The organism is Thalassospira sp. MCCC 1A01428 (assembly GCF_002115825.1).
Taxonomy (GTDB): domain Bacteria; phylum Pseudomonadota; class Alphaproteobacteria; order Rhodospirillales; family Thalassospiraceae; genus Thalassospira.
Window position 1 is genome coordinate 57,672 of the sequence record NZ_JFJZ01000004.1, and the last position, 57,671, is coordinate 115,342.

Here is a 57,671-nt window from a genome sequence, read left to right on the forward strand (position 1 = left end):
GGGTTTGTGACAGCGACGGGCGGGATGAGACCGGGAAGGCGAAAACATCAGATTTTCCTCTCGTCTGACTGGGCAAGGAAGAAGGAGGAGACGGGCTCCTCCTTCTTTTGTGCCGGGTTAGTCGTTGATGGCCGGTGCGCCAACCTTGATCGACAGGTTGTTGCCGATGGCGGTCGCGGAGCCGTTGATGACCGGCTGGTCAACCGAACCAAGGCCGGAATAGTTGCTGAGATTGACGTCATAGACACTGCTGACGGCAGAAACATTGGCGTAAGCAAACTGGGTAACGTCAGAAATCAGCGCAACGTCAGGGGTGATGCCGTCAACATCGGTGTTGCCACCGCCGCTGCCGCCACTGCCACCACTGCCACCACTGCCACCATAACGGAAGGCCGACGAAATGGATTGTGCGTCGCCGTCAACCGGGTCTTCGTCAACCGGGGTGGCTTCTGCCGATACCGATTGCACCGAGATATTCATGTTGTTGGCAAGGGCCATCGCGCTGGCATCGACAGCGTAATTGTCAATGTCGCTCACATTCGAAGTGGCTGTCACACTGGACGGAGAAATATCACCATTCAAGGCCAGCAAGGTCAGGCCCATGGCACCGGAAAGGTTGGTGTTGGGGCTGGTCTGGTTGCCCATATTGAAGCTGGAAGAAGAGGCATCGCCACCGCCACCGCCCGAAGGACCCTGTTCGCCACTGGCTGCATCAAAGGCAAACTGGCCAGCGTGAACATTAACAACCCCTTCGCCGGCAACCGATGCATTGTTGGCAAGGGCGGTTGCTGTTGCATTAAGCGAAGGCAGTTCGGTTGCTGCGTCATAGCTGCCGGTGGGCTGAATGTTGTCGACACTGACAGTGAAGATAACACCATCGGTTTCGCCGTTACCCACACCATCTTCGGCGAACGGGTCGGTTACAGCACCGGTAACGGTGATGTTTGCGCCGTCAAATGCGCCACCGGCAGAGGCAATGCCTCCTTCGGAATCCGGGCTGTTGCCTGCCGGACCATCTGCAATACCAAACGAGGACGGGTTGGTGCCCTGACCAGCGGCGATGCCGTCAACATTGCCAGATGTGGTTTCGCTGAAATCTGCAACATCGGGGTCGAGGCTTGTCGATGATCCGTTCGACCAGGCTTCGCCTTCAAAGGTAAAGGTCCCCGAGGTTTCGGTCATGAGCGGCTGGTTGTTGTGAATGCCGTGTACGTTTGACGTGGCCGACGTGCTGCCGAGCTTTTCCTGCAAAATTTCCACCATCGAAAATTCTGCCGGATCGTCAATGTTAAGATCAACACTGACATTGGTGTCGACATCGCCATCCCATGACCATTCAACATTGTCGAACGCAAAGGCAGGGCCCCCGATTACAAGTACACCAGCAGTGATGATGGTGCCCAGCAACAGTTTGGTCTTAAGCATTTTGGTTACTCCTGTTGATTGCTTTTTTCCGTTTTGGAAAGAGAAGAAAACCGCTCTAGATGCGCGCTCATGTCATTTGCTTTGCTAAGCTCGCATTCCGGTGTTTGCGGCAGCCCCAAGAAATCTGTCATGATTTGATAGACCCCCATTTCTGCAACCGCTCTGACGCCAAGCTGTAGCGGCTCGTTCCGGATGCGCCCGGCGTCAAATTCGACAAGATTGATTCCGAAGAAACGAAAGACACCGGCGCTGACTTCGTAGCCCATGATTTGCTTTTGCAATGAGCTGACATAGCGAACGGCGAAACTTTTTGAATCGATGACACGCAAATCCATGGCGACATTGATCACGACAGTTCTGCCACCGCCGCCAATGCCCCGGACGTAAAGCTGCGCGCCTTCGCTGAGGATGTTGTAGTTAAGTTCGGTTACGGCCCCGACGAGGATGAAGTCGGAGGCGGGAATTTTTCCGTATTGATCAATGGAACGGGTGAGACGGCCTTGTTCTGAAAGGCGGACTTCGGCAAGGGGAATGCGCAGGTCAAACCGTTCAACCAGGTTGGCGCGGCCCGATTTGTAAAGCGCGCTCATCACCATTTCGCTGACGCCCTGGGAAACCGCATGGCCATTTTCGTCGTAATTCAGCTGGCCGGTCTTGTCGGCGACCTCGCCCACGGCAAAGATGGGAAGCCGGTTGGCTGGCACATCTTTCAACAGACGCAGGCAGGCGCTGTAAGGTGTTTCGTTATCTGTAACCGGAAAAGATATCATCGGGTCGATGCGGTTTTGCGAATAAGACGCCGGCCCCGGAGCGCACGCCGCCAGACTTGTAACGGTCAGTGCGGTTGCTGCTATTTTACGAAACATTTTTCCAATCCCTGCTGAGTTCTTTCCCCAAAGCGCAATCGGCAAAATTTGTTGTGCTGTTTGCTTGGGTTTATTATGCAGGAATTGATTATTTATTCTATATTACATAAATGATTATTGTGGTGATAAAGGTGGTTACATGTTTTAGTCAAATTATGGTTATGTTTTTATTATTGATTATTCGATTAATTATTTGTGGATACTACTTTTTATATACGAATATGCTATAGGGCATATTGCCTTGGCAGGGAAAAGCGTTTTGAATCAAGCCTGTTATTTGTTGCCAGAAAAGAAGTTGATATGACCGCTTTCATTGATACCCCCGCAAACAACCGTCAGGTACTGGCAATTGGCTTTCGACAGTCAGAACTTGATGCCCTGATGAATAAGGATGCCGGCTGGACTGCGGTCGCCGATCCGGACTTTCATCTGGCGGCACGGGATGAGGGTCGGTTTTGTGCGGCTTTAATCGGCCAGCGACAAACTGAATTGTTAAGTCATCTGCAAATTCGTTATTTGTACCGCGTTGCCCGTAAAATGCCGCTGATTACGTATGTTGCCGACGGGCATTATATTGTGGGGCAGCGCTTTGACTGTGGCAGTAACGCATTGATGTTTTCTTCAACAGCCGATCTTCTGGAAGAAATATGCCTTTTGTCAGACGAGGGTTATTGGCTTCTGCCAGGGGAGATTGATGGCGTTTCCCTTTTGCTGGGCGATAGCGCCGAGGCAATGTCAAAAAGATTGACCGTTCTGGACTGGCATTTGTTGCGTGAAATTCAGAAAGGAAAAAGTAACGCTGAAATTGCGCGGTATGCCAATCGAAGCGAGCCTGAAATTAAAAGCTGGTTGTTTGAAATATTCAGTTGCCTTGGGGTTGTCACCCGCACTCAGGCAGCTGTTGTTGCCTATTTTATCGAACAACATGTTGATCGGTAATCTGTACAAGTAGTGGCGTGTACCGTTCGGAGAAGGAATGTCACATTATTGGCAGGACTAAAACGGACCCTTCCCATAACGTCCGGAGTATTTGCAGGGCATTGGTATTATGGGGTTTTTTACGCCTGACTTCGCCACAAAAACAGACCATATGCGGTTTATGGAACCTATTCGTCATAAAAGGATGAGGACATCATGATCTGGTTTGCGGACTTGAAAAAGATACTTCGATTTGGAGTTCCGGTGTTGGCAGGCGTGGTTTGTGCTGTCAGTTTTTCATCACCCGGACAGGCCCAATTCAATAACAAACCCTATTCTTTCAGCACGCCAACAGGGGCGCCGGGTATGAGCCAGGCTGCACGCCAGGCTATTATAAACGATCAGCTTTATAATAGCCGCCCGGAAAACATGTTGCGTGATTCTTCGGGGGCTTTGTTATCGATTGAAAAAAGCAAAGGCGGTAGTGCGATTGTTCGGACGGCCGATGGCGAAATATTACCAGGGTTTCGGGGAACATCCATTTCTACGGCGGGGATTTCAGTCGGTGTTTTCAACACCTATTTTATGGCGGCAGATAACGACCGGCGCTATGCACCGCTTCAAAGTATGGCTGCCACCTACACTATTAACGGCTGGATCAATATGCTGTCTCGTGATGGCCGTACCGTTATCCCGCAGGTTACCGCATCGCCGATAGATGGCTGGATCTGGATGGCAGCGGGTTTATGACCCTGATACTGCCACAAAAAAACGCCCCGACAGAGGCTGGCGGGGCGTTAGATCGTTTTATTTAAGGGTTGCAGGAAAAAGCCGAATTTATCTTTGTGGTGCGTGAGTGAACGCAGAAATTGTGGTTTGTGCAAGATGTCGGGCTTTCTTTCCATTTACGTTCCAGAGAGGAACTGTTTTACACCGGTACTGTTTTCGCGTGATCGATCTCTAGCTGAGCGATGCGGTATAACCGGTCGTGCGGGGTTGGCTGCGAAGTGCCCAAATTGCCGCTTGCGTACGATTATCAACCTTGATTTTGCGCAGAATGCTTTTGACATGCACTTTGACGGTTGCCTCCGAAATATTTAACCGAATGGCAATTCGTTTGTTGGAATCTCCGCTTGCCAGACATTCAAGAATTTCATGTTCGCGCGGGGAGAGTTCGATATCGAGCATATCGATATTTTCGAGTTCAAGTGATGACATGAAATGAAAGCGTTCCATCATGATGGACGCAAGATTTGACGGGTATATTTTTTCGCCTTCGGTGATGAGCTGAAATGCCAGTTCGATGGCTGTTTGTGAAACGTCGTCTAGTAATGCACCATTTACGCCCAGACTAAACAGGGCAAACAGGCTTTCGGCATCATATTCGTGGGCAAGAGTGATAATTCTGACACCGGGATTGTGTTCCCGGAAGGTTGCCAAAGAGGTCATCTGGCTTTGAAAATTATCGATGCTGACCAGTACGACGTCTATTTTTCGATCTGCAGGTGTTACAGAAATCAAGTCATCCAGGTTAGGAGCATCGATAATTTCGGCGTTTTTGGTGTGCGCCAACAGACTGGTTAGGCCGGTACGCAATAATAGGCTTGAATGTACTACTGCGACGAGTATTTCTGCAGAGTTCCTTGACGTCCGCATTGTCGTTATCCCTGTATTTGATGTTTTTAAGTGTTAGGGGAAATTGTTTTACAAAATAAAACACGTCCAGAATGCTTAAGCATTTTAGTCTTTCGAGTAAAATGAGAGTCTTCCGGGTTGTTTCCCCCTGCCTTCACAATCAGGATAGCTATCAAATGCCCTCAAATCTATGCTCCAGTGGGGGTAGTGTAAGTATATTTTCTATCTATTTCGGGTAACTATTACGGGTGACTATTGTGGCGTGTTTTAGTGGTTCAGGGAGTTTTTCTTATTTATTGGAATGATTCTAAAAAATAGTAAGGCCTTGATGACCATAGCGGGACAACAAAAAAGGGCTTGCCGATATGTGCAAGCCCAATAGCGCAAGCGTTTCTATTGTATAAGAATTGGGTTTTGTAATTGGCCGCTTTGTTATTAACCTGGGCACAATATTCATATTGCTCCCTTCATGGGATTACGTATTTGTGTGGGTGCAATAATGGAGCGTTTCCGCGATTGCGGGGAAACAGGTTTGCCCCCATGGATATGTGCGCTGGCGCAGCGACCAGATTGCAGCTTGCGTACGGTTATCGACACCGATTTTTCGCAAAATGCTTTTTACATGCACCTTGACTGTGGCTTCGGCAATGTCGAGACGAAGGGCGATTCGTTTGTTTGCCTCGCCATTTTCAAGACAATGTAAAATTTCCTGTTCACGTTGGGACAGTTCGATTTCCTCGTCCAGCGCACCGATCGGTAAGGGAGCACAGGGGCTTTGCATTCGGGCCATCAGGATTTGCCCTATGTTTGACGGGAACAGCTTTTGGCCTTCTTTTAACATCTTAAAGGCAAGTTTCAGTGTGTTCTGTGAAACATCATCCAGCAAAGCCCCGTCAATATTGATTTTAAACAGGGCAAACAGGTCTTCCAGCTCGTAATGATGTGCCAGGGCGAGCATTTTCAGGTGTGGATTTTTTGCTCGTAATGATGTGAGGCAGATGACGTCCTGCTGGATGTTTTCGATATTGAAAAGAATAACATCGGCTGCGGATACCATAGCCATATTGGCTTGAAGTTCTTCCAGCGATGTTACACTGGAAATGGACGTCTCCCTGAACTCTCCTAATATGGATGTCAGGGCGTGGCGCATTAAATTTCCCGGATGCACAACAACAACATGTTGTGTTGTGCCTTCTTCAAGTGAAGTCATAGGTCCCCCAAATATGCTGGTTGGCTTTGTCAGTTTAATGAATCCTGAAGGGTTCATTCTGGACGGCTTTGCTGGCTTTTTGCCTTGTACGGGTTAGTTACCTGCAGCAATTATCCTTTCAGCCGTAAAAGGTTAATCTCCTGGTTTTCACCATTCCATAACTATAGCGAGGTATGTGGGGCGCATTTTGCATCATCGGGGGTAGAGAGAATGAGTCTTATTTTTCATTCGTGGTTAAGCTATACGGATGGTTAAATTTTATAGCCAAACGAAAAATACATTATTTTTATCTAATTTAACGCAGGGAGATTGGCGCTTAAAAAGCAGCCGGATCTCAATGTAGGTTTATAATTTTTCTTATTTTTATCGTTTATTATCAATTTGTTATGTTTGGTTTAGTAATAATTTAAATTTAAGGAGAAATAATTTTTGTTTATGATCGGCTCAAATTATTTGAAATAATTAACTACATTTTATTTTTCGCTAACAGTAGGGTATGGCTATCCTTAATGAGAATTTTGTTGCTATACTAAAGAGACATTTGTTTGTCCCGCCGGTGCTGCATTGAGATAGTTTTGCGTGCCGATTCTCCGGCTAATGACGCAAAAGAAGTAACCTTTTCAGCAATTAAGTTGTAGTCAGGATGGGGTGCCTAACCCATTTCCCACCCCCGTCGGGGGTGGGCTTATACGAATGCCTAGTGAGGTATTCGGCGCCATGAATTCGCAAATATCACGAACAAGCGTTCTGTAGGAAAGCTACAAAAGTTCCGGGTGTTTTCGCCAGATATGGTTTTACAGGATGGCAACATCCAGCCCGATATCGACGGCAGGCGCACTTTGGGTGATGCGGCCAACGGAAACATAGTCCACGCCGGTTGCTGCAATGTCGCCAATGGTATCTAGCCGGACACCGCCCGATGCCTCGGTTTTGCAGCGGCCCTCGACGATCGCGACGGCCTTGCGCAGCATATCGGGCTCCATATTATCAAGCAGGACAATATCGGCGCCGGCTTCTACCGCTTCGCGCACCTGATCAAGGGTATCGCATTCAACTTCGATCTTGGGCAAGTTGGCCGCTTTGGCCATTTCCACACATTTGGTAATCGATCCGACAACGCCGATATGGTTGTCCTTGATCATGACGCCATCATACAGGCCCATACGGTGGTTTTGCGCGCCGCCCATGCGGGTGGCGTATTTTTCCATCTTGCGCCATCCCGGCAGGGTTTTGCGGGTATCAAGCAGTGTGGCCGATGTTTTCCCCATGGCCTGTACATAAGCGCAGGTGGTAGTGGCAATGCCCGACAGATGCTGCAAGGTGTTAAGGGCGGTGCGTTCGGCGGTTAAAATGCCCCGCGCCGGGCCTTCAATTACAGCAAGAACCGATTTCGGGTTCAATGTATCGCCGTCATTGCATTTCTTTTCGATTTTGGCATCGGGTACCAGTTTGCGAAAACATTCCAGTGCAATATCCAGCCCGGCAACCACAATGCTTTCACGGGTTTCCACCGCGACGCGCAGGCGGGCATCTTCAGGGATGACATTGTCCGACGTGATGTCGCCTGTGCCGATATCTTCGGCAAAGGCACGGTCAATAAAATCGGTAATTTCGCTTTGGGTCAATTCAGTCATGGGATGCGCCGGTTTGTTGGATGGGGATGTCGGGCAGGAACGTGCAAGCGCATGAAACGCGCAGAAAAAACAGGCCCCGCAGCAAGTGTGCAGGGCCTGAATATTTGTGATCAGGCGGCGTTTTCGGCCGAGGCCTCTTTTTTCAGCGGAATGCCTTTCGACATTTCCAGCATCCGTTCAAGCGGTTTGACGGCATTAAGGCGCAAATCTTCGGGCATCACGATCTGCGGGCCGTTATTGACCAGGCAAAGATAGAGTTTTTCCAGCGTATTAAGTTCCATGAACGGGCAATTGTTGCACGCACAGCTGCCATCGGCACCGGGCACCGGAATAAAGGTTTTATGCGGCGCAGCCTTTTCCATCTGGTGGATGATGTGGGGTTCGGTCGCGATCAGAAATTTCTGATCGGGGCCATCAATCACATATTCCAGAATGGCGCGGGTTGATCCGATCTGATCGGCATGGCGCAAAATGCCGTCGTGGCATTCCGGGTGGGCGGCAATTTTGGCGTCGGGATGCTGGGTTTTCAAACGGATCAATTCGCGTTCTGAAAATTGCTCATGCACAATGCATGATCCCTGCCACAATACCATATCCCGGCCGGTTTTCTTGGCAAGGTAGCTGCCAAGATGGCGGTCCGGCGCCCATAAAATGGGCTGATCCAGCGGAATCTGGTCGATGATCTCAGCCGCATTTGACGAGGTGACGATAATATCAGACGCTGCCTTTACCTCGGCCGAGCAATTGATATACGTGATCGATACATGGTCAGGGTGCTGTTCGCGAAATTTGCGAAAGGCTTCGGGCTGGCAGGAATCTTCGAGCGAGCAGCCGGCCTTTGAGTCGGGCAGCAGCACAGTTTTTTCCGGGCTGAGGATTTTGGCAACCTCGGCCATAAAACGCACACCGCAAAACACAATCACATCAGCATCGGTTGCCGCGGCCTTGCGCGACAAATCCAGCGAATCACCGACAAAGTCGGCCAGATCCTGAATTTCACCATCCTGATAATAGTGCGCCAGAATGATGGCGTTTTTTTCTTTCTTCAGGCGCTGAATTTCCGCCTCAAGATCAAGCGTCGGATCGATCTGGGTTTCAGACATTGCACCGGCACGCGCCTCGGCAATGGTGGTAATCTGGTTCATGGCGTTGTCTCATCTCGCCTTGTTGCAACCGGGAAGTAAGAAGCGGGACCCGATGTTGCAAGTTAATGACTGTATGAAACCTCAATATCGCTATTGATCGAGGATGGCAAGGGAATGGGGCGTTTAGTCCAAAGAGGCGTCAGAGATGAAGCCCGGTATATTTTTGGGATCCGATCTGATGCCGCTTCTGACCGAGGCTGCGTTCAGTCTTGTTTCGAAGTAAGTGCTAAATATTTCAAAATCCGGATATTCTTCATGAGCTTGCCAGTGACATCCCATACGTCCTACGAGGCCCGCAATCCAGTCTGCGGCCTGTACTGTTTGGTACAGGTGGCTTTCTACTTGAAAAGGCGGTTCAACAAGGCATCTGCGTGGTTCATTACTATTGAACATTGCACGAGCGGCTTCTGTTACAAATTGAAGCCGCTGTTCATGCTCATCCATGATGAGGGTGAACAACGCACTGTCCTGACAATCTTCTTCGCAAAAGCTGTTGAGACGTTTGATGGCTTCGCGAAGCACAGCAAGGTAAAGGCTTTTAGGATTATGTTCTTCTATCGGAGAGGTTTTTCGAAGTCCGACATAAAACAAGTGGCCTCCCAACCGGTCAATTTTATTGAATAGCCGGTTGGTGAAATTTCTCAGTTCCCGGTATTTTTCGACATTATGTACCGTGTAAAGAGCTGATCCTTTCTTTTCCCAAGTCGCAGGATGTGCATGAGAGCGTTTAATTTCAAAATCAAGTAATCGGCATTTTTGTTGGTAGAACCAGGTACTGAAGCCGCGTATTTCGTGGGTCGGAATAACAAACCCGGCTAACCCGAAAACAGGGCTTTCTTTGTACTTTGGATGCTTCCGAGAAAGATAAGGGCCGATGTGACCAAACTCGTCAAGATAGACATTGAAAAGCGTCATAATCTGCCCCGTCCCCCAGATACACGAAAACCCATGCACATGGCATGGGTCTCGGAAAGAGAGCATATATGTTTCCATAAATGCGTCTCGACGTCTTTTGTAAGTAGTATTGACCCGATTGTCAATAATTTTGCCATTGGTTCCGGCTGTGATCAAGATAGCTTGGTGCATGAGTGAATTTTAAAAGGGGTATTGGTTTGGTTAATTTCAAACCGTAAACCCATACTGATCCCATTCTGCACTGGTCACTTCCAACGCCATTTGTTCGTATTCGGCGCGTTTGATGGCGCCAAAGGCGGTATGCAGGCAATCGCCCAGCGCATGGCGGGTAAAGGTGGATCGGTCGAACCGGTCGATGGCTTCAAGCCAGCTACGCGGCATATCGTGGGGGGCTTTGGTGGCATCCATTTCGTCGATACAGGGCGCCCCCGGGTCGGTCTTGGCTTCAATGCCGTCAAGGGCGGCGGCAAGGGTGACGGCGGCAACCATATAGGGGTTGGCATCGACCCCGGCAACGCGATGTTCAAAATGGCGGGTTTTGCCGGGATGGCCGGGGACACGAATGGCGACATTGCGGTTTTCAACGCCCCAGTCATCGGAGGCGGGCGAATAAACGCTGGAGGAAAAGCGTCGCCAGCTGTTCATAAACGGGGCCAGCACCAGCATGGTGTCGCCCACCGTTTGGCGCAACCCGCCAATGGCGTTTCGCATCAGGGGGCTTAGCGTGCCGTCCTGCTGGTCGGCAAACAGGTTATTTCCGTTCTGATCAGCAAGGGAGAGATGCAAATGCATCCCGGATCCGGCTTCATTGCCAAATGGTTTGGGCATAAAGCAGGCTTCAATCCCGAAGCGACGGGCGCAAGTGCGAATCAGGCGTTTGGCAATGATTACGTCATCCGCAGCATGAAGCAGGTCACGATAGCGAATGGTCAGTTCATATTGGCCCGGTCCATATTCGGAAATCAGGGTTTCCAGTGTCAGGCCCAAATGCGCTGCGCCTTCGTAAATCGCATCAAACAGAGGTGACATTTCGTCAAGTTCATCAACCGACATGGTGTTGCGCTGCCCGCTTCTGCGTTTGGTCAGCACATAGGGTGCAGGTTGAAAGCGCCCATCGGGCAGGCGTTGCGGGTCGATCAGGTAAAATTCCAGTTCAAATGCCCCCATTGGCGTAAAACCGGACTTTTTTGCGCGGTTGATCTGATGGACCAGTGCCGGGCGTGGTTCGCCTTTGACGGGGGTGTTATCGTCGTCAAACATCGTGATCAACACTTGCCCACGATGGGCATGGGGCAAATAGCCCAGTGTGCCGGGAATGGGCCAGCAGCGTTTGTCGCCACCCCCGCCGGTTAAAACAAGGCCGGAGGCATCAACATCAATGCCCGCTACATCCTGCCCGAACAGGGACATGGGCAGGGCACGGCCACTGGTAAAAAGCCCTTCAAGCTCGTGGCGGCGAATGGTTTTGCCACGACCAATGCCGTGGCAGTCGGTCAGAAACACATCAATTGCCTGAACGTCGGGATATTTTTCCAGAAATGCCAGGGCTTCGGCAAGTGTGGCGCCGGTTGGGGCAATTTCCGTGTTTCTGTTCATGGTTTTTACCCCTGAAAACGGCGGAAGAAATATCGATCTTGCGGTACGCCTTCGGGCAGAGGTTCGGCAATGGTGCCCGGCACATCGATTTTTTGGTCCGATGCCACAATGGCACCTTTGATCAGGGCCGGGGGCAGGGTATTGCCGATAAAGGATGCGATTTTTGCATTCAGGTCTTCATCACCGGTGCCAACATCGGAATGAACCAGGGCAACCCGGCCTTTGAACTTTTCAACTGCTTTGGGCAGGGTTTCAAAAATATCACCCAAAAACAAATGGTCATCGGCGGGGATGCATTTGGGGTGGGCGTTGATCTGGCGGTCAAACACGTAAATTTCGCGATCGGGCATAATTTCGCGCAGATGGTCGAATGTACGGCCATTGCCAAGGCCAATTTCCAGAACGATGCCTTCAAGGCCATCAATCATGACAGCGGATGCATTCAGGCAATCGCGCTGGGCTTGCAGACGGCGGATAACACTGTTGAGACGGGACATCGTTTAATTCTCCGATCGGGGCGTTTGCGGGCGGGAAGGTTTTATATCGGCACTGGTGTCGGCAGCCGGGTAAAACACCATGCCAGGCGGCGGGTTTTGGCGATAATGGGCCAGGCGGCTTTGCCAGTCGCCATCATGAAGTTCCAGGCGGTGGCCGTCGGGATCGAGAAAATAAAACGACGCGCCTTCACTGGTGTTTGTTTTCCATTCAATAACACCCGCGTTTTGCAACTTTTCCACCATCGCGGCGAATTTTTCATCCCTGACGCCAAAGGCGATGTGGGTGTAATTGGCCGCTGGCGGCGGTGCATCACGATCAAGGCTTAGGCAAAGCCAGACATCAGCCAGCAACAGATAGGCACCTTTATCCCAACGTGCCAGGGGCCTTGCCCCCAGCATGTCGGTATAAAAGATGAAGCTGCGCACGACATCATGTGTCGCAAGGGTGATGTGGTTTAAGCCGTTGATCAAGGTGCAGGCCTGTCAGGTGTTGGGGCTGGTCGCATCAAAGGCCGGAACCAGATCGCGGAAAGTATCCAGCCAGGTGACAAGGGCCGGGTATTTGGCCCGCCATGCACCATCAAAGCGCAAGTCGAGATAGCCGAGCGCGCAGGCAACGGCAAAATGGCCAATTGTCAGGTCACCGTCCAGGGCGGGCGGGGTCGCGGCAAGTTCGTCAAGGGCGCGACGGACCTTTTCAGCCTGATAATCCACCCAGTCCTGATGAAGTTTTTCTTCCGGGCGCATGCGTTTTTCGTACACCTGCAAGATTGACGCATCGACAATGCCATCGCCCAGTGCCTGAAGGGTTAGCGCTTCCCAGCGGGCGTCGCTTTCGGTTGGGTACAGGGTGCGGCCATCGGCTTTGGAATCCAGAAATTCGCAAATCACGCGCGAATCGTAATATTTACGGCCATCATCCAAAATCAGGATCGGAATTTTGCCCAGCGGGTTTTGCTGGCGCAAGGTGTCGGCGGGGTTGTTGGTGTCGGCAGTTTCAACGCTCAGGTCGTTATATACACCAAGATATTTTGCCACCATTTTGACCTTGCGACCAAACGGCGAGGGGACGGAGCTTCGAAGAATCATCAGATGGCCTTTCTGTGCCAAAACAATTTATTGGCGCAGTGTAATGGCAAAATGCTGCCTGATGAAAAGCAAATTTTCCGGGATTAATCAATGGCGGAGAAATACCGCGTTATCCCTGATAACCGGGGCTGGCATCGGCTTCATCCGGTTCATTGCGTGACAGGGCGGCAAGGTGCAGTTCACGCAGCATACGAACACTGGGGCGCAGGGCAAAAAAGATACTGCCAATTAAAAACAGCCAGGTGCCAGCTTCCATCAGGGACTGGTAAAAGAAAAAGATACTGCCAACGATAAAGGCAATGGCAGCCAACAGATCAACGCCGGAATAAATCAGTTCATACATGCTGTAAACTTCGCGGTGGCGTTGGGTCTGGTCGAACCGGCGGGTACGAAACAGTTTCACGGTGGAGACTCCTGTTCAGGGAATGCGCATGGCAATGCAACGCTTTAGCCCCCGGAATGTTTCGTCAAACTGTTGATTTTATGGCATTTGCAAGGTGAAGGCATGAAGTTGCCCGGCGCGGGGTGGTCATTTTATGGTCACAGCAAAGTTTACGCGCGCGGATGCGTCCCTTTGTAAACGGCCATTAAACGTTCGCTGTCGACCGAGGTATAGCGCTGGGTGGTGGACAGTGAAACATGGCCAAGCAGTTGCTGAATGGTACGTAAATCGCCGCCTCCGGCCAAAAGGTGGGTGGCAAAGCTGTGGCGCATGGCGTGCGGTGTTGCCGTTTCGGGCAGGTTAAGTAACGCGCGGATCCGGCGCATTTCGCGCTGGGCCACCTGGGCGATCAGGCGCTTGCCCCGTGCCCCTAAAAATAGCGGGTCTTTTCCCGATGGCGCATAGGGGCAGGCCGCGATGTAATCGTCAATCGCCTCAATCACCACTGGCAAAACCGGCACCAGCCGTTGTTTGTTGCCCTTGCCGGTAATAACAAGTGACGTGCCTTGCGGGCGCTGATCGGCATTAAGGGTCAGCGCCTCGGCGATACGCAGGCCGCAACCATATAGTAGGGTGAACAGGGCAAGGTTGCGTTTGGCAAGCCAGGGTTCATCCTGAAAGGCCCCGGCATTGTCGATAACGGCCAGGGCATCGTCGGGTGACAGGGGTTTGGGTATTGATTGCGGCAGGCGCGGATTGCGAATGGTGGTGATGGCGGCATTTTGCCCGCGCCCCGTGCGGTCGAGAAAACGGTAAAAATTGCGCAATGTCGACAAGGCGCGCGCGGTGGATGATTTTGCCATATTGGCATTGTTACGATGGGCCAGCCAACTGCGAAAGTCGCGCGGGGTTAGTGCCAGAAGCGTTGCCATATCGGGTGCGCCACCGCGATGCTGGTCGACAAATGCCAGAAAGGCATAAAGATCGACCAGATAGTTTTCGGTCGTGTGGTCAGATGCACGCCGTTCACTGCGTAACCATTGCAGCCAGTTATCAACCGCTTTGCGGGTATCAACCGGCAGCGACAGGGCGGTTAATGCGCTGGACGGGGTTATGCCGGGTTTGTCAGCCATCGCCGCACACCAAATTCAATTACCGACGACAGGAACATGATCAGATCATTGCCCTGGGCGGGGCTGAAATAACCGGGTTCAGCAACACCAAAGGCCACCAGCCCGACCGGGTCGCCATAAAACGGGGCCAGACGCACAAGGGCGGCTGAATTGACGATATCGGCCTTGGGGCCAAAAATGGCTTCGTCGCCCGCATGTTCGGGTACAAGCCAGACATCGTGGTCCTCGCCCAGAACCTGATCAACCGCACCGTGGGTAAGGCGGCGAACCCGGCCGCCACAACGCGGAATCGGGTTTTCGGGATGTTCTTCAAAACAAATCGCGATGCAGTCCAGATCCAGCAGGTCGGGGACCAGATCCTGCAGGGCTTCGACAAAGGTGTCAAAACCACGGGCATTCAGCAGGGCCAGAACGGCACGGTGAATGCGCTGCTGGGTTTCAAGGTTGGATTTGGAAATATTGATCAGTTCGCTGGTGGCGCCGCGCAACCGGTCGCTTTCGGCGCGCAGGCGTTCGACAACATATTGCTGCATGTCGGCAACGCCCGAACCATGATGGCGCACCGGCATTTCCAGGCTGTCGAGAAGTTCGTGGCGATGTTTGAAAAAATCTGGGTTGTCCGCAAGATATTTTGCGATGTCTTCGGCATGCAAAGCAGTTTGTTCCATTGGTCCCGGCAATCTTGTTGTCATATAAAAAACCCGGCTGCCAGAATGAAGGCAACCGGGTTAAATGCTGATTAAGGGCAGCGTAAAAACGCTATCCTTTTTACAGGTCAGTTCTTTGCAGGGCTAAAAAGCCTTAAAGAATCGATTGACCGGTTTTCTGCCAATCGGCCAGGAAGGTTTCCAGGCCTTTTTCGGTCAGCGGGTGTTTGAACAACTGACCCAGAACCTGCGGCGGAATGGTGACGACGTCTGCACCCAGACGGGCCGAATCGACAACATGCTGCGGGCCGCGTGCGGATGCGACCAGGACTTCAGTTTCCCAGTTCGGGTAGTTGTTGTAAACTTCAACAATATCAGCAATCAGCTGCATGCCATCGCTGGAGATATCGTCAAGGCGGCCAACAAACGGCGAAACAAAGGTTGCACCGGCTTTGGCAGCCAGAATGGCCTGACCAACCGAGAAGCAAAGTGTGACGTTGGTTTTGATGCCTTCGTCGGTAAAGGTACGGCAGGCTTTAAGCCCGTCCGGGGTCAGCGGCAATTTGACGACGACATTATCGGCAATCGCAGCCAGCTTGCGGCCTTCCGCGACCATGGTGTCATAATCGGTGGCGGCAACTTCGGCGCTAACCGGGCCGTCTACGACGTCGCAGATTTCCTTGATCAGGTCGATAAACGGGCGGCCAGCCTTGGCAACCAGCGACGGATTGGTGGTGACGCCGTCTACCAGGCCAGATTTGGCAAGTTCACGGATGGCGTCGATGTCGGCGGTGTCGATGAAGAACTTCATTGTAATTCCTGCTGATGAAGACCGTTGTTCGATTACGCAGATTACTGCTATTGGCTGTGGGACCGTTTCGCGCCGGGTAACCGTACCGCGAACGGTTCGGATCACGCCAGCCTATCGTGACGGGGTTTATAATATATGTGCGCCGCAAAGGCCATAACGGGAAATCTGTTTGAACGACGCACTGTGTCGGTGCTGCCCCCTCTGCCATTGGCGGGGCCGTATGACTATGTGGTTCCCGAAGGCCTGGACATTGAGCCAGGTGATTTTGTCGAAATTCCGTTGGGACGTCAAACCCAGCGTGGTGTTGTGTGGGGCGAGGCCAAAGGCGATGTTGACCCGGCCAAGCTGCGAGAAATTTATGGCGTGCTGCCGGTGCCGCCAATGGGCGCTGTTGCGCGCAAATTTATTGACTGGGTTTCGGCCTATACCCTAAGCCCGCAAGGGGCTGTTTTGCGCATGGGCATGAGTGTAAGCGATGCTCTTGACGCACCAAAGCCTGTTTTTCGCTTTGGTTTGGCGCGGGGTATTACCGAGTCGGACCATAATGTGCGTATTACGCCGGCGCGAAAACGCATTTTAGGCTTTTTGCGCGATCATCCCTTTATCGATCAGGCCGATATCCTGCGTGAAACCGGAACCGGGGCCAGTGTTTTAAAAGGTCTGGTCGATGCCGGGCTGGTAAAGCGCGAGCAAGTGGCACCACCGTCGCCCTTTAGTCCGCCGGATTTAACAATCGGTCGACCCCACCTTTCCGATGATCAGGAAAAGGCCGCTGACTTTTTATGCGAAAAGGTCGCAGCAAACCGGTTTTCAACCATTCTGATTGATGGTGTTACCGGTTCGGGCAAGACGGAAGTTTATTTTGAAGCAGTGCGGGCAGCCCTGGCATCGGGGCAGCAGGTAATGGTGCTGCTGCCTGAAATTGCCCTGTCAGCGCAATGGTTACAGCGTTTTCGCGTCCGGTTTGGTGTGGAACCGGCCTTGTGGCATTCGGAAGTCGGGCAGGCGCGCCGGCGCGAAACCTGGCGCGCCGTGGCTGATGGTGGCGCGCAACTGGTTGTCGGCGCGCGTTCCGCCCTGTTTTTACCCTATAAAAACCTTGGGCTGATCGTGGTTGATGAAGAACACGAACATGCCTTTAAGCAGGAAGATGGCGTAATTTACCACGCCCGCGATATGGCGGTGGCACGTGGGCATTTGGGCGGGTTCCCGGTTGTTCTGGCATCGGCGACACCTTCGCTCGAAACGTTGGCCAATGTCGATGCGGGCCGCTACGAACGGGTGGTGTTGGGGCAACGCCACGGGGTGGCCGTTTTGCCCAGCGTGGAAATTGTCGATATCCGGGTGGATAAACCCGAACGCCAACGCTGGATTACGCCGACCCTGCATAAGCGACTGCTCGAAACATTTGCTGCTGGTGAACAGGCAATGTTGTTTCTGAACCGTCGTGGGTATGCTCCGCTTACATTGTGCCGGGCCTGCGGGCACCGGTTTCAATGCCCCAATTGCACCGCGTGGCTGGTGGAACATCGGGCATGGGGTAAATTGCAATGTCATCATTGTGGTTATAACGCCAAAATCCCCGATACCTGCCCGGCCTGCGGTGCCGAGGAAAAACTTGCTCCTTGTGGCCCTGGCGTGGAACGGCTGTATGAAGAAGCCATCCAGACGTTTCCTGACTTGAAAATAGAAGTCGCCACATCTGATAATATTGCCGGACCAAAGGCCGCCGCCGCATTGGTGGACCGGGTGCATAACCACGAGGTGGATTTGCTGATCGGAACGCAAATTCTGGCCAAGGGGTATCATTTTCCCATGCTGACGCTGGTGGGCGTGATTGATGCGGACCTTGGATTGGCCGGGGGGGATTTGCGCGCAGCAGAACGCAGTTATCAGTTGCTTACACAGGTGGCAGGGCGCGCCGGGCGCGGCGAGCGCCCCGGTACGGTTTTGTTGCAAACGGCAGACCCCACCAACCGCGTGATCAAGGCGATTGCGGCGGGGGACCGCGATGCGTTTGACCAGGTCGAGCTTTCTGAACGCATGAAATACGGTATGCCGCCGCATGGCAGGCTGGCCGCCCTGATTATATCGGGGAAAAAGGAAAACGAGGTTGATGAAGCCGCCTGGCGCATTGGCCGTGTGGCCCCGCGCGGGGATGGTATTGTCGTATTGGGGCCTGCCCCGGCCCCGCTTTCGTTATTGCGTGGGCGGTTTCGGCGGCGGTTTTTGTTGCGGACTGATAAATCGGTAAAGGTGCAGGCCGTGATACAGGAATGGCTGGCAAGGGTCAAAACGCCCGGCAGTGTCCGCGTGCAGATTGATATTGACCCTTATAGCTTTATGTAGTGGCCCGTTCCGACCCGGCAGGTCTGGGAGGGGCGGCATGTTTAGCTGTTATTGGGAATAATGCCTGTTGGGATCGTTTAGCGGGCCAAGATAATTTTCGATAATGGCGGCGATGGTGCCATCGTGCTGCAATTTACGAATGATGGCGTCATAGCGTTTTTGAAAATCCTGTTTGCCGCCATAGGTGGATGCTTTGGACCACACATTATAATAGGCGGCCTGGCGAATGGGCGGATATAAAAACACCAGCTTGTCGGCAATGCCTTCTTCGCGGGCCTCGTAAAGCGACGTCATGTAATTAAGCGGGACAGTATCAAACCTGCCGCGCAATAACATGGGGATCAGCAGGTTGTTTTTGGCAACGGTTTCTATATTCAGGCCGCTGTTCCAAAAGGCCGGGGTATAGGAAAACCCCGCGGCAGCCCCGATATGCAGGTTGGCCAGATCGTTAAAGTCATTAAATGAAATGCGGTTGCGATCTTCTTTGCGAATAGCAAAGCGCCAGTCCAGCAACAGGTGGGCTTCGTTCGGGTAATACAGAAATTCCTGGCGTTCGGTGGATTGGGACAGGGACAGGACAATGTCGCTTTCGCCAACGCGGGCATTATAAAGCAGGCGGTTACCACTGGGGACCAGACGAAATTCAAATTCGGTAATGTGCATTTCGGCAAGAACCGCTTTCATGATGTCGATATCAATTCCGCGAATTTTCCCGTTATCCTGCCATTTCAGCGGTGCTTCACTAAGGCCTTCGATAATCAGGGGACGGGCCATGCCCCGGAATGGCAATAGCACAATCAGCCCGATTAACAGGCCGAAGACGATGCGACAGACAGAATGCCTGCCTTGTGCCATTTGGTCCTCCAGTTTGGTGGTTACCCCTTTTGCATAAGTTTATATGATTGCAGATTATTCGCATAACAATTTACGTAAGGATGGAACATGCCAACAGAAAATCAGGCCAGTATTTGCCGCTGGGCAGATGATACGTTTGGTCCCGTTGCCGACCCGGTTGCACTGGTAGACCGGGCGATGATGGAAATGCAGGAACTGCGCGAAGCGGTTGAAGCCGGTGACATCGCCGAGATTGGCAAGGAAAGTGCCGATGTGATGATTTTGCTGTACCGGCTGGCAGAACAGTTTGACCAAAACCTGAATGAACAGACCGATGCCAAGATGGTCATTAATCGGGGGCGCGTGTGGCGCGCCAAGGGCGACGGAACCGGATCGCACATCTGATCAACCGGTTTGCATGTGCCCGGAGGCGCTGTGAAGAAGAGCAGGACTGTTTGAGCCTTGTCGAAACTCTTTGCCCGGGGCTTGTTGGCTGGATCGCGATGGCGGGTTCGATATGAACTGGTTTGTCGGGCCGGGACGGGCAACAGGACGGCCAGGCGACATTGCGTTTACCAGGATAAAAAAGAATCGACCAATAGTGACATGTGGGCGGTTTTGTTTTCTCCTCTGGGTTGGGTTGCTTGTGTGCTGGTTCACAGTTGCGTCACGGTTGATCAGATGCGATGGCTTAATTTTGCCTGAATCTTCAAGATTCGCGGTGTTTTTACCATTAGACATGTAAAAAAGGGCCGTTTCCATAGGGGCAGGCAAGCCGGGCTAAGGCGCAAAAAGCCGCGATTTTTCAAGGATGATGCCCATAGAGTGCCGCGAGTTGCCAAACTCGTCACAATTGCGGTTGCGCGGGGGTTGCTCCTTACTGGGACATGTGCTACCAAACGCTCGCTTCCCGAAGGGCCATCTCTTCGGGGGATCATTTTTTTATATGTATCCGAGTCGTTCTCATAACCAGAATTGAGGGCTTTCACCGGTGTCCCAAAATACTGCCGCGACCGGGCTGCAAGGACGTTATGCTACTGCACTGTTTGAGTTGGCCAATTCGGCTGACCAGCTTGATGTGGTTAAAGGCGATCTTGAATTGCTCGACCAGGCCATCGTCGAAAGCGATGATCTGCGTAATGTGCTCCGTAGTCCCGTGATTTCCCGGGACGTGCAGGCCAATGCTATGGCAGCCATTCTTGATAAACTCGGGGCTTCCGAGTTGACCAAGAAGACGGTTGGCCTTCTGTGTCAGAAACGGCGCCTGTTCGTCCTGCCGGGCGTAATCAAAGCCTACCTTTCCATGCTCTCCGCGCATCGTGGGGAAGTAACCGCACAGGTGACTTCTGCTACCGCGTTGAAGGACGAGCAGATCGAAGCCGTAACCGGCGCTCTTAAGGAAGTAGTCGGTGCCACTGTCAAGGTGGACCTGAATGTCGATCCGGCGGTTCTTGGCGGCCTTGTCGTCAAGGTCGGTTCCCGGGTTTTTGATGCCTCGCTTCGTACCAAATTGCAGAAGCTCGAGCTCGCTATGAAAGGGGTTGCGTGATGGAAATCCGCGCCGCGGAGATCTCCGCTATTCTCAAGGATCAGATTGCCAATTTTGGCGCTGAAGCCGAAGTGGCCGAAGTCGGTCAGGTTCTTTCTGTTGGTGACGGTATTGCCCGTGTTCACGGCCTTGACAATGTTCAGGCTGGTGAGCTGGTAGACTTCCCCGGCGGGATTAAGGGCATGGCCCTGAACCTTGAAGAAGACAATGTCGGTATCGTTATTTTCGGTTCTGACCGCACGATTAAAGAAGGCGACCAGGTAAAGCGTACCGGTTCCATCGTTGACGTGCCGGTTGGCAAGGAACTGCTGGGGCGCGTTGTTGACGCACTTGGCAATCCGATTGATGGCAAGGGCGAAATCAAAACGACCCAGCGTCGTCTTGCCGACGTCAAGGCACCGGGCATTATCCCGCGTAAATCGGTTCACGAACCTGTCCAGACCGGCATCAAGTCAATTGACTCGCTGATCCCGATCGGGCGTGGCCAGCGCGAGCTGATCATTGGTGACCGTCAGACCGGTAAAACCGCGATCATCGTCGATACCATTCTGAACCAGAAGCCGGTCAACGATGCCGCTGCTTCAGACAGCGACAAGATGTTCTGCATCTATGTTGCTATCGGTCAGAAACGTTCGACCGTTGCCCAGGTTGTTAAAACCCTGGAAGAACGTGGCGCGATGGAAAACACCATCATTGTTGCCGCGACCGCTTCCGATCCGGCACCGATGCAGTTCCTGGCTCCGTTTGTTGCTTGCGCCATGGGCGAATATTTCCGCGACAACGGCATGCATGCCACCATCTTTTATGATGACTTGACCAAACAGGCTGTTGCCTATCGTCAGATGTCCTTGCTGCTTCGCCGTCCGCCGGGACGTGAAGCATTCCCGGGCGACGTTTTCTATCTGCACTCCCGCTTGCTGGAACGTGCGGCGAAAATGAATGACGAAAACGGTGCTGGTTCCCTGACCGCTTTGCCGGTTATTGAAACCCAGGGTAACGACGTGTCGGCCTTTATTCCGACCAACGTTATCTCGATCACCGATGGTCAGATCTTCCTTGAAACCGACCTGTTCTATAAGGGCGTACGCCCGGCTGTGAACGTTGGTCTGTCGGTTTCACGTGTGGGGTCTTCAGCCCAGATCAAGGCAATGAAACAGGTTGCCGGTTCGATCAAGCTGGAACTTGCCCAGTACCGTGAAATGGAATCTTTTGCCCAGTTTGCATCGGATCTTGATCCGGCAACCCAGAAGCTTCTGGCACGTGGTGCGCGTCTGACCGAGCTGCTCAAGCAGCCGCAATATTCGCCGCTGAAGGTCGAAGAACAGGTTGTCGTGATTTATGCCGGTGTTAAGGGCTATCTCGACGGCATCGCCATCCCGAAAATCCGCGCTTTTGAAGAACAGCTTCTTTCCGAAGTCGGTTCGGCTGGCGCAGATATTCTTGATGCGATCCGCAACGAGAAAGTTCTGTCGGCTGATACCGAAGCTAAACTGAAAGCGTTCCTCGACAAGTTCGCGAAAACCTTCGCGTAAAAGTCTGAACTTTAGGCGAAGGAGGAAACGCAATGGCTAGTTTGAAGGACTTGCGCTCGCGCATTGCCAGCGTCAAATCGACGAAGAAAATTACTTCGGCGATGAAGATGGTGGCCGCGTCCAAGCTCCGTCGCTCGCAGGATGCTGCCGAGGCAGCCCGTCCCTATGCTGATCGCATGGGGACGATGCTGGGTCGGCTTGCAGCTGCGGTTGGTAGCTCGCAAGGGGCGCCGAAACTGATGGCCGGGACCGGCAAAAACGACGTGCATTTGCTTGTTGTTTTTACGGCTGATCGCGGTTTGTGCGGTGGTTTCAACGCTTCTATTGTCAAGGCTGCGCGTCTCAAGATCAGGGCGCTGAAAGCCGAAGGCAAGACAGTTAAAATCATTTGTGTTGGTCGTAAGGCGGCAGATGCCCTCAAACGCGAACACGGCGATGCGATTGTTGCGCGCTATACCGGTATCGAAGGCAAGAAGGGGATTAACTTCTCCGAGGCGACTTCGGTAGCTGACAAAATTCTGGAAATGTTCGAAGCAGGTGAATTCGACGTTTGCACGATGTTTTACAACAAATTCGTGTCGGCGATTTCACAGATTGTTACCGAACAGCAGCTGGTTCCCTTTGCAGCGGAAGCTGCCAAAGACGAACCGGAAACTGCCGGAACCGGTGCTTCTGCGGTTTACGAATATGAACCGTCGGAAGAAGCCATCCTGGCTGATTTGCTGCCGCGTAATGTCGGCGTCCAGATTTTCGGGGCGATGCTGGAAAGCAGTGCTTCCGAGCACGGTGCGCGAATGTCCGCTATGGATAACGCAACCCGCAATGCCGGCGATATGATCGACCGACTGAGCATTCAGTATAACCGCTCACGTCAGGCCCAGATCACCAACGAACTGATTGAAATCATTTCCGGCGCCGAGGCTTTGTAAGCGGGTCGCAGGAACTAACGGATAGATTTGTCCGAGCAGGAGACAATACCTATGGCGAACAAGAAGGCGGGGAAAATTTCCCAGGTAATGGGCGCCGTCGTCGACGTTAAATTCGACGGCGAACTGCCGCCCATTCTGAACGCGCTGACAGTTGACAACAACGGGCAGCGTCTGGTTCTCGAAGTTGCACAGCATCTTGGTGAAAGTGCAGTCCGTACGATTGCTATGGACACCACCGAAGGTCTGCGTCGCGGTCAGGAAGTCATCGATACCGGTGATGCGATCCTGGTTCCGGTCGGACCGGAAACACTTGGTCGTATCCTTAACGTCATCGGCGAGCCGGTTGACGAACGTGGTCCGGTCAATGCCAAGATGAAACTGCCGATCCACCGCGAAGCACCGTCTTTCGTGGATCAGTCGACCGAAACCGAAATCCTTGTTACGGGCATCAAGGTCATCGACCTGATTGCGCCGTACACCAAGGGTGGTAAAATTGGTTTGTTCGGTGGTGCGGGCGTGGGTAAAACCGTTCTCATCATGGAACTGATCAACAACGTGGCCAAAGGCCATGGCGGTTATTCGGTTTTTGCCGGCGTGGGTGAACGTACCCGTGAAGGCAACGATTTGTATCACGAAATGATGGACTCGGGCGTTATCAACCTCGAAGGGTCGTCAAAAGCCGCACTTGTGTACGGCCAGATGAACGAGCCCCCCGGAGCCCGTGCCCGTGTTGCTCTGACCGGTCTGACCCTCGCGGAATATTTCCGTGATGAAGAAGGCCAGGACGTGCTGTTCTTCGTCGATAACATTTTCCGTTTCACCCAGGCGGGTTCGGAAGTGTCGGCATTGCTCGGTCGTATTCCGTCAGCTGTGGGCTATCAGCCGACGCTGGCAACCGACATGGGTGCCCTTCAGGAACGTATTACCTCGACCAAAAAAGGTTCTATTACCTCGGTCCAGGCCATTTACGTCCCTGCCGATGACTTGACTGACCCGGCGCCTGCAACATCGTTTGCTCACCTTGATGCGACCACCACGCTGAACCGTCAGATTGCCGAACTTGGCATCTACCCGGCTGTGGACCCGCTTGACTCCACCTCGCGTGCGCTTGATCCGGGTGTTGTTGGTGACTTGCACTATAAAACGGCCCGTGAAGTGCAGCGTGTTTTGCAGACCTACAAAGGTCTTCAGGACATCATCGCAATTCTCGGCATGGACGAACTGTCGGAAGAAGACAAACTGGTTGTGGCCCGTGCCCGTAAGATCCAGCGTTTCCTTTCCCAGCCGTTCCACGTTGCAGAAGTGTTTACCGGTACGCCGGGCGTGTTCGTTCAGCTTGAAGACACCCTCAAGGCATTCGCCGCTATCTGCGCTGGTGAATATGACCATCTGCCTGAACAGGCATTCTACATGGTCGGCACCATCGAAGAAGCTATCGAAAAAGCCAAGAAGATGGCCGAAGCTGCCTAAGGCGGTTTCGGTCCCCCTCCGGGTAAGGAGCGAGGACTGTCATGACTGATACGACTGTACTGGAACTTGTTTCACCGTCTGCCCTGCTCAAATCCGAGCCGGTCGAGATGGTTGTTGTTCCGGGCACGGAAGGGAACTTTGGTGTGCTGCCCAAGCATGCACCGCTGATCTCGACCATTCGTCCGGGCGTCATTGACATCTACAAAGGTGGCAAGGTTTCGGAACGCATTTTTGTGGCTGGCGGTGTAGCAGAGGTTAACCCCGAGCGTTGCACCATTCTGGCCGAAGAAGCGATTTCGGTGGCCGACATCAAAGCTGACGCTGCCCAGACCCGTCTGGAAGCTGCGAAGGCCGCATTTGATGCTGCAAAATCGCATCACGAGAAGGCAAATGCCGAACGTGAAGTCGAAATTGCTGCCGCGCAGATTGCTGCTTTGACCAACTGATCTGACAGCAATGTCACAATAAAAGGGCCGCTATCCGATAAGGATAGCGGCCCTTTTTGTTGTCTTGTCGCAGGGCAGATATGGTCAGAACGTATCGTGATGGTGAATATCGCCTGTTTTACAGTCTGCTCATGTCACTTTGTTTGACGTGTCTATCCGGTATCAAAATCGTCAGGGGCGTTGTGTTTCGCTGCGGTCGGCAGAAAAGGCGATGTCCTTTTGGGCCTCCAGGCTACGAAGGCGTTCGTGCAAGGCTGCGTGGATTGCGTGATAGGCGGTGCTGCCCAGTGTGACACGAAGCGGGGCAGGTGTTACATCTACGGCATTAACCATCGCCTGTGCTGTATTTACCGCATCACCCTTGATGGTGAAATCACCATTGGCTATCGCCTCGCGAACCTGATGGGCCGGTGTTCCCTTATAGGCATCTAACGGGGGTGGGCTGATAAGGCCATCCCCAAAGCCGGTTTGGGTGGGGCCGGGTTCTATGATGGTAAAGTCGATGCCAAAACCTGAAACCTCCTGCCGGACGGCTTCGACAAAGCCTTCAATTCCCCATTTGGTGGTATGATACAAGCTGAAATTAGGATAGGCGATTTGTCCGCCTTCGGATGATACCTGTAAAATACGGCCGTGTTTTTGCGCACGTAAGTGCGGCAGGGCCGCGCGAATCACCTGGATTGACCCGATAATGTTGGTGTTGATCTGATGAACGATTTGATCATCGCCAAGTTCCTCGGCAGCACCAAACAGGCCATAACCGGCATTGTTAACGATGACGTCAATTGTGCGATATCGGGCAAATGCCTGGTTGATCACGTCACGGATTTGCGCCGTATCGGTGACATCAAGCTGCATCACATCTAACCGATCCCCATATTGGGCGATCAGGTCGGTGAGAATGCCGGGTTTACGAACTGTTGCAATGACTGTGTCGCCACGCGCGAGCAGGATTTTGGTCATTTCCAGACCAAGACCGGAAGACGTGCCGGTGATAAACCATGTGCGGGTCATACATACCTCGTTGGTTGGAGAAGATATGCATGACTATAGATTTTTAGATTATTGGGTCTATGCTGCCTAATTGGCATGACTTGATGGTAAATACCCATGAATTATACCCCCAGCCTTAACGATCTGAAGGCGTTTGCCTGTATTGCGGGATGGCAGAGTTTTCGCAAAGCAGCCGACGAACTGGGGTTGGCCCCATCGACGTTAAGTCATGTTGTCCGTACCCTGGAAGAAAATATGGGGGTGCGTCTGTTTCATCGCACGACCCGCAGTGTCGCCCTGACCGAGGCGGGCGAAAAACTGTTGTCCCGGTTGCAACCGGTCTTGCGCGACCTTGATTTTGCGCTTGAAGAAGTAAACCATTTTCGAGATCGGCCCAGCGGTATGCTGCGGATTAACACCAGTGACATTGCTGTTGCAATGTTGCTGGATGCAGTTGTGCCGGACTTTTTGGCGCAATATCCCGATATGTCGCTGGATCTGGTGACGGACGGGCGGCTGGTGGATATTGTGGCCGAAGGTTTCGACGCCGGTATCCGGTTAGGCGAGGCCATTCCCCAAGATATGATTGCGGTGCGATTTGGCGGAGAGACCCGGTTTGTTGCTATTGCAGCACCGTCTTATTTTAACAATCGATCCGTGCCCCATATACCGGATGATCTAAAGTTTCATCGCTGCATTCGGTATCGTTTGCCCAGTGGCAAACCCTATCAATGGGAATTCGCCCGTCACGGACAGGAATTACATATTGATGTTCCAGGCAGTTTAACGCTGGATCATCCTGTTTTGATGGTAAAGGCGGCCATGGCCGGGCTTGGCATTGCGTATGTGCCGCAAACAGTTGCCCAAGACGCGCTGGCAAACGGGAGCCTGATAACCGTACTTGACGACTGGTGCCCGCCAATTGCCGGTTTGTATTTGTATTATCCCGGTCATCGGCATGTACCCTCGGGATTGCGGGCATTTATTGATGTAATGAAAGCAAGTACACGCGGGAACAGCTGAAAGGCACAGCCGTTCCACGTGCCGGGCATGCCAAAATAAAGGATGCAAAGCCAAAAACGCAGGGAAATATGCGCTAGTGTGACGGGGTAAGGGCGGTATCAAGCCAGAAGGTTTCGATCATTTTCATCAGATCGATAAATTCAACCACATCTACCGGTTTGCGCAAATAGCAATTAGCCCCCGCAGCATAACATAAATCAACATCACGTTCGGCACCTGATGTTGTTAAAACAATGACGGGGATGCTGGCCGAGGCCGGGTCGCTACGAATATCGCGCAGCATTTCACGACCATCCTTGCGCGGCATATTCAAATCCAGCAAGATCAGTTTGGGACGCGGTGCGTTGCGGTATTGCCCATCCTTTTGCAGAAACTGAAGGGCCGTGATGCCATCTTTGACGTGATGAAGATTTACCGGGCGCGAAAATTCCTTTAAGGCTTCTTCAACAAGCCTTGCATCGCCGGGGTTGTCTTCAATCAGCAATAAATGGCTGGGCGTCTTCACCGCTGACATCTCCACCTGGATCCATTATTCTTAAGAACAGGGGTAACACCCCGGTTAGCTAGCATCATACTAAACTTGATTATAGCATTCCTGAATGTTTATAGATGACTGGTTTTTGATTGTCGTTCGCAATTTAGTTTTCTACGGGTAAAAATCGACATTTTTTCGATTTTTAGACCTGATTATTGCCAGCACAGCGAAGAAAACGCGTTTTTTTTCGATAATTGCTGCCGGAAAAGCAGTTGTATTTTCCTGTTTTCGATCATTTAAAACGGGCAAAAACGGAGTCGCAAAAGGATAGCATGGATGCGACTCCTGATTGCAAATTTTCTTATATATCCTAGTTGGTTGCAATGCCGGCCTGACCGGCGATAGCCGCAAGCTGGTTCAGGGCCTGGGGGTTATCTTTCAGGGCTTCTTGCGCCTGCTGATAACTTTGTTGTGCTTTGTCTTTCATGCCCATGACCATGTAGGCGCGCATCAAGCGGGCCCAGCCATCGGGGTCTTGCGGGTTTTCTTCCAGTTTCGATGCCAGACGGTCGACCATGCCTTCAATCATTTGGCGGCGCTCTTCGGGGGTCAGGTCGGCTGCTGCTTTCATGTCCTGCTGGCTGGGGCCAACAGTGCCTGCAATCGCAGGTGCAGACGGGGGCAATGCCGGTTTCAGACGGCCGGTAATGTCAATGCCTTCAGCCTGGGCGGTTTGCTGGATTTGGCGCACAACCATTGGCAACCACGATGCATCGGCCGGGGCGGAATTTGCCAGCGTGATCCAGCGTTCAACGGCAGCCCCGGCATGGCCTTGCTGTAAATCGGCAACACCTAAATAAAAGCCGATTCGCGGGTTGTCATTGCCGGATTTTGCGGCTTCTTCCAGGGCTCCACGCGCCGGGGCTGTAACCTGCCCGTCGCTGGCACGGATAATGGCTTCGGCATACATCGCCAGATAGGCCCCATCCCGATTGGAAAGTTTTACGGCTTCAAGAAAGGCCGTCTGGGCTTCTTGCGGGCGGTTTAACGCCAGCAGGCTGTTGCCCAGCAATTCCCAGTTCTCAAGGTTGTTGGGGTTTTGGATTAGTTTGTTGGAAAGGTCGGCCACGGCGTTACGCAGGGCGCGGTCGCGTTCCTGGTTATTATTTTGCGCATTGCGGGCCGCCATTATTTCGTCGGTACGCTGGGCAATGGGGCGGTCGGGCAGGGCAGGATGACCAATATCAAGATAAAGGCCAAGCCCGCCGATAATGCCGATCAGGATCAGGGCAACCGCGACAGGGCGGGCAAAGGCGCCGGGCGTTTTGCCAACGCGGCTTGCCGCCCGGGTTTGAATACGCTGGTCGGTTGCCAGAATGCGGCGTTGTACTTCGATGCGGGCAGCATCGGCCTGTTCGGCGTTTAAAACACCCCGATCAATGTCACGGGTGATTTCAGCCAGCTGGTCACGGTAAACGGTCAAATCCCGTTGTAATTCATCCTGATCAACCAGTTCGGCGTTATGCTCGGCCTTGTTTTGGGCATCGTTATGTGCGCTGCCATCCGATGGCAGGGGGCGGCTTTTTTTCGGGCCGGCTAAAACCGGCCATAACACGTAACCTGCAATGGCAACGGTAACGAGGGCAAAAACAATCCAGACAGTCATGGGGTGGGGGTATCCTGTTTTCGTTTTTGCCGTTTATTCGGCCGGTTGGGCCGCATGGGTGTTTTTTTGTGCCTTGCGCGACCGGTTTGGTGCGCCAACACGATAACGACGGTCAGAAAGCGACATTAGCCCGCCAAACACCATGACCAGGCCACCAACCCACATCCAGGGAATCATCGGTTTGATATAAAACCGTGTTACCCAGTTGTTGTTTTCGTCGGGATCGCCCAAAACGGCATAAACATCGCCGGTAAAGGATGACTGAATGGCGGCTTCGGTGGTGGGGCGGCCTTCAACGGTGTAAATCCGCTTTTCCGGTGCCAGAATAGTTGTTTTATCTCCGGGATGTTTAACCGTTATATGCGCCTGGCGGGCCATATAGTTTGGTCCCTGAATTTCCCTGATGTCGTTCAGGGTGAAACTATAGGACCCGACCTGTACGCTATCGCCTATGGCCATGGACTGCACAGCTTCGGTCGTCCATGCCTGGGATCCGGTGATTCCGGCAATGACAATGGCAACCCCTGCATGGGCCAGCATCATGCCATGTGCGGAACGTGGCAAATTGCGCATACGGCGAAAGCTGGTGCCCAACGGTTCGCGAAACAGTTTTATTCGCCCGGCCCATTCCAGAACGGAGCCAACAAACAGCCATACCGCGAGCCCCATGCCAAACAGGGCAAAGGCCGGGCCGCCTGAAAGCCAGTAGGTTACCAGAACCGTGACGACAACAATGGCGATGGCGAGTTTTAGTTTGCTAATGGCTGCCAGCAGATCAGCGCGTTTCCAAGGTAAAAACGGGCCAATCGCCATGGCGATGATCAGTGGCGTCATGATCGGGACAAAGGTGGCATCAAAAAATGGCGCGCCGACCGATATTTTCTCGCCGGTCAGGGTTTCCAGGAACAGCGGATAAAGCGTCCCTAAAAATACCATCGCCGCAGCAATCGATAGCAGCACATTGTTAAAAACCAGTGCCCCTTCGCGCGAAATCGGCTGAAACAGCCCGCCGCCCTTCAGGGTGGGCGCACGCCAGGCATATAGCGCAAACGACCCCCCCACCGACAGGGCCAGCAATATCAGAATAAAAATGCCGCGTTTCGGATCGGTGGCGAAGGCATGAACCGACGTTAATGCACCCGAACGCACCAGAAATGTGCCAAGCAGGGAAAATGAAAAGGCGATAATGGCAAGAAAGATGGTCCAGCTTTTAAGGGCATCGCGTTTTTCAACCACAATGGCCGAATGTAGCAGGGCGGTTCCCGCCAGCCATGGCATGAAGGATGCGTTTTCAACCGGGTCCCAGAACCACCAGCCGCCCCAGCCGAGTTCATAATAGGACCACCACGAACCAAGCCCGATGCCCGCGGTAAGAAACACCCAAGCGGCCAGTGTCCATGGGCGGACCCAGCGTGCCCAGGCCGGATCAACCCGGCCTTCAATAAGGGCGGCAACGGCAAAGGCAAAGGCCACCGAAAAGCCGACATAACCCAGATACAGGAACGGCGGGTGAATGGCGATGCCGGGGTCCTGCAATAACGGGTTCATGCCCTGGCCGTTTAACGGCGGGTTGGCAATGCGTTCAAACGGGTTTGAGGTTAGCAGGATGAACAGCAAAAAGCCGACAGCGATAAGCCCCATTACGCCAACAACCCGGGCAAGCAGGCTGGGTGGTAAATTGCGGCCAAAGGCCGAAACCGCCGCACCAAACAGCGACAGGATCATGACCCATAACAGCATCGATCCTTCGTGATTGGCCCAAACCCCGGTGATCTTATAGATCAGCGGTTTGGCGGTGTGGCTGTTTTCCACCACATTCAGAACCGAGAAATCGGACGTGACATAGGCGTATGTCAGGGCACCAAAAGAAAATGCGATCAGCACAAAGCTGGCAATTGCTGTGCGCGGGGCAACACGCAGCAAGGCACTATCGCCCCGTGCTGCTGCCAGAAACGGCACCGTGGATTGGGCAAACGCCATGGCCAGCGCCAATACGAGGGCATAATGTCCGAGTTCAACGATCATGGGGGCTTGCCAATCCTTTATATACAGGTTCGAGCCGATATAATGTCCGATGCAAAGTTTGGAAACCTTGCGGAATATCAAATTTGCGCTATTTGCACGGGCGCATTAAATAGAATTATTATATACAGCCTGTTCTAGCGCACAGTTTGGGTCCAGACCCAAGCCATACCAAAGGGTCGTACAATGAACCAATGTCCGGTTATTGACATTGCACAGCGAGAAATGTGGGCACGTCGGGCGACGACGGCCTCCATTATTATTGCTGCGACCCTGATTGTCCTTAAGGCAATCGGGTGGTTCATGACGGATTCGGTCAGCCTTTTGTCTTCCATGATAGATAGCATGCTTGATATCGGTACGTCCGTGATCAATTTCATGGCGGTGCGTAGTGCCTGGCGTCCGGCAGACCATGACCACCGTTTTGGTCATGGCAAGGCCGAACCGCTGGCGGGGCTTTTCCAGTCCGCCTTTATGCTGGGCGCTGCTGTGCTGGTATTGGCCGAGGCATCTTCGCGCCTGATGGACCCGCAACCGATGCGCCTTGCCAATGAAGCAATCTATATCATGGTTGCATCGCTGGTGATGACAGTGGGGCTGGTTTTGCTGCAACGCAAGGCGATGCGGATGTCAGGTTCGATGGCGGTCGAGGCCGATTCGCTGCATTACAGTTCCGACATTCTTGCCAATGCGGCTGTTATTATTGCGCTGTTGCTGGTGGGGTCGGGCTTTTTATGGGCCGACCCGGTGATTGGCGGTATTGTTGCGATTTTCCTGCTGTATTCGGCAGGCAAGGTTGGCCGCGATGCTGTTTCGGTGTTGATGGATCGGGAATTACCCGAACCCGATAGCCAGCGCATTATTGAACTGACCATGAAACACAAATCTGTAATCGGTATTCACCGTTTGCGCACCCGTTCATCGGGGGTGCATCGCTTTGCTGAAATTGAACTGATCATGGATGGCGGGATGCTGATGCGCGAAGCCCATACTATTTGCCATCAGGTGATGGACAGCATTCGCGGCGAATATCCCGACCTGGATATTACCATCCACCCCGAACCGCCCGAAGATATTCATCTTGATGAATTTAGCGGTTACACCGAAGACCCCGAATTTTGGCACGAAGCCCGGGCGCGCAAGGTGGGGCTGGATGATATCCCTGTTTCCAACAGCGAACTCGCGACGGGCCGCTAGACCGAATATCTGTTCAGATAAAATATTCCGGCGATTGACACCTGCGATTTTAAATTGCAACTATGATCCTCGATCACCTGGGGGGCCCCGGCAAGGGGCTGAGATTCTGCTGGGTAAAGTTTCAGACTTTACGCGCAGTGACCCTTTGAACCTGATCCAGTTCATACTGGCGTAGGGATGGTGCAGATGCCGGGTCTTTCACCAGACGGACGTGGCACTGATGACAGCCTCAAAGGGCCTGCTGCGTTGCAGTTATTCCTTTGCTTGCTGTGATCGGGGAAACTTATTCATCTGAAACCTGACGCGGAACTGGGTCTCCATTGCCTTTGCAAAGGAGCCTTTTATGCCTGCTTTAAATCCGGACGTTGAAATTACGTGTGGCCCGTTACCGGCCTCGCAAAAAATATACATTCCAGGCACTCTTCATCCTGAAATTCGCGTTCCGATGCGCGAAATTTCGGTTCACCCCACGGCGGGCGAGCCGCCCGTGCGGGTATATGACCCGTCAGGCCCCTATACCGACCCGAATGTGACCATCGATATCCGGCAGGGATTGGCCCGGTTGCGCCAGCACTGGCATAAGAATAATGGAACAGTCACGTCGTATGACGGGCGGGATGTGCAGCAGGTTGATAACGGTGTGGCCCCGGGAACGCGCCACGCGGTTGATGATTTTCCGGTTAAATACCGGCCATTTAGGGCCGTTGGCCAAACCGCGATCACGCAGCTTGCCTATGCAAGGGCCGGCATCGTGACACCGGAAATGGAATTTGTTGCCATCCGCGAAAATTTGGGCCGAGCACGGGCCATTAATGCCGCACGAACCGCCAAACGGGATGGCGACAGCTTTGGTGCCGCTATCCCCGATTTTGTTACGCCGGAGTTTGTGCGCGATGAAATTGCCCGCGGACGGGCGGTTATCCCTGCCAATATCAACCATCCTGAAGCGGAACCGATGATTATAGGCCGGAATTTTCTGGTCAAGATCAATGCCAACATTGGCAATTCGGCGGTGACGTCGTCGATGGAAGAAGAAGTTGAAAAAATGGTATGGGCGACCCGGTGGGGGGCCGATACCGTGATGGACCTTTCAACGGGGCGAAATATTCACAACATCCGCGAATGGATTATTCGGAACGCGCCGGTACCGATTGGCACGGTGCCGCTTTATCAGGCCTTGGAAAAAGTGGATGGCATTGCCGAAGATCTGACCTGGGAGGTTTATCGCGATACCCTGATCGAACAGGCTGAACAGGGTGTGGATTATTTCACCATTCATGCCGGATTACGCCTGCATCATATTCCGTTAACGGTGGATCGGGTAACAGGCATTGTGTCGCGTGGCGGTTCGATCATGGCGAAATGGTGCCTGCATCATCACCGCGAAAGTTTTCTGTACGAACATTTCGCAGAGATTTGCGACATTTGCCGTGCCTATGATGTGACCTTTTCACTGGGGGACGGGTTGCGCCCCGGATCGATTGCCGATGCTAACGATGCCGCACAGTTTGCCGAACTTGAAACCCTGGGTGAGCTGACCCAAATTGCCTGGGCAAAGGACTGCCAGGTGATGATCGAGGGGCCGGGCCATGTGCCGATGCACAAGATCAAACACAATATGGACAAACAGCTGGAGGTTTGTGGCGAAGCCCCGTTTTATACGCTTGGCCCGCTAACCACCGATATTGCACCGGGATATGACCATATTACATCGGGCATTGGGGCGGCGATGATTGGCTGGTTTGGCACCGCGATGCTGTGTTACGTGACACCGAAGGAACATCTGGGCCTGCCGGACCGTAACGATGTGAAAACCGGGGTGATTACCTATAAAATTGCCGCCCATGCCGCCGACCTGGCCAAAGGGCACCCGGCCGCACAAATGCGCGATGATGCCTTGTCGCGTGCCCGGTTTGAATTTCGCTGGGAAGACCAGTTTAACCTGGCATTGGATCCGGAAACGGCCCGGTCTTTTCACGATCAGACCTTGCCAAAGGAGGCACATAAGTTGGCGCATTTTTGTTCGATGTGTGGGCCAAAGTTTTGTTCAATGCGGATTTCACACGATATTCGTGCCGATGCCCAGAAAGAAGGCATGGCTGCCATGGCTGAAAAATACCGCGATGGTGGTGACCTTTACATGACCCAACCGGCACCTTGAGCAACGATTGACAATATAATAGCCTGGCCTGCAATCAGGAATGATAAAGGCGGCCCGGTCATTAAGGGCCGCCTTTGTTATATTGGAACCTGTTTATGATCGGAAAATTACAGCACCGTCAACATGCTGGCGACCAACGGGTGGCGAACAATATCCTTGTCGCGTAGCTGAACACAGGCAATGTCTTCGACATGTTGCAGACGATCTGCCATTTCCGAAAGGCCCGACAGTTCTGGCAGAAGGTCGGTTTGGTCGGGGTCGCCGGTCAAAATCATGGTGGAGTTCCAGCCCAAACGGGTGACCAGCATTTTAAGCTGGCCATAGGTGCAGTTTTGGGCTTCGTCGATAACGACAAAGGCGTTGTTGAGCGTGCGGCCCCGCATATAACCGATGGGGGCAATTTCAATGGTGCCATCCGATAAGTAGGTCCGCAGGCGTTTGTTGCCCAACCGGTCGTTCAGGGCATCGTATAGCGGGCGAAGGTAGGGGGCCATTTTGGCTTCGACATCTCCGGGCAGAAAACCGATATTTTCGCCTGCTTCAACTGCCGGGCGGGCCAGGACAATACGGCCAATGTCCCCGGCATCAAGGGCTTCGACGGCTTTGGCAACGGCAATATAGGTTTTACCGGTACCCGCCGGGCCAAGGGCAAGGACCAGGTTGAAATTATCGATTGCTTCCATCAGGGCTGCCTGATTTTCGCTTTTTGGACGGATATGGCGGCGGAAACTTTGATCGCGATGTGTTGGGGGCACAGTCTGGCCCTGCTCTGCCAAGGGGTCCCAGGTCGATTTGTTCTCGTCGAACAGTTCGTGGATGTTGCCGTCTGACTGTTGCGGATGGCTCCGACGGCGTGCTGCGCGCTTACCCATGATGATCACCTCGCGATTTGAAGTCAAAGCCGGCCAAAACACATGAAATTTCGCCGGCGTTCGACTTACGTTGTGCAAAAAAGCAAAACGCGCCATTCCAGTGTTGGAAAAGCGCGCGAACATTCTTCATCTTGTAAATAAGAGGACGGCTAGGAAAGGTGCCGGACCCTAATGCATTTCGCATCTGCGATCCGGGGGGAGAAAAGATACGATGTGAGACGCTGTTTTGCGGCACTCGTTTGTCCCCTTTTGAGTTCGGCTCATGACCGAACACCAGAATCCTACGCCTGCATGTCGGGGCTTGTCATCCTTTTTTGCATTGTTAAATTTGAATGAATTCGCAAACGGCTTGTTTTCAAATGTTTATCTTGCAGCTGCGAACAAAAAATTTGCTTCGCTGCGGCATAAAAACAGTGATTTGTCGGAATGGGTGGTAAAATTTGACTGCTTTTATGGCGGGGTCGGGCCGTGTTGTCGTTGGCATAGCGGCGGCAGGGTGTGTTTTTGCTGCTGAATGGCGCGCATCATGCCCGATATGACGATTTCATTGTGGTATCATGGCTAAAAATCAGTACAGTGCGCCGCAATTGAATGTCTCAGGATTATTGGAACCACCATGTCGTCGATCGACCATCAGGTCTCGCGCCGCCGGACCTTTGCCATCATCTCGCACCCCGATGCGGGTAAAACCACGCTGACGGAAAAGCTGTTGCTGTTCGGCGGTGCCATTCAGATGGCTGGTGCTGTCAAGGCAAAGAAAGAACAGCGCGGGGCGCGTTCGGACTTTATGAAAATCGAACAGGACCGTGGTATTTCGGTATCCTCGGCGGTGATGACGTTCGAGTTTGAAGATAATATCTTCAACCTGCTTGATACGCCAGGCCACGAAGATTTTTCCGAAGATACCTATCGGGTTCTGACCGCCGTTGACAGTGCGGTGATGGTGATTGACGCCGCCAAGGGCATCGAAGCCCAGACGCGCAAGCTGTTTGAGGTTTGCCGCCTGCGCGATGTGCCGATCACGACGTTTGTGAACAAGCTGGACCGTGAAACCCGGGATTTCTTTGAACTGATGGACCAGATCGAACAGGATCTGGCGCTGGATGTGACGCCGGTGACCTGGCCGATTGGGTCGGGCCGTGATTTTCATGGCTGTTATGACCTGATCAACGACCAGATCCTGTTCATGGAAAAGGGCGGCAAGGTTGTTAAGGAAGCCATTCAGATTAAAGGTCTGCATGACCCGAAACTGGACGAACTGGTGCCGGATTATCTGGTTGCGCAGTTGCGTGAAGATGTGGAAATGGTGCGCGAAATGTGCCCGCCATTCGACATTGAATCGTATCGCGAAGGCCATTTGACCCCGGTGTTTTTCGGTTCTGCCATTAACAATTTCGGTGTGCGTGAATTGTTGCGTGGCATTGCCGAAAATGCACCCACCCCGCGCCCGCAAGAAGCTGCAACCCGCACAGTCAAGGCTGACGAAACCAAGGTTTCGGGCTTTGTATTTAAAGTGCAGGCCAATATCGACCCGAACCACCGTGACCGTATTGCCTTTATTCGTCTGTGTTCGGGGCATTTCAAACGCGGCATGAAGTTAAAACATGTGCGTGCCGGCAAACAGATGGCGGTGCATAACCCGATGCTGTTTTTTGCCAATGAACGCGACATTGCCGAGGAAGCCTGGCCGGGCGATATTATCGGTATTCCCAACCACGGTACGCTGCGCATTGGCGATACCCTGACCGAAGGCGAAGACTTGCGCTTCCGCGGTGTGCCGGCCTTTGCGCCTGAATTGTTGCAAAAAGTGCGCCTGGATGACCCGTTAAAGGGCAAACATCTTCAGCGTGCGTTGGAACAACTTGCCGAAGAAGGTGCTTCACAGGTGTTCAAACCCATGATGGGGGCGGACTGGATTGTTGGTGTGGTCGGTCAGCTTCAGTTTGAAGTGTTAAAGGAACGCATTGCTGCGGAATATGGCATCAAGGTTCATTTCGAACAGACACCAGCCTATGCCGCGCGCTGGGTGATGTGTGATGATCCGATCGAACTTAAAAAGTTCCGCGATACCAACCAGTCGGCCTTGTTTGAAGACCATGATAAAACCCTGGTTTTCATTGCCCGTAATGCCTGGCATCTGGAAACAGCGCAGCGCGACTGGCCGAACTGCCGGTTCGAGGCAACGCGCGAGCAAAACATGGTTGCGGCGTAAGCCACACTTGCTGCCTTATCAAAAAGCCGCCCGAAAAATTTCGGGCGGCTTTTGTGTTGCAGAAACCTGCAACAGATCGGAAACATCAGGGTTGAGCATCAGGTTCCGATAAAATAGCGACCAAGGGCCACCAGGCCCATACCCGCAATCATGGCGGCAAAAAGGTTGCGGGTGGCGACCATGGCGATCAGGGTTGCTGCTGCCCCGGCCATGCCAATCGCCCCGGCAGAAAGGGCGCTGGGCACCCAGACCGAAATTAAAACCGCACCGGGCAGACGTTCAAGCACATGGGCCCAGCGCCCGGTTTGTGGCAAACGGTCTGCCATTAAAAGCCCGCCCAGACGCATGCCATAGGTCACAACAGCCATGCCCAGAATGGTCAGGATGGCTTCGGGGGTGAAGGTCATGAAATCGGTCATGGGTTATTCTCCGGCGTGCGGGGAAGGGGAATAGGGACCATCGGCGGGGCTAAGGCCGGTTTGCGGGCGTGTTGCATCGTTATTCTGGTTGCCCGGTGTGTCGCCTTTCCACGTTAATGCAGAAACCACTACACCGGCCCCTGCACCTGCCAGAATGGACCATGTGCCAGGCAACAGGTAGTGACCAACAATCGAGCCAATGGCGGCTGCGATCCAGGGCAGCAGGTCGGCCTGGCCTTTCCACATGCCTACCGTCAGTGCGGCAAAAATGGCGGTAAAGGCAAAATCAAGCGCATAAACATTGGGGTCGGGAATACCACCTGCCAGCAAATAGCCCATGGTGTTGCCCGTCCCCCAGACAATGGCAAGAAAAAGGCCGCCGCCCAAAAGGAAACCCGGTATTGGCGTTTCTTCCTGTGCCATGGTCATGGCCCAGTTTTCGTCGGCCACCATATGCATCCCGCAAATTTTAACCCATAACGGGCGACCCCGAAAAACCGGACGAAGGGATGCCCCGATCAGCACATAGCGCAGATTAATGACAATGGTGGCGACAATGATGGTGAGCGAGGGAATGGTTTCACGCCACAAATCGACTGATACGAACTGTGCCGAACCGGCAAAGACGGTCAGGCTCATGAATAACAGTTCACCAAGGCTTAGGCCGCGCTGGGTGGCAAGCACCCCCAGAACCGCGCCAAAAATAAGCGTGCTTGGCAACAGCGGCAGACAGGCAATGGCACCGCGCCGAAGGGAGGCGGCGGTAAAATGCGGAGCGGATGACATGACGTTTTCCCGACATTTCCTAAAGGCATTTATCATTGGAATGATTTATGCCCGCCTTCGCCCGTTCTGATATTGAACGAAATTGCTGTTATCGACGATTGGCGATAAAAATACCGGGGCTAACCCCCCACATGATTTTGAAATGCCGGCTTAAATGGCTTTGATCGGAAAAACCGGTGGCCGCGGCGGTATCGGCAATGCTGTGACCATCAAATAACATGCGTTTGGCCCGGCGCAGGCGCATGTGGTTAAGGTAAGTATGCGGCGGTAAACCGGTGGCATCGCGAAAAACGCGCAATAAATGAAAACGGCTTAATCCGGTAAGTGCCGCCAGTGTTTCCAGCGATATGTTTTCTTCTTGATGGGCCATCATATAATCAATGACCGTGCGAATGCGTTTGTCTTCGGCACCGGGTTGAAAGTCAAACGGCGGGGCATCGGCATGGCGCAGGGCCAGGCGGGCAGCGCTGTATAAAAGCTGGCTGTCGCGTTCGAGGTCGCAGGTTAAATGCCGGGTTTCGGGCAGAAACATGCGGTGCAGTTTTTGCAACTGTAAATGCAGGGCGGGATCGTCGATGACATGCTGGCTGAAAAACGGCAGGCCCTTGCTTTTGGGTGATATTTCATCGACCAGACCGGCAAAGATTTGCGGGGCAATAAACATGATCTGGTAATGATAACCGTCATCACAGGCCGGGCCGCCATCATGTACCTGCATCGGGTTCATCAATAACAACTGACCCCGCCGGGCAACATGGCTGGTGCCGCGTGTCAGAAACTTTTCGGCCCCGTTCAGGATCGTGCCAAAGGCGTAATAATCGTGGCTGTGTTTGGGAAAGGTAAAGCGTTTATAGTCGGCTTCAAACAGGTCAATACCATCCGCTGCCCGCCAGTGGCGCGCATGTTCGCGTGTATAATCACGCGGGTTTTCTGATCGGTGCCGCGCCGCACTGCGCGGTTGGTTTGAACGGGTCATGGGGCAAGTATAACGCGGTTTTCGGGTGCCAGCTTGCACTATATTGATGCGATACAATTTCACCGATGAAACATGAAATGCGCTGTATTTGAAAACCGGTTCGGCGTGATAGCACCGGTACCAGGCAGGCTTTCGTTGCCGGGAAATTCCATATGAATGCACGTAAACTTACGATTCGCCTGAAGTTTAAAGCGCGGATGCGGAAAATATTATTCCTGCCCGGAAGAATAGGTTCGTTTGATGCGTATTTATGCGGAAAAAAGTTCGTTTGATGTTTTTTAGCTGGTCGTTCCGGTCATAAAACGGCTGAAACATGATCTTCATGGAAGTGTTACAAAAACGGCGCCGGTTTGGCTGTAAGTCAACAACCTGAACGTTTTTTTACCGAACCTTCGGAGCCGTCATGTTGTTTGACCGTATTCGCATTAGCCATCGCATTTATGCAGGTTTTTTAGTTCTGGTGTTGATGCTGCTGGGGTTAAGTGCGCTGTCGTCATGGTACTTGCTGGGTTTTGCCGGTGATGCCGACCGCATTGCCAAGCGAACAGAACTGGTCGGTCTGGCCAATGATTACGCCCTGAAGCTGGAACGGCTTTCAAACCAGGTATTGCTGTATGCGCAAACGGTGGACCCTGAAGTTCGCAGCGAGATTGCCACCATTCAGGACAACGCAATTTCCAGCCGCGAAGACCTGACCCGCGCCCTTATTGCGATTGGGGATGATGACAAGGCCAATGACCTGAAGGTGCTGGCGGAAAAATATATTGCCACGCTGGAACCGCTGGTATTGCGTGCCGAAAACATGACGGCATCGGCAGATACCATTTTGCTGGGTGCCAACCAGATGGGCGGTTCATCGTCGGATCTGGTGTCGTTTATCAATAAGCGTGATCCTGAAATTGCCGAAAAATATGGTGATCGCCTGTCGAAGGATAATTTAAGCGCGATTGTGAGCAATCTGGAATACGCCATTGTTCATACGCCCGCGGCCCTTGAAACAGCCCGTAATGCCACGTCGTCGCTGACCGATTTGCACGAGGAAATCAAAACGGCGATGGGGTCGTTAAAGCGCGCGGATAAAAAGCTGTTTTCATATGCTACGCGCGACAATGATTTGTTAAAACAGGGGGCAAACCAGCTGGAAGGATCGTTTAGCGGATTTAGCCAGTCGATGAATGATTTTAAGGCGGCTGTGCGCGAAGTACAAAAAATTACCGGCCAAATCCGTGCGGAAGCGATTGCCGGACAGAATGAACTGGTAGAAGCGGTTCACGGCAAATCCGAAAGCTCGGCCATGACCAATATGGTAGTGGCGATGGTTGGGGCGTTGATTGCCATTTTACTGGCAGCAGGAACCGCAACCAGCATTTTGCGCCCTCTGCGCCGGGTGAATGGCGATATGACCCGCCTTGCCACCAACGATACCAATATTGACCTTGCCGACATTGCCCGCCGTGATGAATTTGGTGTCATGGCACGCACCGTTTCAATTTTTCGCGATAACGCCCTGAAAATTGAAACCATGGCCGAAGACCGCATTGAATTGCAACGCCAGGAAGAAGAAAAACGCCGGGCATCGCTGGGCGGCATGGCCGAAACCATTGAGGGTGAAACATCGGGGCTGGTTGAATCGGTTTCGCGCCAGGTAAACCGGATGCGCGATGCCGTAAACGAAGTTTCCGCCGCCGCCGACCGGGTAAACGGCCAAACCGAGGCCGCAACATCCGCTGCCGATCAAAGCCGGGAACATGCCCAGTCGATTAGTGATGCGGCAACCCGGTTGTCCGGTGCCATCGGGTCCATCGCCGGGCGGGTGGACCGCCAGCGCACCATTGCGCAATCAGCTGTGGATAGTACGCGTGAATCGGCCGCTGCCGTTGATGATTTGCGCACGGTTGCCAGCAGTATTGAACAGATGGTGGACCTGATTCGGGGTATTGCCGCCCAGACCAACATGCTGGCAATGAATGCCACCATCGAGGCCGCACGGGCAGGTGAAGCCGGGCGTGGATTTGCCGTTGTGGCAGCCGAGGTTAAAAACCTGGCCGGTCAAACTGCCGAAGCGACCGAGCAGATTACCACCCATGTTGGGGCCATGGGCAATGTGACCGACCGTTGTGTTGCAGCGATGGAAAATGTGGGTGTTACCGTGCGCGACATGATGGCAATTTCAGATGAAGTTGCCGGGGATGTTAAACAGCAGCGCCGCGAGACAGAAGAAATTTCAATTGCCATTCGGGCGGCCAGTGATGCGGCAAAAAATGTGGGTGATGCGATTCTGGAAGTATCGCGCGATATTGACCATACCCGCAGCCTGAGCCTGGATTTAACCGGACACGCCGAAGACGTAACCGCCCATGTAAGCGAACTTACCCTGTCGTTGAACCGGGCGGTGCGCGATGCTGCCGAAAAAGATGATGGCGATGGCAAGGACCCGCGCGTTATGGCAGGGCGCGATATTCGCGTGACGTTTCATGGTCAGGGCAAAATGACACAAACCAGCCTGTATGACCTGTCGATTGGGGGGATTTCGGTTACCCCGTCGCAGGACTGGGAACGGGGACGCAAAATGGTGGTTGAAATTGCCGGTCTTAAAGGGCGCTATAACGTTGAAGTCATGAGCCGCAGGGGCCTTGATGCACCGAAAATGCGGTTGAAATTTATCGACCCGCTGGAGCAGCGCGGCGATCTGGTAATGTTTGTTGCCCGCATGTGGCAAAAACACCTGACCGACGCCAATGTTATCGTGGATGATGCAGACCGGCTTCGTGCCGAAGTCGCCAATGATTTATATGCCGATTCCCGGCTGATTGCCGGATAACGCCGAACAGTGCCTTTGACGAGTTTGAAATGATGGCTGGCCGGGTGACGATATGTTCGTCGCCCGGCTGTTTTTATGCCAAACGGGTTATTGTGCAGCGTTTGGACATATACGTCATGGTGGGGCCGCATTGGACCGTACAGTTTGATACAATGACGTACAATTTTACACTCGTACATTTTTGCAGTGGGTGGCAGTGTAATTCCAAGGGCGGTTTTCAAAAACCGGACAACGGGTTTTTAATTTCTTTCAAACCTGTTGAGGGGCTTTTCTCGATTTGAATTCAGGGGACGGGACATTCGATGTCACGAATGGTTAGGCTGATTGTGATTTTGGTGGTGGCGGTGGCCATTGGCGGTGGCTTGATTGCCTATCGCGATGGCAAACTGCCGTTCCTGTCTGGTGATGGACCGATTATTGTTCAAAACGAAGCTGGTAGTGGTACTGGGGCTGGCAGCCCTGCCAAACCGGCGTCATCGGGCCCGGCTTTGCCTGTTATCGCCGAACATGCTGTTTTAACTGCTGATAATACGGTGGTCGAAGCCGTGGGTACGGGCCGGTCTGCCATGGGGGTGCAGCTTTACCCGCCCGTCGCAGGCGAGGTTAAAGACGTTCTGGTTCATGCAGGCGACCAGGTGAAACGCGGACAGGTGTTGCTGATCCTTGATTCCGCACGGGAAAAACTGGCGCGCGACCTTGCTGCTGTTCAGGTGCGGGATGCCAAACAGATGCTGGATCGTTACGAAAAAGCCCGTCCCAAGGGGGCTGTCTCCGATAGTGAAGTTGACGAAGCCCGCACCGCCCTGGCCGAGGCGCGCATTCGCCTGGATCAGGCCGGGGTCGATCTGGATGATCGCACTGTTTTGGCCCCGTTTGACGGGATGATGGGTATTCCTGCCGTCGAAGCCGGTGACCGGATCGATAAAACCACCATGATCGCCACACTTGATAACGTTGATAGTGTGCTGGTGGATTTTGAAGTGTCAGAAACCCGGTTTCGTGGTGTGCAACCAGGCCAGTCCTTGCGCGTGGAAACATGGAGCCTGCCTGGCGAAAAATTCGAAGGCGTGGTTGATGCCATTGGCAGCCGGGTAGACCCCGAAAGCCGGACATTTAGCGTGCGCGCCCGTATCCCCAACCCCAGTGGGCGGTTACGTTCGGGCATGTCATTTGCGGTTTATATCGATATTGCGGGCAAGTCCTATCCGTCGGTGCCGGAAATTTCGGTTTTGTGGGGCGATGGTGGGACTTATGTCTGGCGGATCGAAGGCGAAAAAGCCAGCCGGGTGCCGGTGCGCGTGGTCAAGCGGACCAATGGTCGCATCTTGCTCGATGGCCCCGTTTCGCAAGGAGACCTGATTGTGGTGGAAGGGGTGCAGCGACTGCGCCCGGGGCGGAATGTTGCCGCCACCATTCGCGGGGACGACCAGCAGGGCATTGCTCAACGAAGCGAGTCTTCAGACGGGGGCTCCTGATATGTCGGCAAATAACGACATTGCGTCGCTAAGTGTGCGACGACCAATCCTGATTATTGTGATTTCATTGCTGATCATTCTGGCCGGGCTGGCCGCGATGACCGGGGTGGAAATTCGCGAACTGCCCGATATTGACCGGCCTGTTGTTACCATATCGGCGACCTATACCGGCGCTTCGCCCGAAACGGTGGATACCGAAGTTACCAGCGTGATCGAAGGGGCGGCGTCGCGCGTGAGCGGCGTGCAGGATATCAGTTCAACCAGCGAAGAAGGCAGTTCGCGGGTTCGCATTGAATTTTCGCCCGATGTCGAAATTAACGATGCCGCTAACGACATTCGCGAAGCCGTAAGCCGCGCACAGCGCAGCCTGCCCGACGAGGTTGACGATATTCGTGTGGTCAAGGCGGATTCCGATGCCAGCCCGATCATGCGGCTGGCCGTGGTTAGCAGCCGTTTGACCGAAGACGAGTTGGCAAATGTGGTGGAAGACCAGGTGATACCGGCCCTGTTATCAGTACCCGGTGTGGCCGAGGTGAACGAAAACGGCGACCGCGAAAAGGTTTTGCATGTGCGGGTGGACCCGCTGCGCCTTGCCAGCCACGGCTTTTCGATTGACGATATTGCCAGTGTTCTTGAAACCGCCAAATTCGACATTCCGGCCGGCAGCTTTGATTCCAATGATCAGAACCTGTTTGTGCGCGCCAATGCATCGGTGTGGAAACCCGAAGACATCAAGGCGATTTTCGTGCGCGATGGCGTGCGTTTGGGCGATGTCGCCGATATCTATTATGGCCCCGACGATGCGACATCCTATGTGCGGCTTGATGGCCGGGCGGTGATTGGCCTTGGTATTGTGCGCCAGGCGCAATCGAACACCATTTCAATTTCCAAGGGCGTGCGCGCGACCGCCGAAAAGCTCAATACCCAGCTTGACGGGGTTAACGTGCTGGTTAATTCCGACGATGCTGTTTTTATCGAAGGGGCACTGTGGGAAGTGATCCGCAGCCTTGTGCTGGCGGTTGTGATCGTGATCGGGGTTTTGTACCTGTTTTTACGGTCCTTCACCGCAACACTAATTCCAACCGTGACCATCCCCATTGCGTTGATTGGCACCGTGGCCGCGGTCTGGATGCTGGGGTTTTCGATTAATATTCTAACCTTGCTGGCACTGGTTTTATCCACCGGCATGATCGTGGATGATGCGATTGTGGTGCTGGAAAATATTCAGCGGCGACGGCATCAGGGGCTAGGCTCGCTTGCCGCGGCGGTGTTGGGCACACGGCAGGTGTTTTTTGCCGTTGTTGCCACCACACTGACATTGATGTCGGTTTTTGTGCCGATTTCGTTTTTGCCCAGCACGGCGGGCCGCCTGTTTCGCGAATTTGGCTTTGTGTTGGCGGTTTCGGTGGCGATTTCGTCCTTTGTGGCGCTGTCGCTGTGCCCGCTTTTGGCATCGCGCCTGAAGCATATAGACCCGGAAGCGCCGAAAAAAGGCGATGGCAAACTTCATTTGCTGGATCGGACCGGCGACTTTTTTTTCGGGCTGTATAAACGCATTCTCGACCTGGTGCTTAAATTTCCAGTGATGACGGTGATTGCCTCGATCATTGTGGCAGTGCTGGCGATTGGGGCGTTCAAACTGGTAAAGCAGGAATTGCTGCCCGATGAAGACCGGGGCCGGTTGCTGGTGTCGCTGCGTGGGCCGGACGGTGTTGGTATTGATTATATGGACCGCCAGGTTGAAGCGGTTGAAAACATTTTGCGGCCGATTGTAAACCGGGGCGAAGCGCAGAACATTTATACCATTGTCGGGTTTCGCGATAATAACCGCGCCCTGGTTATTGCCAGTCTTTCGCCTTGGGAAGAACGCGATCGTAGCCAGCAGGAAATTACGGCATCGATCCGGGGGCAATTAAATGCCCTGCCCGGTGTGCAGGCCTTTGTCTATCAGCCCAATTCATTGGGGTTGCGTGGCAGCAGTTCGGGGGAAAGTCTGGAATTTGCCCTGACCGGGACCAATTATCACAATCTGGCGGCCAATGCCCAGGCAATGCAAAAGGAACTGGAAAAGAACTACCCCAATATTACCGGTATTCGGGTGGGGTATCAAACCACCCAGCCGCAGTTGCTGGTGAATATTGACCGGCAGCGCGCCTTTGATCTGGGTGTGTCGATTGACAGCCTTGATACCACCCTGCGCGCCATGATTGACGGCTACGAAGTAACCGATCTTTCGGTCGATGACACCACGGTGCCGGTAAAATTGCGCAGCAGTGCCGGGGCCATTAACGACCCGTCGGATCTTGATAACCTGTTTGTGCCGGGCAAAAACGGGCGGATATTGCCGCTATCGTCGATTATTCACCTGGATGAAGAAGCGGTGGCATCGCAGCTGGACCGCGAAGGACAGCAACGCGCCGTAACGATAACAGCCAATATGACACCGGGTTACACCCTGCAACAGGCGGTGATTGATATTCAAAATGCCGCTAAAACCGTTGTGCCCACCGGAACAGGTTTGTTGTTTCTGGGGGATGCGGCGGCATTGGGCGAAACATCGCATGATGTTGTGATTACGTTTCTGGTTGCGGTACTGGTGGTGTTGCTGGTGCTGGCCGCCCAGTTTGAAAGTTTCATGTCGGCATCGGTTGTGGTGTTAACTGTGCCGTTTGGATTGGCTGCCGCGATTTTTGCACTCGTGATCAGCCATACATCGATCAATATCTATAGCCAGATCGGGCTTGTGATGCTGGTGGGGCTGATGGCGAAAAACGGGATTTTGGTGGTGGAGTTTGCCGACCAGTTGCGCGATCAGGGAAAATCGGTGCGTGATGCCATTCATGATGCCGCCATGATCCGTTTGCGACCGATTATGATGACGATGATTTCAACCGTGCTGGGCGGGTTGCCGCTGGTGCTGGGCACCGGGGCCGGGGCCGAAGCCCGCGCTGCCATTGGCTGGGTTATTTTTGGCGGACTGGGTTTTGCCACGGTGTTTACCCTGTTTTTAACCCCGGTTTTGTATTTGTTGCTGGCCCCGCTGGTGGCAGCCCGTGCCGATGGCGGCCAAAAACTGGAAGACGAACTGCGCATTGCCCAATCCATTCCCGACAGGGATGAATATGAAGGGAGTGCCGGGTGATGCGGATGCGTTCAGTTTTGATGTTAAGCCCGGTTTTGGGATTGTCGCTTTTGGTTCTTGCGGGCTGTGTCACCAGCGGGCCGGAATATGTAGCGCCGCAATTTGACTTAAAGGCCACCTATAGCCCACAGGTGCCACAAATAGCGGACCATAAACCCGACCTGACCCGGTGGTGGCAAAGCACATCGGACCCGGTTTTAAGCCAGTTGGTAAAAGACGGGATTAACAACAATATCGACCTTAAAATTGCCGCCAGCCGCATTGCCGAGGCCCGCGCCGTTGCCCGGGGTGTGCGCGGCGATAATGGCCCCAAGGTGACCGCATCGGGCGGGGGCAGTGCCGAACGGCAATGGTCGACCAAGGAAGATGGTAATTATCAGGATGATTTTGGCGCAAATGCGGGATTTAACCTGTCTTGGACGGCGGATTTGTGGGGCGGGCAGGCGCGCGAAGGCCAAGTGGCCGAGGCCGATATTTTGCAGCAGGTTTACCTGCGTGAAGATGTATATCGCACCGTTATTGCCGATATTATCCGGAATTACATCACGCTCCGGGGGACCCAGCAACGCCAGCTTTTGCTGCGCAATTCGCTCGATTTGCAGCGCCAGACCCGCGACATTGTTGACTTGCGCGCGCAGTCTGGCCTGGCGTCTGATCTGGACCTTTCGCGCGCACGGGCCGAGGTTGCGGATATCGAGGCGACCTTGCCGGTGTTGCAAACCAGCATCGACCGCTCGATCAATGCGATTGCCATTTTAACCGGTGCCCAGCCCGGCACGTATCGCGATGTATTAAGCCGGGCCGATGCTTTGCCTGAATTTGACAGCGCCCCGCCCATTGGTGTGCCTGCCGATTTGCTGCGCCGTCGCCCCGATGTGCGGGCCGCCGAACTGGGCCTGATTTCGGCAACTGCCGAAATTGGGGTGCAAACAGCAGATCTTTACCCGGAACTTACCTTGCAAGGCAGCCTGTCGATGGCGGCAACCGGGTTTGGCACCGGGCCAATTGTGCGTACCGCCCTGGCCGCGATCAGTGCGGTGATTGATGCCACCCTTTATGATGGCGGGGTGCGCAAGGCCAACATCACCGTGGCCGAAGAACGCGCCCAGCAGGCGTTTTACCAATATCGCCAAACCTTGCTGGCCGCGATCAGCGATGTTGAATCGGCGATATTTGGTTATGTCGGCGCGGTGTCGCAGCGCGACAGCCTGATTTTGGCAGTTGCCCATCATCGACAAGCGTTTGAACAATCGCGGGTGCGTTATACGCAAGGCCTGTCAAACTTCCTTGATGTGCTTGATGCGCAACGGACCCTGACCAAATCGGAACAGGATCTGGCCGATGCCCAGACCAGTCTGGAAATTGAAACCATTAATCTTTATTCCGCGGTTGGGATGGATGCCGAGCAAGTGGACAAAATGGCGGAAACAACCAACCGCGATAGCGCGCCGTTTGATCCGTTTTTTGTCACACCAACGCGGGCTGCCGCCCAGCGCAGCCCAACATCATCGTCCCCGGCAACACATGATGTTGCCGGGTAACGCGAAATCGACATTCGCTATTAAGGCGCGGATATCATTGGCAGCCAGACCGCCAGTGCCAGCAGGGTAACAAACAGCACCGGTGTTGTGATGACAGCGCCGACTTTCATGTAATGGCCCCAGCTGATTTTGTGGCCTTTGCCCGCCAATACATGCAACCACAACAAGGTTGCAAGGCTGCCGATGGGAGTAAATTTTGGCCCCAGATCATTGCCAATGACATTGGCGTAAACCATCAGCTGTTGGGTTAAATCCGCGACATGAACCTGATCAATCGCCAGCGCGCCGATCAGGGTGGCGGGCATATTGTTCATGATCGATGCCAAAACAGCAGCGGCAAAGCCGGTGCCGATGGTGGCAACCACGTTGCCTTGTGTTCCCAGCATTGCCAGAATGCCCGATGCCCAGCTGGTGAGCCACGCCTGACCCAGCCCGTAAACCACCAGATACATGCCCAGTGAAAACAGCACAATTTGCCACGGCGCATTTTTAAGAACATGTGGCAGGGAAATAACCGCTTTTTGTTTGCGGGTGAACCAGCGCCCGGCTATGGCGATCAGGATCAGCGCGGCAAGGCCCATGACCAGCGAAATGGGAATATCCCAGTGCGCGGTGATAAACAGGGCCACCAGCAAAATCGCAATAATGGGAAAGGCCGCATAAAAAACCTGATGGTCGCGAATGGCGTGGCCGGGTTTTTCCAACCGGTTCAGGGCGTAGCTTTGCGGAATATCGCGGCGGAAATACAGCCATAAAACCAGCAAGGTAGCCAGCAAGGAAACAATATCGACGGGCACCATGACCTGGGCATAACGCGAAAAACTGACATCGAAGAAATTGGCGCTGACGATATTGACCAGATTGGAAATCACCAGCGGCAAACTGGTTGAATCGGCAACAAAACCGGTGGCGATGATAAAGGCCAGTGCGGATTTTTCGCTAAATTCCAGCCGGGTTAAAATGGCAAGCACAATGGGGGTAAGCAACAATGCCGCCCCGTCATTGGCAAAAAACGCCGAAATTGCCGCACCCAGAATGATAATGAGCGGAAATAACAACCGCCCGCTGCCCTTGCCCCAGCGGGCAATATGCAAGGCCGCCCAGGCAAAAAAGCCTGCTTCGTCCAGAATAAGCGAGATAATGATCAGCGCGACAAAGGTGAATGTCGCATCCCAGACAATATCCCAGACAATGGCGACATCGCCCCAGTTTACAACACCCAGCGCCAGGGCCACGATGGCACCGGCCATCGCACTCCAGCCAATGCCAAGGCCACGGGGTTGCCAGATCACCAGTGTAAGCGTGACCGCAAAAATCAGCAGCGCAAGCATGATTGTTCCTTGATCAGAGAGAAGGTTGATTAACCCGGCGCGAAAGTTCTTCGGCGGTTTCAACCCGTTCGGAATAACGGTCGGTCAGGTAAGGGGTGCGGTGGCGGGTCAACCAGGTGAATTTGACCAGTTCCTCGCACACATCGACAATACGGTTATAAAGCGGGGAGGGTTTCATCCGGCCATTTTCGTCAAATTCGTTAAACGCCTTGGGCACAGAAGATTGATTGGGGATGGTTACCATCCGCATCCAGCGGCCAAGAATGCGCAACTGGTTTACGGTATTAAAGCTTTGGCTGCCGCCAGAAACCTGCATGATCGCCAGGGTTTTACCCTGTGTTGGCCGCACCCCGCCCAACGATAGCGGGATCCAGTCGATTTGCGCTTTCATTACCGATGTGATGGCGCCGTGGCGTTCCGGGCTGACCCAGACCATGCCTTCGGACCATTCGGCCAGGCCGCGCAATTCATGCACCTTGGGGTGGTCGGCACCGGCATCATCGGGCAGCGGCAGGCCGGTGGGGTTAAAGGTTTTAACGTCGCAGCCAAACCATTGCAGCAAACGGGTTGCTTCCTCGGCTACCAGCCGGGAATAGGACCGGTCACGCAATGAGCCATAAAGTACGAGGATGCGCGGCGCGTGGCGGGGGCCATCGGCCCCGGCAAGGGACGAAAAATCAACCGGCTGCATGTTCGCGGCCTCGATATTGGGAAGATCGGTTAAAGCGCTGTCTGACATTATTAGGTCGGCGCGTTAAAGGAGACCGTTTCGCCGTCTTCCTTGGTAAATGTTGTGATTGGGTTGGGCAAAAGGCCCAGCACCAGCTCCGACGGGCGGCACAGGCGCGTGCCCATTTCGGTCACCACGATGGGCCGGTTGATCAGGATGGGGTGGGCCAGCATGGCATCAATCAGCTCGGCATCGGTTTTGCGATCATCTAGCCCCAGCGCGTCATAGGGGGTTCCTTTGCGGCGCAGCAGATCGCGCGGGGTGATGTGCATGGCGGCAATCAGTTCCACCAGCTTTTCGCGTGTTGGCGGTGTTTTTAAATATTCGATAACATGGGGTTCTTCACCGGACTGGCGCATCATGGCCAAGGTGTTGCGCGATGTGCCGCACTCGGGGTTGTGATAAATCAGCGTGATCATGTTTTCGGGTCCGTTTTACAGGAAGGGGCAGGGGATAATTTCTGCAACAGGGGGTGGCACAGTTCGGGGTGGCCCGCACAGCAGTCATTGACCATAAAGCCCAGCATGTCGTTCATCCGGGCAAGGCTGGCGCGGTAAATGATTGAGCGGCCCTGACGTTTCGAGACGATCAGCCCTGAGCGCGATAATACCCCCAGATGCGATGACATTGTGTTGTGGGGCACATCAAGCAGCCGGGCCAGCTCGCCCGCAGGCAGGCCGTTTGGTTCATTGCGCACCAGCAGACGAAAGGCGTCCAGCCGGGTGATCTGTGACAGGGCCGTAAAGGCATCAATGATTTCATTCGTGTCCATATGTCCAATAATATGGACATATGGACACGCTGGCAAGATGCTTTTTTAAAAATGCCGGTAGCACGGAAAGTTTGGCGATTGGCCTATATAGTGTGCGGGGATGTGAAGGCCGGAGGCACCGAAGGGGGCCTTGAAACTACGAACCCCGCCAACGAAAACATTGGCGGGGTTCGCATAGGGGCGAGTTTGATGGCTAAAGATTACTCGGCGTTCTTTAGCAAACTCTTAACCTGGTTATAAAGAGTCTCGGAATGGCCTGACAAATCGGACGAGAAGCTGGCAAGGCGGCCAGCCTGGTCCGATGCCTGATCGGCCAGCGCATCAAGATTGCCAAGGTCGCGTGAAATGACATGCACGCCATTGGCGACTTCCTGAATATTAACCGTAATTTCCTGCGATGCCGAGCGCTGCTGCTCAACAACCGCGCCCAGATTACCGGCAATTTCCTCGTTTTCCTCGATCACGGTGCGGGTATCGCCCAGTTCGTTGACAACCCGGCTGGTATTGTCGCGAATGGCGCTGATGCGATCGGTGATTTCCCGGGTTGAGCGCGCCGTTTGTGTCGCCAGCGTTTTAACTTCGTTGGCAACCACGGCAAAACCTTTGCCGGCATCCCCGGCCCGCGCGGCTTCGATGGTGGCATTCAGGGCCAAAAGGTTGGTCTGGCTGGCGATGTCCTGAATAATTTTCACAACCGAGCCAATTTCATCAACAGCTTCGCTTAGCTGGTTCATGACCGAACCGGTATGGTCCATTTCCTTGACAGCACGGTTGGCGATTTCGGTCAAACGGTCGATCTGGCTGGAAATTTCATTGATCGACTGGGTCATTTCTTCGGAGGCCGAAGCAACGCGCTGGGCGGTGACAGCGGTATTATCGGCAGCCCCGCGCACGGAACCGGCCAGATCCGCACTGGTTGCTGATGTCTGGGTAAGTTCACCCGACAGCTTTTTAAGGGCAACGGCGGAATTGCTGACTTCGCTGGAAAGATCAACGCAGCTTTTACCCATCGTGACTTCGTCGGTGATGATATCAGCAGAAAGGGCATAACCATTGGGGGTGCCATCATCATTTTTCATGACCGTGATGGCTATCAGGATGGTGTCTTCTTCAATGCGGACGCGGTATTCCAGCGGTAAACGGTTAAGCGAGCGGCCAATGTTGCGAAATTTGTCCTGCCCCAAAACGCGATGCAGATCATTGATGCGTTTGCCTTTGGCCGATGCGGCGGCTTCACCACGACCCGAATAGATCAGTTCACCAAAACCATAGGACATATAACGCACAACCCCATCCAGGTCGCAGGCAAGCAGACGGCTGGGAATGGCATTGAGAATGTGTTTGTAAAGCAGCGCTTCTTCCTGCTGCAGGGCCTGCGCCTGTGAAAGGGCGGCCTGGTTTTCGGCGATCTGGTTGCGTTTCGACAGAAACATTTTATTCCCCCTGTTAGAACCTTCAGCAGCCATTGTGATGGCTTGCTGTCTGGCGACTTTCCCCCGGAACCCCTGCCTGCATTATTGGCATCCAAAGTTGAAAAATATCGTAGCCAGAATATGTATGTCGCGGGATTTTGGGCGCGATATCAAATGGAAAAGAAAATTGCCTGCGAAGCACCTTCCGAACGGGCGGTGTGTTCTGTGTTTAGGGAATAGTATTTATAACCTTACGTATGTGTTTTGCGACAATTTTACCTGTAAATTTGGACGGCAAGAACGACAGGCCTGCCGAATCGTTTTCGCGGCGCGACATAAGGAGTCGCATGATGGACGGTGTCGGTATTGCGACGGGTTTTAGCCCGAAAGCGTGCCATAATGGTTTTGCTGTCTGCGTATAAGATAATGATAATGAATGGTTTATTGATTTTTGTTCATTAATAAATATGGCGGGCGGAGAAAACTCGTGCCTTGCCAGGTTATGTGAAATGTTTCGGTGAATTGTTTTTGCGGTGCTGGATTGTCAAATTATTGCGCTGCAATATGAAGGACATCACCCCCGGCAGGGTCGTATGGCAGGTCAATACTTCAAATTTCGCGCAAAACCTCCTAAACCTTTGTTATGGAAGTTGCCCATTCCAGCCAGGAAAGAACGGGATGATACGCGATCTGTTTGCCGACCAGCCACCACAAAACATTCTGCCATGTGATGGCGAGGCATGGCTGTATCGCGATGTGTTGCCAACCGCCGAAGCCGACCGGGTGTTTGAGCGCTTGCACGCAGCCCTGAACTGGCAGCAGGAAACGGCGTTTATTATGGGGCGGGATGTTGCGGTGCCGCGTCTGACATCGTGGTATGGCGAGGTTGCCTATCGTTATAGCGGTGTTTATCACCCGGCTGCCCCGTTTCCCAAGGTGCTGGTACCTTTGCGCCAACTGGCGGAAGAAAAATCGGCCCACACTTTTAATACCGTATTGTTGAACCTGTATCGTGACGGGCGCGATAGCGTTGCCTGGCACGCCGATGACGAAGATGTATTGGGTGAAAACCCGGTTATTGCCAGCCTGTCATTTGGGGGGGAACGGCGTTTTCACATGCGCCATAAAACGAATGGCGAACGGGTTAACATTGATTTACCCCATAATTCGCTGCTGGTGATGGCGGGTGCGACCCAGCATCACTGGGTTCATCAAATTCCCAAAACGGCCCGCCCGGTATCCCCCCGCATTAACCTGACCTTCCGTCAAACCGTTGCCGATCGTCGCAGTTAACGCCTTGTGCCGTGATGCCCTGCCATATATCCCTCGCACCGCTATATTATGTGGCGGGTCGTATGTCTTTGCTCAATCACGAAGGGCAGGCCCGGGGCAATGTGATGGTTTCCTGTTTCATGCGGACATCATTTAAGGGCATGGGTTTTTGAACCGACGCAAAAAAAACCGCCCCAATCGGGGCGGCAGGATATCGAAGTGCAATACGAGATTGCCGGGAAAACCGCAAACACCAACAGCGCGCGGCATGGCAAATTGCAAGGGGCAATTCGCCGGGAAGAACCGGAATGAATCGATTCAATGAATGCATTGTGGCGATGCAATGTGGCATCTGTCAATATTATGTTGAACCGATTCAAAAAAATGTCATCGACTATACGATTGTGTCATGCAAAATGACGCAGACAAACCGGGGGAATATCGGCTTATGGGAAAACGGGTTCGACTGGTAGATGTCGCCAGGGCTGCGGGCGTATCCCAGGGAACAGCGTCGAATGCTTTTGGCAAACCGCATTTGGTGCGGGATGAATTGCGCGAAAAGATATTGGCCGTTGCAAGCGACCTTGGCTATCGCGGCCCACATGTGATGGCGCGTATGTTGCGCACCGGCAAGGCGGGTGCGCTGGGCGTCGTTTTCCCCGATAACCTTGAATATGCCTTTAGCGACCCGGTGGCGATTGAGCTGTTACGCGGCATTGGCCGGGAATGTGCGCGACAGGCCGTAAACATGATGATCATTTCGGCCGAAAATCAGGAACAGGCGGTATCCGCGGTGAATAACGCGGCGGTCGATGCGTTTCTGGTGCATTGTTATTCTGACAATAATGAAATTATCGCGGCCATTCGGCGGCGTAATCTGCCCATGGTTGGTATTGATACCGATATTGTGGGGGCGACGGCGACGGTTGTACTTGATGATTATGAAGGGGCGGCAACAGCCGCCCGGCACTTGCTGGAATGCGGGGCGCGCAAATTTGCCATTTTATCGCTTCAGGCCGACGAACAAGGGCAGTTTGGTTTGATGGATGCCCGACGGCGCGGTTCGGTTAGTCATCGTGTGGTGCGCGAGCGGCTGGCCGGGTATCACGCCGCGCTGCGTGATGGCGCAATTGCGGTTGCCGATATTGTGCATATTGAATGCGAAAACCTGTCGGAAAATGTGCGCGCGCAGGTGGTGGCACTGATGGCTGAATTTCCCGATATTGATGGTATTCTGGCAATGTCCGATGTCATTGCTATTGGCGCCCTGGAGGGATTGGCCGATATTGGCTGTGCCGTGCCAGGCCAGGTGCGGGTGGTGGGGATTGATGGTGTTGCACGCGGTGCCCGCACCACACCCCCACTGACCAGTGTGGCGCAAAATTCGGTTGAAAAAGGCCGGATCGCTGCTGAACTGGCACTGGCGGGCGAAGATGTGGCCGAGCCGGTTTTGCTAAAAACGCGATTGCTGGTTCGTGGCAGCAGCACAGACACAACTGTTTCCTGATCGCAAGGTGGCTGACGAACCCGCCATGCTTATCCGTCGTTCCTCATGAAATTGTGTTTTTATGCTTCGATAATTGCTTTCATCCGCCAGTAACGTTCTGCAACGGCGGTCAGGTGGTCCTCCATCGCCTGTTCGGCTGTTACCGGGTCGTGGGCGGCAATTGCGGCATAGATTTTTTCATGCGCCTGATAGGCCGTCCGGTTACCGTCCAGCGATTTGGCCGAAATATTGCGCTGATCGTCTAGCCATTCGACAACACCGGTATAAACGGCCGTAAAAATGGGGTTGCCCCCAATTTTGGCAATCGCGATATGGAAGGCCTCGTCGCTGCGCAGGAAGGCTTCGGAATCGTCCTGGGAATCGCGATTGTCATCTAGCAATGCGCGTAAAACCTGCAAATCCTTGTCGGTGGCTTGCTGTGCTGCAATTCGCACCAGCCCGATTTCCAGTAACGCGCGCGCTTCCTGAAAATGATGAATCCCTTGGGCATCGGCAAGAAGCAGGCGTGCCACCCCCGATAAATCGTCGATCATGGCCTTGGCGGTTGGTTCTGCAACCCGGGCTTTTTCGCCGTTGCGCACCACTACCAGCCCCATACGCGATAGCAGGGTCAGCGCCTCGCGCACGGCAGAGCGCCCGACATCGAACAACTCCATGAATTCCCGTTCAGATGGCAGCGGATCACCTGGTTTGTAATTGTCACGAATGATGTCTTCGATTTGCAAGGCGACCTGCTCGTGCAGGCGTTGGCGCTTGACCCGGCGTTCCGGCAATGCCTTGCCAGAAGCGGAAACCGCTTCATTCATCTTCGTTTTTCTGCGTGTTTTCATCTCAAACCTTCAGGTCTCTTCTTTTGCCTGTTGACCTATCTGATAGGTCGCTGTTAGTGTAGCTCAAACGCCACTGGTAAACCAGCGGGACATGCGAAAAATACAAGAAGTATGACGCAGATAAAAAATAACACAGGAGGAATTCATGTCGAAAGAAAACCGGAACGGGTCTGTTAGGGGTGTTGGGCGGCGTCAGTTTTTAAAAGGGGCCGGGATGGCGGCCGCGGCAACCTTTGCTGCGGGCAGCTTTAGCACCCGGGCCTTTGCCGCAGCCCAGGAGGTAAAATTTGCTCATATCTTTAATGATAGCCAACCCTTCCATAAATGGGTGTTGTGGGCGTCTGATCAAATTCTTAAGAAAACCCAGGGTCGTTACAAAATCAGTGTGTTTCCGTCATCCTCGCTGGGGGGCGAGGTCGAGATTTATCAGGGTTTGACCCTTGGTACGATTGACATGGGCTTTACCGGCAGCCCGACGGCCAGCCGTGCCTATGGGCCGATGGCATTGATCAGCGGGCCTTATATGTTCCGCGATTTCGATCATTGGGCCGCCTATCGCGACAGCGACATGCGCAAACAGGTAACTGCCGAATTCAACACGCGCTCGAACCTGAATGTTGTTGGCACGGTTTATTACGGGCTGCGCCATGTCACATCGAACAAAAAAATTGCCGAACCCGATGATATGAAGGGGCTGAAGCTCCGCGTTCCCAATGTGCCGCTTTACCTTTTGTTCCCGCGATCGGTCGGTGCCAACCCGACCCCGATTGCCTTTTCCGAGGTTTATCTGGCCCTGCAACAAGGTGTGGTCGATGGTCAGGAAAACCCGTTACCAACGATTTTTGCCCAGAAATTCTATGAAGTTCAAAAGCATATCGCGCTGACCGGCCATATGATTGATACTCTGGTCGCAATGACCAGTTCTTCGTTGTGGTCGCAGCTTTCAGACGAAGACAAACAGATATTTTCGCAGGTTTTCGATGAAGCGATGGCGAAATGCACCGACGAGGTGCGTGCTACTGAA

At 53.5% G+C, this 57,671-nt stretch carries 51 protein-coding genes and 1 riboswitch (2 of these 52 cut by a window edge); of the genes, 20 read left to right on the forward strand and 31 right to left on the reverse strand.

What is annotated here, in order from left to right:
* The 3 genes from THS27_RS04675 to THS27_RS04685 form a co-directional block, all read right to left on the reverse strand.
* Nucleotides 1–48 carry the start of a hypothetical protein gene (locus tag THS27_RS04675; RefSeq protein WP_085588367.1) on the reverse strand. Its footprint begins 396 nt before the window's first position, so the window shows 48 of its 444 coding nt (coding positions 1–48); it begins with the start codon at nt 46–48; the stop codon falls past the left edge of the window.
* 69 nt (nt 49–117) lie between these two features.
* Nucleotides 118–1,425, reverse strand: a complete 1,308-nt coding sequence (locus THS27_RS04680; RefSeq protein ID WP_085588369.1) for a hypothetical protein — start codon at nt 1,423–1,425, stop codon at nt 118–120.
* A 5-nt stretch (nt 1,426–1,430) separates the two neighbouring features.
* Nucleotides 1,431–2,291 (reverse strand): CsgG/HfaB family protein, encoded by an 861-nt coding sequence (locus THS27_RS04685; protein WP_085579998.1) that lies wholly within the window; start codon nt 2,289–2,291, stop codon nt 1,431–1,433.
* A 300-nt stretch (nt 2,292–2,591) separates the two neighbouring features.
* Here THS27_RS04685 and THS27_RS04690 point away from each other — a divergent pair, with 300 nt between their 5' ends.
* Both THS27_RS04690 and THS27_RS04695 read left to right on the forward strand, forming a co-directional pair.
* Nucleotides 2,592–3,230: a LuxR C-terminal-related transcriptional regulator gene (locus THS27_RS04690; protein WP_085588371.1), complete on the forward strand. Its 639-nt coding sequence runs from the start codon at nt 2,592–2,594 to the stop codon at nt 3,228–3,230.
* 345 nt (nt 3,231–3,575) lie between these two features.
* Nucleotides 3,576–3,959, forward strand: a complete 384-nt coding sequence (locus tag THS27_RS04695; protein WP_139835476.1) for a hypothetical protein — start codon at nt 3,576–3,578, stop codon at nt 3,957–3,959.
* Nucleotides 3,960–4,169: 210 nt separating this feature from the next.
* Here the strand turns inward: THS27_RS04695 and THS27_RS04700 are convergent, their stop codons facing one another.
* From THS27_RS04700 to fsa, 13 genes are all read right to left on the reverse strand, one after another.
* Entirely contained in the window at nt 4,170–4,865 is a 696-nt protein-coding gene (locus tag THS27_RS04700; RefSeq protein ID WP_085588375.1) for a response regulator transcription factor, read from the reverse strand.
* Nucleotides 4,866–5,319: 454 nt separating this feature from the next.
* The gene (locus tag THS27_RS04705; protein ID WP_168184827.1) at nt 5,320–6,054 is read right to left on the reverse strand and encodes a response regulator transcription factor; all 735 of its coding nucleotides are present in this window, start codon (nt 6,052–6,054) and stop codon (nt 5,320–5,322) included.
* 794 nt (nt 6,055–6,848) lie between these two features.
* Nucleotides 6,849–7,688, reverse strand: coding sequence for a carboxylating nicotinate-nucleotide diphosphorylase (nadC, locus tag THS27_RS04710; RefSeq protein ID WP_085588379.1), 840 nt, complete (start codon nt 7,686–7,688; stop codon nt 6,849–6,851).
* Between the two features lie 110 nt (nt 7,689–7,798).
* Nucleotides 7,799–8,833: a quinolinate synthase NadA gene (gene nadA / locus THS27_RS04715; protein WP_139835477.1), complete on the reverse strand. Its 1,035-nt coding sequence runs from the start codon at nt 8,831–8,833 to the stop codon at nt 7,799–7,801.
* 123 nt (nt 8,834–8,956) lie between these two features.
* Nucleotides 8,957–9,748 carry a DUF3800 domain-containing protein gene (locus tag THS27_RS04720; RefSeq protein WP_085588380.1) on the reverse strand — a complete coding sequence of 264 codons (792 nt, stop codon included), beginning with the start codon at nt 9,746–9,748 and terminating at the stop codon, nt 8,957–8,959.
* A 207-nt stretch (nt 9,749–9,955) separates the two neighbouring features.
* Entirely contained in the window at nt 9,956–11,344 is a 1,389-nt protein-coding gene (locus THS27_RS04725; protein WP_085588382.1) for a glutamine synthetase family protein, read from the reverse strand.
* 5 nt (nt 11,345–11,349) lie between these two features.
* Nucleotides 11,350–11,841, reverse strand: a complete 492-nt coding sequence (locus tag THS27_RS04730; RefSeq protein WP_085588385.1) for a class I SAM-dependent methyltransferase — start codon at nt 11,839–11,841, stop codon at nt 11,350–11,352.
* A 3-nt stretch (nt 11,842–11,844) separates the two neighbouring features.
* Nucleotides 11,845–12,312 carry a fosfomycin resistance glutathione transferase gene (locus tag THS27_RS04735; protein WP_085588387.1) on the reverse strand — a complete coding sequence of 156 codons (468 nt, stop codon included), beginning with the start codon at nt 12,310–12,312 and terminating at the stop codon, nt 11,845–11,847.
* Between the two features lie 12 nt (nt 12,313–12,324).
* Entirely contained in the window at nt 12,325–12,930 is a 606-nt protein-coding gene (locus tag THS27_RS04740; protein WP_085588389.1) for a glutathione S-transferase family protein, read from the reverse strand.
* A 109-nt stretch (nt 12,931–13,039) separates the two neighbouring features.
* Nucleotides 13,040–13,333: a YrhK family protein gene (locus THS27_RS04745; protein ID WP_085588391.1), complete on the reverse strand. Its 294-nt coding sequence runs from the start codon at nt 13,331–13,333 to the stop codon at nt 13,040–13,042.
* 149 nt (nt 13,334–13,482) lie between these two features.
* Nucleotides 13,483–14,445: a tyrosine recombinase XerC gene (locus THS27_RS04750; RefSeq protein ID WP_085588393.1), complete on the reverse strand. Its 963-nt coding sequence runs from the start codon at nt 14,443–14,445 to the stop codon at nt 13,483–13,485.
* On the reverse strand, nt 14,424–15,113 hold the full coding sequence (locus THS27_RS04755; RefSeq protein ID WP_085588395.1) for a DUF484 family protein: 690 nt from the start codon (nt 15,111–15,113) through the stop codon (nt 14,424–14,426). Before THS27_RS04755 ends, THS27_RS04750 begins: the two co-directional genes overlap by 22 nt.
* 133 nt (nt 15,114–15,246) lie before the next feature.
* On the reverse strand, nt 15,247–15,903 hold the full coding sequence (gene fsa / locus THS27_RS04760; RefSeq protein WP_085588397.1) for a fructose-6-phosphate aldolase: 657 nt from the start codon (nt 15,901–15,903) through the stop codon (nt 15,247–15,249).
* 135 nt (nt 15,904–16,038) lie between these two features.
* Between fsa and THS27_RS04765 the strand changes: the two genes are divergently transcribed.
* A complete protein-coding gene (locus THS27_RS04765) occupies nt 16,039–18,252 on the forward strand; it encodes a primosomal protein N' (RefSeq protein ID WP_085588399.1) in 2,214 nt (737 codons plus the stop codon).
* A 48-nt stretch (nt 18,253–18,300) separates the two neighbouring features.
* Here THS27_RS04765 and THS27_RS04770 read toward each other — a convergent pair whose 3' ends face one another.
* Nucleotides 18,301–19,107, reverse strand: a complete 807-nt coding sequence (locus THS27_RS04770) for an ABC transporter substrate-binding protein (protein WP_085588401.1) — start codon at nt 19,105–19,107, stop codon at nt 18,301–18,303.
* A gap of 87 nt (nt 19,108–19,194) precedes the next feature.
* Between THS27_RS04770 and THS27_RS04775 the strand changes: the two genes are divergently transcribed.
* From THS27_RS04775 to atpC, 6 genes are all read left to right on the forward strand, one after another.
* Nucleotides 19,195–19,491, forward strand: coding sequence for a nucleotide pyrophosphohydrolase (locus THS27_RS04775; RefSeq protein ID WP_085588403.1), 297 nt, complete (start codon nt 19,195–19,197; stop codon nt 19,489–19,491).
* A 586-nt stretch (nt 19,492–20,077) separates the two neighbouring features.
* Entirely contained in the window at nt 20,078–20,635 is a 558-nt protein-coding gene (locus THS27_RS04780; protein ID WP_085588404.1) for a F0F1 ATP synthase subunit delta, read from the forward strand.
* On the forward strand, nt 20,635–22,167 hold the full coding sequence (atpA, locus tag THS27_RS04785; protein ID WP_085588406.1) for a F0F1 ATP synthase subunit alpha: 1,533 nt from the start codon (nt 20,635–20,637) through the stop codon (nt 22,165–22,167). The genes THS27_RS04780 and atpA overlap by 1 nt, the downstream gene beginning before the upstream one ends.
* Nucleotides 22,168–22,199: 32 nt before the next feature.
* Nucleotides 22,200–23,096, forward strand: coding sequence for a F0F1 ATP synthase subunit gamma (locus THS27_RS04790; protein WP_085588408.1), 897 nt, complete (start codon nt 22,200–22,202; stop codon nt 23,094–23,096).
* 51 nt (nt 23,097–23,147) lie between these two features.
* Nucleotides 23,148–24,566, forward strand: a complete 1,419-nt coding sequence (atpD, locus tag THS27_RS04795; protein ID WP_085588410.1) for a F0F1 ATP synthase subunit beta — start codon at nt 23,148–23,150, stop codon at nt 24,564–24,566.
* Nucleotides 24,567–24,607: 41 nt separating this feature from the next.
* Nucleotides 24,608–25,012 carry an ATP synthase F1 subunit epsilon gene (gene atpC / locus THS27_RS04800; RefSeq protein ID WP_085588412.1) on the forward strand — a complete coding sequence of 135 codons (405 nt, stop codon included), beginning with the start codon at nt 24,608–24,610 and terminating at the stop codon, nt 25,010–25,012.
* Between the two features lie 171 nt (nt 25,013–25,183).
* Here atpC and THS27_RS04805 read toward each other — a convergent pair whose 3' ends face one another.
* Nucleotides 25,184–26,026, reverse strand: coding sequence for an SDR family oxidoreductase (locus THS27_RS04805; protein WP_085588413.1), 843 nt, complete (start codon nt 26,024–26,026; stop codon nt 25,184–25,186).
* A gap of 96 nt (nt 26,027–26,122) precedes the next feature.
* Between THS27_RS04805 and THS27_RS04810 the strand changes: the two genes are divergently transcribed.
* A complete protein-coding gene (locus tag THS27_RS04810) occupies nt 26,123–27,028 on the forward strand; it encodes a LysR family transcriptional regulator (protein ID WP_085588415.1) in 906 nt (301 codons plus the stop codon).
* Nucleotides 27,029–27,101: 73 nt separating this feature from the next.
* Here the strand turns inward: THS27_RS04810 and THS27_RS04815 are convergent, their stop codons facing one another.
* The 3 genes from THS27_RS04815 to THS27_RS04825 all read right to left on the reverse strand — a co-directional run bounded on the left by THS27_RS04815 (nt 27,102) and on the right by THS27_RS04825 (nt 31,194).
* Complete coding sequence (locus THS27_RS04815; protein ID WP_085588417.1) at nt 27,102–27,542, reverse strand: response regulator; 441 nt, start codon at nt 27,540–27,542, stop codon at nt 27,102–27,104.
* A gap of 331 nt (nt 27,543–27,873) precedes the next feature.
* Entirely contained in the window at nt 27,874–29,169 is a 1,296-nt protein-coding gene (gene ccmI / locus THS27_RS04820) for a c-type cytochrome biogenesis protein CcmI (RefSeq protein ID WP_085588419.1), read from the reverse strand.
* A 33-nt stretch (nt 29,170–29,202) separates the two neighbouring features.
* Complete coding sequence (locus THS27_RS04825; RefSeq protein ID WP_085588421.1) at nt 29,203–31,194, reverse strand: heme lyase CcmF/NrfE family subunit; 1,992 nt, start codon at nt 31,192–31,194, stop codon at nt 29,203–29,205.
* A 183-nt stretch (nt 31,195–31,377) separates the two neighbouring features.
* On the opposite strand from THS27_RS04825, the gene THS27_RS04830 reads away from it, so the two are divergent.
* Nucleotides 31,378–32,388 (forward strand): cation diffusion facilitator family transporter, encoded by a 1,011-nt coding sequence (locus THS27_RS04830; protein WP_085588423.1) that lies wholly within the window; start codon nt 31,378–31,380, stop codon nt 32,386–32,388.
* Nucleotides 32,389–32,456: 68 nt separating this feature from the next.
* Nucleotides 32,457–32,584: riboswitch (TPP riboswitch) on the forward strand.
* 147 nt (nt 32,585–32,731) lie between these two features.
* On the forward strand, nt 32,732–34,549 hold the full coding sequence (gene thiC / locus THS27_RS04835; protein WP_085588425.1) for a phosphomethylpyrimidine synthase ThiC: 1,818 nt from the start codon (nt 32,732–32,734) through the stop codon (nt 34,547–34,549).
* A 107-nt stretch (nt 34,550–34,656) separates the two neighbouring features.
* Here thiC and THS27_RS04840 read toward each other — a convergent pair whose 3' ends face one another.
* Nucleotides 34,657–35,421: a PhoH family protein gene (locus THS27_RS04840; RefSeq protein ID WP_085588759.1), complete on the reverse strand. Its 765-nt coding sequence runs from the start codon at nt 35,419–35,421 to the stop codon at nt 34,657–34,659.
* 616 nt (nt 35,422–36,037) lie between these two features.
* Here THS27_RS04840 and THS27_RS04850 point away from each other — a divergent pair.
* Complete coding sequence (locus THS27_RS04850) at nt 36,038–37,633, forward strand: peptide chain release factor 3 (RefSeq protein WP_085588429.1); 1,596 nt, start codon at nt 36,038–36,040, stop codon at nt 37,631–37,633.
* Between the two features lie 98 nt (nt 37,634–37,731).
* Here THS27_RS04850 and THS27_RS04855 read toward each other — a convergent pair whose 3' ends face one another.
* The 3 genes from THS27_RS04855 to THS27_RS04865 all read right to left on the reverse strand — a co-directional run bounded on the left by THS27_RS04855 (nt 37,732) and on the right by THS27_RS04865 (nt 39,814).
* The gene (locus THS27_RS04855) at nt 37,732–38,052 is read right to left on the reverse strand and encodes an AzlD family protein (protein ID WP_085588430.1); all 321 of its coding nucleotides are present in this window, start codon (nt 38,050–38,052) and stop codon (nt 37,732–37,734) included.
* Nucleotides 38,053–38,055: 3 nt separating this feature from the next.
* Nucleotides 38,056–38,838: an AzlC family ABC transporter permease gene (locus THS27_RS04860; RefSeq protein ID WP_085588432.1), complete on the reverse strand. Its 783-nt coding sequence runs from the start codon at nt 38,836–38,838 to the stop codon at nt 38,056–38,058.
* A gap of 88 nt (nt 38,839–38,926) precedes the next feature.
* A complete protein-coding gene (locus tag THS27_RS04865) occupies nt 38,927–39,814 on the reverse strand; it encodes a helix-turn-helix domain-containing protein (protein ID WP_085588434.1) in 888 nt (295 codons plus the stop codon).
* 403 nt (nt 39,815–40,217) lie between these two features.
* Between THS27_RS04865 and THS27_RS04870 the strand changes: the two genes are divergently transcribed.
* The 4 genes from THS27_RS04870 (at nt 40,218) to THS27_RS04890 (ending at nt 48,793) form a co-directional block, all read left to right on the forward strand.
* Nucleotides 40,218–42,635 carry a methyl-accepting chemotaxis protein gene (locus THS27_RS04870; RefSeq protein WP_085588436.1) on the forward strand — a complete coding sequence of 806 codons (2,418 nt, stop codon included), beginning with the start codon at nt 40,218–40,220 and terminating at the stop codon, nt 42,633–42,635.
* Between the two features lie 302 nt (nt 42,636–42,937).
* Nucleotides 42,938–44,110: an efflux RND transporter periplasmic adaptor subunit gene (locus THS27_RS04880; RefSeq protein WP_246832840.1), complete on the forward strand. Its 1,173-nt coding sequence runs from the start codon at nt 42,938–42,940 to the stop codon at nt 44,108–44,110.
* A 1-nt stretch (nt 44,111) separates the two neighbouring features.
* The gene (locus tag THS27_RS04885; RefSeq protein ID WP_085588442.1) at nt 44,112–47,252 is read left to right on the forward strand and encodes an efflux RND transporter permease subunit; all 3,141 of its coding nucleotides are present in this window, start codon (nt 44,112–44,114) and stop codon (nt 47,250–47,252) included.
* Nucleotides 47,252–48,793 carry an efflux transporter outer membrane subunit gene (locus tag THS27_RS04890; protein WP_246832841.1) on the forward strand — a complete coding sequence of 514 codons (1,542 nt, stop codon included), beginning with the start codon at nt 47,252–47,254 and terminating at the stop codon, nt 48,791–48,793. The genes THS27_RS04885 and THS27_RS04890 overlap by 1 nt, the downstream gene beginning before the upstream one ends.
* Before the next feature lie 20 nt (nt 48,794–48,813).
* Here THS27_RS04890 and THS27_RS04895 read toward each other — a convergent pair whose 3' ends face one another.
* The 5 genes from THS27_RS04895 to THS27_RS04920 all read right to left on the reverse strand — a co-directional run bounded on the left by THS27_RS04895 (nt 48,814) and on the right by THS27_RS04920 (nt 53,059).
* A complete protein-coding gene (locus THS27_RS04895; protein WP_085588444.1) occupies nt 48,814–50,124 on the reverse strand; it encodes an arsenic transporter in 1,311 nt (436 codons plus the stop codon).
* 13 nt (nt 50,125–50,137) lie between these two features.
* Nucleotides 50,138–50,863, reverse strand: a complete 726-nt coding sequence (arsH, locus tag THS27_RS04900; RefSeq protein ID WP_085580076.1) for an arsenical resistance protein ArsH — start codon at nt 50,861–50,863, stop codon at nt 50,138–50,140.
* A 2-nt stretch (nt 50,864–50,865) separates the two neighbouring features.
* Nucleotides 50,866–51,273 carry an arsenate reductase (glutaredoxin) gene (arsC, locus tag THS27_RS04905; protein ID WP_085588446.1) on the reverse strand — a complete coding sequence of 136 codons (408 nt, stop codon included), beginning with the start codon at nt 51,271–51,273 and terminating at the stop codon, nt 50,866–50,868.
* Nucleotides 51,270–51,626, reverse strand: coding sequence for a helix-turn-helix transcriptional regulator (locus THS27_RS04910; protein WP_085588448.1), 357 nt, complete (start codon nt 51,624–51,626; stop codon nt 51,270–51,272). Before THS27_RS04910 ends, arsC begins: the two co-directional genes overlap by 4 nt.
* 200 nt (nt 51,627–51,826) lie before the next feature.
* Entirely contained in the window at nt 51,827–53,059 is a 1,233-nt protein-coding gene (locus tag THS27_RS04920) for a methyl-accepting chemotaxis protein (protein WP_168184828.1), read from the reverse strand.
* Between the two features lie 657 nt (nt 53,060–53,716).
* Between THS27_RS04920 and THS27_RS04925 the strand changes: the two genes are divergently transcribed.
* Both THS27_RS04925 and THS27_RS04930 read left to right on the forward strand, forming a co-directional pair.
* Entirely contained in the window at nt 53,717–54,331 is a 615-nt protein-coding gene (locus THS27_RS04925; RefSeq protein WP_085588454.1) for an alpha-ketoglutarate-dependent dioxygenase AlkB, read from the forward strand.
* Between the two features lie 388 nt (nt 54,332–54,719).
* Nucleotides 54,720–55,817, forward strand: a complete 1,098-nt coding sequence (locus THS27_RS04930) for a LacI family DNA-binding transcriptional regulator (RefSeq protein WP_246832842.1) — start codon at nt 54,720–54,722, stop codon at nt 55,815–55,817.
* Between the two features lie 59 nt (nt 55,818–55,876).
* Here THS27_RS04930 and THS27_RS04935 read toward each other — a convergent pair whose 3' ends face one another.
* Nucleotides 55,877–56,623, reverse strand: a complete 747-nt coding sequence (locus THS27_RS04935; protein WP_168184829.1) for an FCD domain-containing protein — start codon at nt 56,621–56,623, stop codon at nt 55,877–55,879.
* 169 nt (nt 56,624–56,792) lie between these two features.
* Here THS27_RS04935 and THS27_RS04940 point away from each other — a divergent pair, with 169 nt between their 5' ends.
* Nucleotides 56,793–57,671 carry the 5' portion of a sialic acid TRAP transporter substrate-binding protein SiaP gene (locus THS27_RS04940; protein WP_085588460.1) on the forward strand. It continues 153 nt past the right edge of the window, so only the first 879 of its 1,032 coding nucleotides appear in the window; its start codon is at nt 56,793–56,795; its stop codon lies off the right edge, out of view.

What these genes read in the sequence shown, in the direction of transcription:
- THS27_RS04680 (WP_085588369.1), bottom strand. Translation starts at nt 1,425, where the DNA reads ATGCTTAAGACCAAACTGTTGCTGGGCACCATCATCACTGCTGGTGTA.
- THS27_RS04685 (WP_085579998.1), bottom strand. Translation starts at nt 2,291, where the DNA reads ATGTTTCGTAAAATAGCAGCAACCGCACTGACCGTTACAAGTCTGGCG.
- THS27_RS04690 (WP_085588371.1), top strand. Translation starts at nt 2,592, where the DNA reads ATGACCGCTTTCATTGATACCCCCGCAAACAACCGTCAGGTACTGGCA.
- THS27_RS04695 (WP_139835476.1), top strand. Translation starts at nt 3,576, where the DNA reads ATGAGCCAGGCTGCACGCCAGGCTATTATAAACGATCAGCTTTATAAT.
- THS27_RS04700 (WP_085588375.1), bottom strand. Translation starts at nt 4,865, where the DNA reads ATGCGGACGTCAAGGAACTCTGCAGAAATACTCGTCGCAGTAGTACAT.
- THS27_RS04705 (WP_168184827.1), bottom strand. Translation starts at nt 6,054, where the DNA reads ATGACTTCACTTGAAGAAGGCACAACACAACATGTTGTTGTTGTGCAT.
- nadC (WP_085588379.1), bottom strand. Translation starts at nt 7,688, where the DNA reads ATGACTGAATTGACCCAAAGCGAAATTACCGATTTTATTGACCGTGCC.
- nadA (WP_139835477.1), bottom strand. Translation starts at nt 8,833, where the DNA reads ATGAACCAGATTACCACCATTGCCGAGGCGCGTGCCGGTGCAATGTCT.
- THS27_RS04720 (WP_085588380.1), bottom strand. Translation starts at nt 9,748, where the DNA reads ATGACGCTTTTCAATGTCTATCTTGACGAGTTTGGTCACATCGGCCCT.
- THS27_RS04725 (WP_085588382.1), bottom strand. Translation starts at nt 11,344, where the DNA reads ATGAACAGAAACACGGAAATTGCCCCAACCGGCGCCACACTTGCCGAA.
- THS27_RS04730 (WP_085588385.1), bottom strand. Translation starts at nt 11,841, where the DNA reads ATGTCCCGTCTCAACAGTGTTATCCGCCGTCTGCAAGCCCAGCGCGAT.
- THS27_RS04740 (WP_085588389.1), bottom strand. Translation starts at nt 12,930, where the DNA reads ATGATTCTTCGAAGCTCCGTCCCCTCGCCGTTTGGTCGCAAGGTCAAA.
- THS27_RS04750 (WP_085588393.1), bottom strand. Translation starts at nt 14,445, where the DNA reads ATGGCTGACAAACCCGGCATAACCCCGTCCAGCGCATTAACCGCCCTG.
- THS27_RS04755 (WP_085588395.1), bottom strand. Translation starts at nt 15,113, where the DNA reads ATGGAACAAACTGCTTTGCATGCCGAAGACATCGCAAAATATCTTGCG.
- fsa (WP_085588397.1), bottom strand. Translation starts at nt 15,903, where the DNA reads ATGAAGTTCTTCATCGACACCGCCGACATCGACGCCATCCGTGAACTT.
- THS27_RS04765 (WP_085588399.1), top strand. Translation starts at nt 16,039, where the DNA reads ATGTGCGCCGCAAAGGCCATAACGGGAAATCTGTTTGAACGACGCACT.
- THS27_RS04770 (WP_085588401.1), bottom strand. Translation starts at nt 19,107, where the DNA reads ATGGCACAAGGCAGGCATTCTGTCTGTCGCATCGTCTTCGGCCTGTTA.
- THS27_RS04775 (WP_085588403.1), top strand. Translation starts at nt 19,195, where the DNA reads ATGCCAACAGAAAATCAGGCCAGTATTTGCCGCTGGGCAGATGATACG.
- atpA (WP_085588406.1), top strand. Translation starts at nt 20,635, where the DNA reads ATGGAAATCCGCGCCGCGGAGATCTCCGCTATTCTCAAGGATCAGATT.
- THS27_RS04790 (WP_085588408.1), top strand. Translation starts at nt 22,200, where the DNA reads ATGGCTAGTTTGAAGGACTTGCGCTCGCGCATTGCCAGCGTCAAATCG.
- atpD (WP_085588410.1), top strand. Translation starts at nt 23,148, where the DNA reads ATGGCGAACAAGAAGGCGGGGAAAATTTCCCAGGTAATGGGCGCCGTC.
- atpC (WP_085588412.1), top strand. Translation starts at nt 24,608, where the DNA reads ATGACTGATACGACTGTACTGGAACTTGTTTCACCGTCTGCCCTGCTC.
- THS27_RS04805 (WP_085588413.1), bottom strand. Translation starts at nt 26,026, where the DNA reads ATGACCCGCACATGGTTTATCACCGGCACGTCTTCCGGTCTTGGTCTG.
- THS27_RS04810 (WP_085588415.1), top strand. Translation starts at nt 26,123, where the DNA reads ATGAATTATACCCCCAGCCTTAACGATCTGAAGGCGTTTGCCTGTATT.
- THS27_RS04815 (WP_085588417.1), bottom strand. Translation starts at nt 27,542, where the DNA reads ATGTCAGCGGTGAAGACGCCCAGCCATTTATTGCTGATTGAAGACAAC.
- ccmI (WP_085588419.1), bottom strand. Translation starts at nt 29,169, where the DNA reads ATGACTGTCTGGATTGTTTTTGCCCTCGTTACCGTTGCCATTGCAGGT.
- THS27_RS04825 (WP_085588421.1), bottom strand. Translation starts at nt 31,194, where the DNA reads ATGATCGTTGAACTCGGACATTATGCCCTCGTATTGGCGCTGGCCATG.
- THS27_RS04830 (WP_085588423.1), top strand. Translation starts at nt 31,378, where the DNA reads ATGAACCAATGTCCGGTTATTGACATTGCACAGCGAGAAATGTGGGCA.
- thiC (WP_085588425.1), top strand. Translation starts at nt 32,732, where the DNA reads ATGCCTGCTTTAAATCCGGACGTTGAAATTACGTGTGGCCCGTTACCG.
- THS27_RS04840 (WP_085588759.1), bottom strand. Translation starts at nt 35,421, where the DNA reads ATGGGTAAGCGCGCAGCACGCCGTCGGAGCCATCCGCAACAGTCAGAC.
- THS27_RS04850 (WP_085588429.1), top strand. Translation starts at nt 36,038, where the DNA reads ATGTCGTCGATCGACCATCAGGTCTCGCGCCGCCGGACCTTTGCCATC.
- THS27_RS04855 (WP_085588430.1), bottom strand. Translation starts at nt 38,052, where the DNA reads ATGACCGATTTCATGACCTTCACCCCCGAAGCCATCCTGACCATTCTG.
- THS27_RS04860 (WP_085588432.1), bottom strand. Translation starts at nt 38,838, where the DNA reads ATGTCATCCGCTCCGCATTTTACCGCCGCCTCCCTTCGGCGCGGTGCC.
- THS27_RS04865 (WP_085588434.1), bottom strand. Translation starts at nt 39,814, where the DNA reads ATGACCCGTTCAAACCAACCGCGCAGTGCGGCGCGGCACCGATCAGAA.
- THS27_RS04870 (WP_085588436.1), top strand. Translation starts at nt 40,218, where the DNA reads ATGTTGTTTGACCGTATTCGCATTAGCCATCGCATTTATGCAGGTTTT.
- THS27_RS04880 (WP_246832840.1), top strand. Translation starts at nt 42,938, where the DNA reads ATGTCACGAATGGTTAGGCTGATTGTGATTTTGGTGGTGGCGGTGGCC.
- THS27_RS04885 (WP_085588442.1), top strand. Translation starts at nt 44,112, where the DNA reads ATGTCGGCAAATAACGACATTGCGTCGCTAAGTGTGCGACGACCAATC.
- THS27_RS04890 (WP_246832841.1), top strand. Translation starts at nt 47,252, where the DNA reads ATGCGGATGCGTTCAGTTTTGATGTTAAGCCCGGTTTTGGGATTGTCG.
- THS27_RS04895 (WP_085588444.1), bottom strand. Translation starts at nt 50,124, where the DNA reads ATGCTTGCGCTGCTGATTTTTGCGGTCACGCTTACACTGGTGATCTGG.
- arsH (WP_085580076.1), bottom strand. Translation starts at nt 50,863, where the DNA reads ATGTCAGACAGCGCTTTAACCGATCTTCCCAATATCGAGGCCGCGAAC.
- arsC (WP_085588446.1), bottom strand. Translation starts at nt 51,273, where the DNA reads ATGATCACGCTGATTTATCACAACCCCGAGTGCGGCACATCGCGCAAC.
- THS27_RS04910 (WP_085588448.1), bottom strand. Translation starts at nt 51,626, where the DNA reads ATGGACACGAATGAAATCATTGATGCCTTTACGGCCCTGTCACAGATC.
- THS27_RS04920 (WP_168184828.1), bottom strand. Translation starts at nt 53,059, where the DNA reads ATGTTTCTGTCGAAACGCAACCAGATCGCCGAAAACCAGGCCGCCCTT.
- THS27_RS04925 (WP_085588454.1), top strand. Translation starts at nt 53,717, where the DNA reads ATGATACGCGATCTGTTTGCCGACCAGCCACCACAAAACATTCTGCCA.
- THS27_RS04930 (WP_246832842.1), top strand. Translation starts at nt 54,720, where the DNA reads ATGCAAAATGACGCAGACAAACCGGGGGAATATCGGCTTATGGGAAAA.
- THS27_RS04935 (WP_168184829.1), bottom strand. Translation starts at nt 56,623, where the DNA reads ATGAATGAAGCGGTTTCCGCTTCTGGCAAGGCATTGCCGGAACGCCGG.